At 69.5% G+C, this 55,763-nt stretch carries 50 protein-coding genes and 2 pseudogenes (1 of these 52 running past the window's edge); 30 read left to right on the top strand and 22 right to left on the bottom strand.

What is annotated here, in order from left to right; genetic code table 11:
* Window positions 1-19: 19 nt before the first annotated feature.
* Both ACOYR3_RS21845 and ACOYR3_RS21840 read left to right on the top strand, forming a co-directional pair.
* Complete coding sequence (locus tag ACOYR3_RS21845) at window positions 20-928, top strand: class III extradiol dioxygenase subunit beta (protein ID WP_422846638.1); 909 nt, start codon at window positions 20-22, stop codon at window positions 926-928.
* Between the two features lie 26 nt (window positions 929-954).
* Complete coding sequence (locus ACOYR3_RS21840) at window positions 955-1,905, top strand: Gfo/Idh/MocA family oxidoreductase (protein ID WP_422844396.1); 951 nt, start codon at window positions 955-957, stop codon at window positions 1,903-1,905.
* An 87-nt stretch (window positions 1,906-1,992) separates the two neighbouring features.
* Here the strand turns inward: ACOYR3_RS21840 and ACOYR3_RS21835 are convergent.
* Both ACOYR3_RS21835 and ACOYR3_RS21830 read right to left on the bottom strand, forming a co-directional pair.
* Window positions 1,993-2,375 (bottom strand): annotated as a pseudogene (locus ACOYR3_RS21835) (ClpP family protease).
* A 155-nt stretch (window positions 2,376-2,530) separates the two neighbouring features.
* Complete coding sequence (locus tag ACOYR3_RS21830) at window positions 2,531-2,884, bottom strand: FlxA-like family protein (protein WP_422844395.1); 354 nt, start codon at window positions 2,882-2,884, stop codon at window positions 2,531-2,533.
* Window positions 2,885-2,990: 106 nt separating this feature from the next.
* Here ACOYR3_RS21830 and ACOYR3_RS21825 point away from each other — a divergent pair, with 106 nt between their 5' ends.
* Entirely contained in the window at window positions 2,991-3,395 is a 405-nt protein-coding gene (locus ACOYR3_RS21825; RefSeq protein ID WP_422844394.1) for a sigma factor, read from the top strand.
* A gap of 64 nt (window positions 3,396-3,459) precedes the next feature.
* Entirely contained in the window at window positions 3,460-4,077 is a 618-nt protein-coding gene (locus tag ACOYR3_RS21820; RefSeq protein ID WP_422844393.1) for a YdeI/OmpD-associated family protein, read from the top strand.
* A gap of 10 nt (window positions 4,078-4,087) precedes the next feature.
* Here ACOYR3_RS21820 and ACOYR3_RS21815 read toward each other — a convergent pair whose 3' ends face one another.
* The 4 genes from ACOYR3_RS21815 to ACOYR3_RS21800 are packed head-to-tail and all read right to left on the bottom strand — an operon-like array spanning window position 4,088 to window position 7,517.
* Window positions 4,088-5,302 carry an MFS transporter gene (locus tag ACOYR3_RS21815; protein WP_422844392.1) on the bottom strand — a complete coding sequence of 405 codons (1,215 nt, stop codon included), beginning with the start codon at window positions 5,300-5,302 and terminating at the stop codon, window positions 4,088-4,090.
* Window positions 5,303-5,360: 58 nt separating this feature from the next.
* A complete protein-coding gene (locus ACOYR3_RS21810; protein ID WP_422844391.1) occupies window positions 5,361-5,831 on the bottom strand; it encodes a PaaI family thioesterase in 471 nt (156 codons plus the stop codon).
* 11 nt (window positions 5,832-5,842) lie between these two features.
* Window positions 5,843-6,826 carry an MDR family oxidoreductase gene (locus tag ACOYR3_RS21805; protein WP_422844390.1) on the bottom strand — a complete coding sequence of 328 codons (984 nt, stop codon included), beginning with the start codon at window positions 6,824-6,826 and terminating at the stop codon, window positions 5,843-5,845.
* 52 nt (window positions 6,827-6,878) lie between these two features.
* Window positions 6,879-7,517 carry a TetR/AcrR family transcriptional regulator gene (locus ACOYR3_RS21800; RefSeq protein WP_422844389.1) on the bottom strand — a complete coding sequence of 213 codons (639 nt, stop codon included), beginning with the start codon at window positions 7,515-7,517 and terminating at the stop codon, window positions 6,879-6,881.
* 103 nt (window positions 7,518-7,620) lie between these two features.
* Between ACOYR3_RS21800 and ACOYR3_RS21795 the strand changes: the two genes are divergently transcribed.
* The 8 genes from ACOYR3_RS21795 (at window position 7,621) to ACOYR3_RS21760 (ending at window position 15,073) form a co-directional block, all read left to right on the top strand.
* Entirely contained in the window at window positions 7,621-8,319 is a 699-nt protein-coding gene (locus ACOYR3_RS21795; RefSeq protein WP_422844388.1) for a TetR/AcrR family transcriptional regulator, read from the top strand.
* 90 nt (window positions 8,320-8,409) lie between these two features.
* Window positions 8,410-8,946 carry a TRAP transporter small permease gene (locus ACOYR3_RS21790; protein WP_422844387.1) on the top strand — a complete coding sequence of 179 codons (537 nt, stop codon included), beginning with the start codon at window positions 8,410-8,412 and terminating at the stop codon, window positions 8,944-8,946.
* 21 nt (window positions 8,947-8,967) lie between these two features.
* Window positions 8,968-10,245, top strand: a complete 1,278-nt coding sequence (locus ACOYR3_RS21785) for a TRAP transporter large permease subunit (protein ID WP_422844386.1) — start codon at window positions 8,968-8,970, stop codon at window positions 10,243-10,245.
* 49 nt (window positions 10,246-10,294) lie between these two features.
* Window positions 10,295-11,299 (top strand): TRAP transporter substrate-binding protein, encoded by a 1,005-nt coding sequence (locus ACOYR3_RS21780; protein WP_422844385.1) that lies wholly within the window; start codon window positions 10,295-10,297, stop codon window positions 11,297-11,299.
* A gap of 61 nt (window positions 11,300-11,360) precedes the next feature.
* Entirely contained in the window at window positions 11,361-12,194 is an 834-nt protein-coding gene (locus ACOYR3_RS21775; RefSeq protein WP_422844384.1) for a shikimate dehydrogenase family protein, read from the top strand.
* Between the two features lie 26 nt (window positions 12,195-12,220).
* Complete coding sequence (locus tag ACOYR3_RS21770) at window positions 12,221-13,102, top strand: VOC family protein (RefSeq protein WP_422844383.1); 882 nt, start codon at window positions 12,221-12,223, stop codon at window positions 13,100-13,102.
* A 13-nt stretch (window positions 13,103-13,115) separates the two neighbouring features.
* Window positions 13,116-14,051, top strand: coding sequence for a sugar phosphate isomerase/epimerase family protein (locus ACOYR3_RS21765; protein WP_422846637.1), 936 nt, complete (start codon window positions 13,116-13,118; stop codon window positions 14,049-14,051).
* A complete protein-coding gene (locus ACOYR3_RS21760; protein WP_422844382.1) occupies window positions 14,048-15,073 on the top strand; it encodes an aldo/keto reductase in 1,026 nt (341 codons plus the stop codon). The genes ACOYR3_RS21765 and ACOYR3_RS21760 overlap by 4 nt, the downstream gene beginning before the upstream one ends.
* Before the next feature lie 18 nt (window positions 15,074-15,091).
* Here ACOYR3_RS21760 and ACOYR3_RS21755 read toward each other — a convergent pair whose 3' ends face one another.
* On the bottom strand, window positions 15,092-16,012 hold the full coding sequence (locus tag ACOYR3_RS21755; RefSeq protein ID WP_422844381.1) for an OmpA family protein: 921 nt from the start codon (window positions 16,010-16,012) through the stop codon (window positions 15,092-15,094).
* An 83-nt stretch (window positions 16,013-16,095) separates the two neighbouring features.
* A complete protein-coding gene (locus tag ACOYR3_RS21750; RefSeq protein WP_422844380.1) occupies window positions 16,096-16,473 on the bottom strand; it encodes a DUF4398 domain-containing protein in 378 nt (125 codons plus the stop codon).
* Window positions 16,474-16,800: 327 nt separating this feature from the next.
* Between ACOYR3_RS21750 and ACOYR3_RS21745 the strand changes: the two genes are divergently transcribed.
* A complete protein-coding gene (locus ACOYR3_RS21745) occupies window positions 16,801-17,979 on the top strand; it encodes a mechanosensitive ion channel family protein (RefSeq protein ID WP_422844379.1) in 1,179 nt (392 codons plus the stop codon).
* 171 nt (window positions 17,980-18,150) lie between these two features.
* On the opposite strand, the gene gap is transcribed toward ACOYR3_RS21745, so the two are convergent.
* From gap to ACOYR3_RS21715, 6 genes are all read right to left on the bottom strand, one after another.
* The gene (gap, locus tag ACOYR3_RS21740) at window positions 18,151-19,149 is read right to left on the bottom strand and encodes a type I glyceraldehyde-3-phosphate dehydrogenase (protein WP_422844378.1); all 999 of its coding nucleotides are present in this window, start codon (window positions 19,147-19,149) and stop codon (window positions 18,151-18,153) included.
* A gap of 77 nt (window positions 19,150-19,226) precedes the next feature.
* Entirely contained in the window at window positions 19,227-21,269 is a 2,043-nt protein-coding gene (tkt, locus tag ACOYR3_RS21735) for a transketolase (RefSeq protein WP_422844377.1), read from the bottom strand.
* Window positions 21,270-21,676: 407 nt separating this feature from the next.
* Window positions 21,677-23,830, bottom strand: coding sequence for a glycosyl hydrolase family 18 protein (locus ACOYR3_RS21730; RefSeq protein WP_422844376.1), 2,154 nt, complete (start codon window positions 23,828-23,830; stop codon window positions 21,677-21,679).
* A 12-nt stretch (window positions 23,831-23,842) separates the two neighbouring features.
* Window positions 23,843-24,541: a hypothetical protein gene (locus ACOYR3_RS21725; protein WP_422844375.1), complete on the bottom strand. Its 699-nt coding sequence runs from the start codon at window positions 24,539-24,541 to the stop codon at window positions 23,843-23,845.
* Window positions 24,542-24,600: 59 nt separating this feature from the next.
* A complete protein-coding gene (locus ACOYR3_RS21720; protein WP_422844374.1) occupies window positions 24,601-27,441 on the bottom strand; it encodes an IPTL-CTERM sorting domain-containing protein in 2,841 nt (946 codons plus the stop codon).
* A gap of 89 nt (window positions 27,442-27,530) precedes the next feature.
* Complete coding sequence (locus ACOYR3_RS21715) at window positions 27,531-28,511, bottom strand: cupin domain-containing protein (RefSeq protein WP_422844373.1); 981 nt, start codon at window positions 28,509-28,511, stop codon at window positions 27,531-27,533.
* Between the two features lie 57 nt (window positions 28,512-28,568).
* Here ACOYR3_RS21715 and speD point away from each other — a divergent pair.
* The 5 genes and pseudogenes from speD to pyk all read left to right on the top strand — a co-directional run.
* Window positions 28,569-28,952, top strand: a pseudogene (gene speD, locus ACOYR3_RS21710) (adenosylmethionine decarboxylase); the annotation flags it as partial.
* A gap of 66 nt (window positions 28,953-29,018) precedes the next feature.
* Window positions 29,019-29,744 carry a nucleotidyltransferase family protein gene (locus ACOYR3_RS21705; RefSeq protein WP_422846636.1) on the top strand — a complete coding sequence of 242 codons (726 nt, stop codon included), beginning with the start codon at window positions 29,019-29,021 and terminating at the stop codon, window positions 29,742-29,744.
* A complete protein-coding gene (locus ACOYR3_RS21700) occupies window positions 29,741-31,138 on the top strand; it encodes an aminopeptidase P N-terminal domain-containing protein (RefSeq protein ID WP_422844372.1) in 1,398 nt (465 codons plus the stop codon). Before ACOYR3_RS21705 ends, ACOYR3_RS21700 begins: the two co-directional genes overlap by 4 nt.
* A gap of 43 nt (window positions 31,139-31,181) precedes the next feature.
* Window positions 31,182-31,958, top strand: a complete 777-nt coding sequence (locus ACOYR3_RS21695; protein WP_422844371.1) for a type II CAAX prenyl endopeptidase Rce1 family protein — start codon at window positions 31,182-31,184, stop codon at window positions 31,956-31,958.
* 94 nt (window positions 31,959-32,052) lie between these two features.
* A complete protein-coding gene (gene pyk, locus ACOYR3_RS21690; RefSeq protein ID WP_422844370.1) occupies window positions 32,053-33,489 on the top strand; it encodes a pyruvate kinase in 1,437 nt (478 codons plus the stop codon).
* On the opposite strand, the gene ACOYR3_RS21685 is transcribed toward pyk, so the two are convergent.
* Window positions 33,467-34,078, bottom strand: coding sequence for a phosphatase PAP2 family protein (locus ACOYR3_RS21685; protein WP_422844369.1), 612 nt, complete (start codon window positions 34,076-34,078; stop codon window positions 33,467-33,469). The genes pyk and ACOYR3_RS21685 overlap by 23 nt on opposite strands.
* Window positions 34,065-34,799: a phosphatase PAP2 family protein gene (locus ACOYR3_RS21680; protein ID WP_422844368.1), complete on the bottom strand. Its 735-nt coding sequence runs from the start codon at window positions 34,797-34,799 to the stop codon at window positions 34,065-34,067. Before ACOYR3_RS21680 ends, ACOYR3_RS21685 begins: the two co-directional genes overlap by 14 nt.
* 89 nt (window positions 34,800-34,888) lie before the next feature.
* On the opposite strand from ACOYR3_RS21680, the gene ACOYR3_RS21675 reads away from it, so the two are divergent.
* The 9 genes from ACOYR3_RS21675 to ACOYR3_RS21635 all read left to right on the top strand — a co-directional run bounded on the left by ACOYR3_RS21675 (window position 34,889) and on the right by ACOYR3_RS21635 (window position 45,036).
* On the top strand, window positions 34,889-35,593 hold the full coding sequence (locus ACOYR3_RS21675) for a response regulator (RefSeq protein ID WP_422844367.1): 705 nt from the start codon (window positions 34,889-34,891) through the stop codon (window positions 35,591-35,593).
* Window positions 35,594-35,595: 2 nt separating this feature from the next.
* Window positions 35,596-36,972, top strand: a complete 1,377-nt coding sequence (locus ACOYR3_RS21670) for a histidine kinase dimerization/phospho-acceptor domain-containing protein (protein WP_422846635.1) — start codon at window positions 35,596-35,598, stop codon at window positions 36,970-36,972.
* Window positions 36,973-37,052: 80 nt separating this feature from the next.
* Complete coding sequence (gene fba, locus ACOYR3_RS21665; RefSeq protein WP_422844366.1) at window positions 37,053-38,117, top strand: class II fructose-bisphosphate aldolase; 1,065 nt, start codon at window positions 37,053-37,055, stop codon at window positions 38,115-38,117.
* 201 nt (window positions 38,118-38,318) lie between these two features.
* Window positions 38,319-39,434: a Re/Si-specific NAD(P)(+) transhydrogenase subunit alpha gene (locus ACOYR3_RS21660; protein WP_422844365.1), complete on the top strand. Its 1,116-nt coding sequence runs from the start codon at window positions 38,319-38,321 to the stop codon at window positions 39,432-39,434.
* Window positions 39,431-40,198: a hypothetical protein gene (locus ACOYR3_RS21655; protein WP_422844364.1), complete on the top strand. Its 768-nt coding sequence runs from the start codon at window positions 39,431-39,433 to the stop codon at window positions 40,196-40,198. The genes ACOYR3_RS21660 and ACOYR3_RS21655 overlap by 4 nt, the downstream gene beginning before the upstream one ends.
* A gap of 55 nt (window positions 40,199-40,253) precedes the next feature.
* Window positions 40,254-40,583 (top strand): NAD(P) transhydrogenase subunit alpha, encoded by a 330-nt coding sequence (locus ACOYR3_RS21650; protein ID WP_422844363.1) that lies wholly within the window; start codon window positions 40,254-40,256, stop codon window positions 40,581-40,583.
* Entirely contained in the window at window positions 40,580-42,004 is a 1,425-nt protein-coding gene (locus ACOYR3_RS21645) for an NAD(P)(+) transhydrogenase (Re/Si-specific) subunit beta (protein ID WP_422844362.1), read from the top strand. Before ACOYR3_RS21650 ends, ACOYR3_RS21645 begins: the two co-directional genes overlap by 4 nt.
* A 186-nt stretch (window positions 42,005-42,190) precedes the next feature.
* Window positions 42,191-43,870, top strand: a complete 1,680-nt coding sequence (locus ACOYR3_RS21640) for a long-chain-fatty-acid--CoA ligase (protein ID WP_422844361.1) — start codon at window positions 42,191-42,193, stop codon at window positions 43,868-43,870.
* Window positions 43,871-44,262: 392 nt separating this feature from the next.
* Window positions 44,263-45,036 (top strand): 5'-methylthioadenosine/adenosylhomocysteine nucleosidase, encoded by a 774-nt coding sequence (locus ACOYR3_RS21635; protein ID WP_422844360.1) that lies wholly within the window; start codon window positions 44,263-44,265, stop codon window positions 45,034-45,036.
* Between the two features lie 168 nt (window positions 45,037-45,204).
* On the opposite strand, the gene corA is transcribed toward ACOYR3_RS21635, so the two are convergent.
* The 6 genes from corA to ACOYR3_RS21605 all read right to left on the bottom strand — a co-directional run bounded on the left by corA (window position 45,205) and on the right by ACOYR3_RS21605 (window position 51,372).
* Entirely contained in the window at window positions 45,205-46,191 is a 987-nt protein-coding gene (gene corA / locus ACOYR3_RS21630) for a magnesium/cobalt transporter CorA (protein ID WP_422844359.1), read from the bottom strand.
* A gap of 149 nt (window positions 46,192-46,340) precedes the next feature.
* Complete coding sequence (locus ACOYR3_RS21625; RefSeq protein WP_422844358.1) at window positions 46,341-47,120, bottom strand: uracil-DNA glycosylase family protein; 780 nt, start codon at window positions 47,118-47,120, stop codon at window positions 46,341-46,343.
* Window positions 47,121-47,172: 52 nt separating this feature from the next.
* Complete coding sequence (gene rimI / locus ACOYR3_RS21620) at window positions 47,173-47,670, bottom strand: ribosomal protein S18-alanine N-acetyltransferase (RefSeq protein ID WP_422844357.1); 498 nt, start codon at window positions 47,668-47,670, stop codon at window positions 47,173-47,175.
* 40 nt (window positions 47,671-47,710) lie between these two features.
* On the bottom strand, window positions 47,711-48,439 hold the full coding sequence (tsaB, locus tag ACOYR3_RS21615; protein ID WP_422844356.1) for a tRNA (adenosine(37)-N6)-threonylcarbamoyltransferase complex dimerization subunit type 1 TsaB: 729 nt from the start codon (window positions 48,437-48,439) through the stop codon (window positions 47,711-47,713).
* Between the two features lie 34 nt (window positions 48,440-48,473).
* Window positions 48,474-49,472, bottom strand: coding sequence for a DMT family transporter (locus ACOYR3_RS21610; RefSeq protein WP_422844355.1), 999 nt, complete (start codon window positions 49,470-49,472; stop codon window positions 48,474-48,476).
* A gap of 142 nt (window positions 49,473-49,614) precedes the next feature.
* Window positions 49,615-51,372 (bottom strand): methyl-accepting chemotaxis protein, encoded by a 1,758-nt coding sequence (locus tag ACOYR3_RS21605; protein WP_422844354.1) that lies wholly within the window; start codon window positions 51,370-51,372, stop codon window positions 49,615-49,617.
* 239 nt (window positions 51,373-51,611) lie between these two features.
* Between ACOYR3_RS21605 and dacB the strand changes: the two genes are divergently transcribed.
* The 3 genes from dacB to ACOYR3_RS21590 form a co-directional block, all read left to right on the top strand.
* Window positions 51,612-53,009 (top strand): D-alanyl-D-alanine carboxypeptidase/D-alanyl-D-alanine endopeptidase, encoded by a 1,398-nt coding sequence (gene dacB / locus ACOYR3_RS21600; RefSeq protein WP_422846634.1) that lies wholly within the window; start codon window positions 51,612-51,614, stop codon window positions 53,007-53,009.
* Between the two features lie 197 nt (window positions 53,010-53,206).
* Window positions 53,207-54,505: a lipase family protein gene (locus ACOYR3_RS21595; protein ID WP_422844353.1), complete on the top strand. Its 1,299-nt coding sequence runs from the start codon at window positions 53,207-53,209 to the stop codon at window positions 54,503-54,505.
* Between the two features lie 404 nt (window positions 54,506-54,909).
* On the top strand, window positions 54,910-55,763 hold the 5' portion of the coding sequence (locus ACOYR3_RS21590) for an SGNH/GDSL hydrolase family protein (protein WP_422844352.1). It continues 292 nt past the right edge of the window; 854 of the gene's 1,146 nt are visible here — the first part of the coding sequence; its start codon is at window positions 54,910-54,912; the stop codon falls past the right edge of the window.

Genomic DNA, 55,763 nt, shown 5'->3' with positions numbered 1-55,763 from the left:
AGCCCTGGCCGCGCAGATCCTGGGCGACCATGCCGCGCGGCAAAACGCCACGGGCGCCGGCGCTGCGGGCCATGCGCGTATCACCGCCTCCGTCTACACCTCGCACGTGCCCGCCATCGGCGCCGCCATCGACCTGGGCAAGACCGGCGAGCCCTACTGGCAGCCGTTGTTCGCGGGCTACGAGCCGTCCAAGAAGTGGATGGAGGCCAATCGCCCCGACGTGGTCTTTCTGGTCTACAACGACCACGCTACCAGCTTCGACCTGGGGATGATCCCCACCTTTGCCATCGGCACCGCCGCCGAGTTCGAGCCCGCCGACGAGGGCTACGGCCCGCGCCCTGTGCCCAAGGTGATGGGGCACCCCGAGCTGGCCTCGCACATTGCGCAGTCGGTCATCCAGCAGGACTTCGACCTCACCATCGTCAACGAACTGCAGGTGGACCACGGCCTCACCGTGCCCATGAACCTGCTCTTCGGCTCGCCCGAGGCCTGGCCCGTGAAGGTGATCCCGTTCGCCGTCAACGTGGTGCAGTACCCCGTGCCCTCGGGCCAGCGCTGCTTCCAGCTGGGCCAGGCCATCCGCCGCGCCATCGAGTCGTTCGATGCGCCGCTGAAGGTACAGATCTGGGGCACGGGCGGCATGAGCCACCAGCTGCAGGGCCCGCGCGCGGGCCTCATCAACAAGGAATGGGACAACAAGTTCCTCGACCGTCTCATCGCCGAGCCCGCCGAGCTCGCCAAGGTCCAGCACATCGAATACGTGCGCGAAGCCGGCAGCGAAGGCATCGAGCTGGTGATGTGGCTGATCGCCCGCGGCGCGATGAGCGACGTGGCCGGCACCGGCCCGGCGCCCAAGGTGGCGCACCGCTTTTTCCACGTGCCTGCCAGCAACACGGCGGTCGGGCACCTGATTCTTGAGAACCAATAAATAGACAGTTAAAGGACCAACCGACCATGACCATCAAAGTCGCACTCGCCGGCGCCGGCGCCTTCGGCATCAAGCACCTGGACGGCATCAAGAACATCCCCGATGTGGAAGTCGTCTCCCTCATCAGCCGCGACCTGGCCAAGACCCGGGAAGTGGCCGACAAGTACGGCATCAAGCACGTCACCACCGATCTGAAGGACAGCCTGGCCATCAAGGAAGTGGACGCCGTGATCCTGTGCACGCCCACGCAGATGCACGCCAGTCAGTCCATTGCCTGCATGGAAGCCGGCAAGCACGTGCAGGTCGAGATCCCGCTGTGCGACGTGCTGGCCGACGGCGAGAAGGTCGTGGCCCTGCAAAAGCAGACGGGCCTGGTGGCCATGTGCGGCCACACCCGCCGCTTCAACCCCAGCCACCAGTACGTGCACAAGAAGATCACGGCGGGCGAGTTCAACATCCAGCAAATGGATGTGCAGACCTACTTCTTCCGCCGCACCAACATGAACGCCCTGGGCCAGCCCCGCAGCTGGACGGACCACCTGCTGTGGCACCACGCCGCCCACACGGTGGACCTGTTCGCCTACCAGGCCGGCAGCCCCATCGTCAAAGCCAACGCCATCCAGGGCCCCATCCACAAGGACCTGGGCATCGCCATGGACATGAGCATCCAGCTGAAGGCCGCCAACGGCGCCATCTGCACGCTCTCCTTGAGCTTCAACAACGACGGCCCGCTGGGCACCTTCTTCCGCTACATCGGCGACACGGCCACGTACATCGCGCGCTACGACGACCTGGTGAATGGCAAGGAAGAGAAGATCGACGTGAGCAAGGTGGATGTGTCGATGAACGGCATCGAGCTGCAGGACCGCGAGTTCTTCGCCGCCATCCGCGAAGGCCGCGAGCCCAACGCCAGCGTGGCGCAGGTGCTGCCGTGCTACCAGGTGCTGCACCAGCTGGAGCAGCAGCTGAACTGCTGAAATTCAAGCAAAATTGGCTGCTAGCGCTTATCCAGCAAGCGCTGGCAGCTATCAATTTTGTAGTTGAAAATCGCGGGCGTCACATCCTCATCGCAGCTGCGCCTTGTGCTCGATGATGCGCGACACCAGCCCGTAGTCCACCGCCTCTTCGGCCGACAGCCAGCGGTCGCGCTCGATGTCGGCCAGTACCACCTCCAGCGGCTTGCCCGTCTGGCGGGCGATGTTGCGCGCAATGCGCTCGCGCGCCTTCACGATCTCGCGGGCCTGGATGGCGATGTCGCTGGCCGGGCCGCCGGCCCCGCCGCTGGCGCAATCAGCCGCCGCCCCACATCGGCGGCCGGGGTGTCGGTGATGGTGCCGAAGACCAACAGGGTGCGGGCCTTGAAGGTTTTTTCTTCCAGGTACGAGGTGCGGGGTTCGGTGCTGGGGCTGGGCCCGGAAGGGCGCGCGGGGTTGTCTGGCGTGTCCATAAGACGGCAAGGCCTTGCAGAAGAGAGTGACAGGACTGCCATGACGAACGAGCCGCGCCGCGCGTGACAGCGCTCTCCCGCCAGCCCACCGCCACGCGCTGCCCCGGCGCAATGGACGGCAGCGCCGTGCGGCCGTCCACCCCGGTGGGCGCAGGTCAGGCGTAGGTATCGACGTTGCTGCCCAGCCCAGCGGGTTGATGCTTCGCCGACGAGGCCTTCTGCTGCTGCGCAGCGCTGGCCGCCGCGCCTTCGGCCTTTGCCGCCTGGGCCCGTTGCTGCTCTTGCTGTTGCGCGCGCTGTATCGCCGTAATCTGGGCTTGCACCATCTGGATCTGGGCCTGCAGCACCTTGGCCTTCTGTTGCTTGGCCTTGGCATCCATGTCGGAGCTGGCCACGCCCTTGAGTTCCTCGGTCAGCTCGCGCAGCTGCTTTTGCAGCCTGGCGATGTCGCTGCTGCCGCTGGAGGAAGAAATCTGGCCGGTGGTGGATGTCGTGCTGGCAATTTGCATGCATGGTTATCGGCACGGCGCGGGGAAAGTTGACTGGCCCCGTTGCTCCCTGCGGGTCATCCCCTGTCGACGTGCGGCCGGCTCCCGCCTGTGGCACCATGCCCCGATGCAGAACGAGGAACACCGGATGGCGCTGGTGAATGCCCGCCGCGGCACCCTGCTGCGCGCCGCCACGCTCCTGCTGGGCCCGGCCGAGGACGCTGTGCAGGACGCGTACGTGCGTGCGCAGGGGGCCCGGACCCCGGCGCCCAATGCGGCGCAGGCCTGGCGGCTGACGGTGGTGCGCAACCGGGCCATCGACCGGCTGCTGCGCCAGCCGCCCGTCAGTGCGCGGGCGGCGCCCCGCTCCGTGCAACACGCGCCGCATGCCGCGCGCGCAACGGCCATGGTGGGTGGTGTGGTGCAGGTGGGCGGGCAACTGGGGCTGGTGCTCACGCTCGAAGGGGTGGCGCTTTGCGTGCTGCCGCTGGGGCCCCGCGCCGAGCAAGCGCACGACGCGGTGGTGGGCTGACCGGCGCACCCGCAGTTGCGGCCGGCCGGAAAACGCAAGACAACCGCAGGCTTGCAGCACCACCATGACCCAGCAGACCCCGCCCACCTTCTTTGCCACTCCGCAAGCCTTCCGCCGGTGGCTGGAGCGCCACGCGGCCAGCGCGCAGGAGCTGCTGGTGGGCTTTCACAAAGTCGGTTCGGGCTGCCCGAGCATGGGCTGGTCGGAATCGGTGGATGAAGCCCTGTGCTTCGGCTGGATCGACGGCGTGCGGCGGCGCATCGACGAGCACACGTACTCGATCCGCTTCACTCCGCGCAAGCCTTCCTCGATCTGGAGCGCGGTCAACATCGCCAAGGTGGAGCAGTTGCAGGCAGCGGGCCGCATGACGCCTGCGGGGCTGGCGGCCTTTGCGCACCGCCAGGCCCGCAAGTCGGTCATCTACTCGCATGAACAGCTGGCTGCGGTCGAGCTGCCGGCGCCCCTGCAGCGCGCTTTCCAGCGCAACAAGGCCGCGTGGCGCTTCTTTCAGGAATCCACGCCGCCCAGCTACCGCAAGAGCATGCTGCACTGGGTCCTGTCTGCCAAGCGGGACGCCACCCGGGAGGCGCGGTTTGCGGAGCTGCTCGCCGCCTGTGCGGCAGGCCAGCGCATCGATCTGTGGGCGAAACGCCCTCCGGCGAAGGGCTCTGCTGCCGCATGAGCGCGGTCCGTCAAGACTTCCTCGCCCACAGCCCCAGCAGCGCCAGCACGCTGAAGCCCGCCCCGGCATAGAACGTGAAGGACGCGCCCAGTCGGTCCCACAGCAGCCCCGCCACCACGCTGGCCACCAGCATGGCCACGCCGCTGACCAGGTTGAAAAAGCCGTAGGCCGTGCCGCGCAGGTCGGCGGGGGCCGTGTCCGCCACCATGGTGGCCAGCAGGCCCTGCGTCATCCCCATGTGCACGCCCCACAGCGCCACGCCGGCCAGCACCGTGGTCCAGTGGCCGTTCACCGCCAGCACCAGGTCGGCCGCGATGAGCACCACCAGGCCCCATGCCAGCAGTGCGGCGTGGGGCATGCGGTCGGACAGCTTGCCGAACGGGTAGGCCGAGGCGGCGTACACCAGGTTCATGGCCACCATGACCAGCGGCACCAGGGCCACGGCGATGCCGCTTTGCTGCGCCCGCAGCACCAGGAAGGCCTCGCTGAAGCGGGCCAGCGTGAACACGGCACCCAGCCCCACCACCCACCAGTACGCGCCGCCCAGGCGCCGCAGGTTGGCGCGGCGGATGGGGTTGGTGCGCGGCGCCCCGGCGGCGCGCTCGGGCTCGCGCACGCCCCACAGCAGCAGCGCCACCGCCAGCAGGCCCGGGATCACCGCCACCCAGAACACGGCGCGAAAGTCGTTGGCCCACCACAGCATCAGCCCCACGGCCAGCAGCGGGCCGAGGAAGGCACCCACCGTGTCCAGCGACTGTCGCAGGCCAAAGGCCGCGCCGCGCACTTCGGGCGGTGCGATGTCGGCCACCAGCGCGTCGCGCGGCGCGCCGCGCACGCCCTTGCCCACGCGGTCCAGCAGCCGCGCCGTGAGCACGATGCCGGTGCCCGGCGCCAGCGCAAACAGCGGCTTGGTCAGCGCGCCCAGCGCGTAGCCGAACACGGCAAGGCCCTTGCGCTTGCCCAGGTAGTCGCTCAGCGCGCCGGAGAACACCTTGACGATCAGCGCCGTGGATTCGGCCAGCCCTTCGATCACGCCCACCGTGAGCGCGCTGGCGCCCAGGGTGCCGACCATGAACAGCGGCAGCAGGCTGTGGATCATCTCGGAGGAGATATCCATCAGCATGCTCACCAGGCCCAGCACCCAGATGGCGGGCGGGATGTTCCGCAGCGGCGTGGGCGGTGGTGGCTGTGGTGTCGGGGCGGCAGGGGCGGAGGAAGGGGCCATGGTGCGGGCTGCACACGAGAAGAGGCCACCATTCTCGTTCAGCCGGGGCGGCGGCGGTTCACTCCTGCAGGCGCAGCGCCAGCATCTCCCCCTGCGCGCACACCTCGCCGCCGGCGCTGAGCGCCAGGTCGAGCCAGACCTTGCGCCCCTCCAGGGCGCGCAGCCGTCCGGTGATGACCAGCTCGGTGCCCATGGGGGTGGGGCGCTTGAAATCCACCTTGAGCGAGGCGGTCACGTACCGCCCGCGGGGCTGCGCGCCTGCAGCGTCGGCCGCTGCCGGGTTTTCGGCCCGGCGGGCAAAGGCCGCCGCGGAAGCGGTGCCGTGGCAGTCGAGCAGCGAGGCAATCAGGCCGCCGTACACATGGCCCGGCACGCCGCCGCTGTATTCGGGGCGGGGCGTGTAGCGCGCCACGGTCTCGTCGTCGCCGTTCCAGCGGCTCTTGAGCTGGTGCCCCTGCGGGTTCAGCCGGCCGCAGCCATAGCAGTGGCTGTACCGGTCGGCGTAGAGGTCCTGGAATGCGGATTCCATCGGCGCCGAGGTCATTGGTGCACGTCCACCACGGTGCGCCCGCGGACCTTGCCGCCGAGCAGCTGCGGCGCCAGGGCCAGGGCTTCTGCCAGCCCGACGGTGCGGCTGATGTCGCCCAGCCGGTCGAGGTCGAGATCGGTGGCCAGCCGCTGCCAGGCCTGCAGCCGGTCTGCGCGGGGGCACATCACGCTGTCGATGCCGGCCAGCGTCACGCCGCGCAGGATGAAGGGCGCCACCGTGGCCGGCAGGTCCATGCCGCCGGCCAGGCCGCAGGCCGTCACCACGCCGCGGTATTTCATCGTGGCGCACACGTTGGCGAGCACCTGGCTGCCCACCACGTCCACCGCGCCGGCCCAGCGCTCCTTGCCCAGCGGCTTCCCGGGGGCGGTGAACTGGGCGCGGTCCAGCACCTCGGCGGCGCCCAGCCGCTGCAGATAGGCCGCGTCCTGCGGCCGTCCGGTGGCGGCCACCACGGTGTACCCCAGCCGGGCTAGCAGGGCGACCGCCACGCTGCCCACGCCGCCCGCCGCACCGGTGACCAGGACTTCACCGTCGGCGGGCCGCACGCCATGCCGCTCCAGCGCCATCACGCACAGCATGGCGGTGTAGCCGGCGGTGCCGATGGCCATGGCCTGCTGCGGCGTGAACGCGGCGGGCAGGGGAATCAGCCAGTCGCCGTTGAGCCGCGCCTTCTGCGCCAGCCCGCCCCAGTGGCCTTCACCCACGCCCCAGCCGTTGAGCAGCACCGCGTCGCCGGGCTGGTAGCCGGGGTGCGTGCTGCTCTCCACCACGCCGGCCAGGTCGATGCCCGGCACCATGGGAAATTTGCGCACCACCGGCGCTTTGCCGGTGAGGGCCAGGGCGTCCTTGTAGTTGAGCGTGGAATGGCTGACGCGCACCGTCACGTCGCCCGGGGGCAGCTGCGCATCGTCGAGGCTGCGCACGGCCGCGCGGTAGCCGGCGTCGTCTTTTTCGATCAGAAGGGCTTGGAACATCTGCGGGTCTCTCCAGGGGGGGCGGAAAAGGCGGGAAATGTGCCGGGGGCGGCTACCGGGCGTTGAAGCCGGCGAAGAAGAAGCGGGCAAAAACGTCCAGCGGGTCCGGGCTCTGTTCGAGCTTGGAGCGCAGCACCGCGCCCTCCCAGCCGATCCAGAAAAATGCCGCGACCTGCTGCACGTCCACGCCCCGGGCCAGCTCGCCGGCCTGCTGCGCCTCGGCCAGGCAGGCGGCAAGGCGGCGCTGCCAGTCGGCGAACGTGGCCTGCAGCTGCGCGCGGAAGCTCTCGGGCAGCGCGCCCATTTCCTGGCCCAGGTTGCCGATCAGGCAGCCGCGCCGGTAGCCAAAGCGCGCCATGCCCGCCTTGGCGTCGTCCACAAAGGCATGCAGCCGCGCCAGCGGCGTCAGCGCCGGGTTGCCCAGGTGCCGGTCCAGCTTGCGGGCGAAGAAGTCGCCGTAGCGCGCGATGAGCGCCAGGCCGAAGGCTTCCTTGCTGTCGAAGTAATGGTAGAACGACCCTTTGGGAACGCCCGCACGGCCCAGGATGGCATCCAGGCCGGCGGCGGCAAAGCCTTTCTCGGTCAGGGTCTCCAGCCCAGCGCGCAAGAGCAGCTCGCGCGTGTCCGCGAGGTCGGTGCGTTGGCGGGGTGGCCTGCCGCGGCGCGGGGCATGGGCCGACGGTGTCTTCATGCCGCGATATTAGACTGGTCGTCTTGAAAATTCCAGCCCTGCCCTGGGCGCACCCCTGCGCCGCCCGGGCCGCGCGCGTGCCGGTGCCACCTATACTCCGAGAATGAACCAGACGGTACATGGGCCTGCAACGCGCGCCAGCGCGCGGAAGTCGACCGCCAAGCGTGCGGCCACCCGCACCAATGACCCCGAACGCACGATGGCCGGCATCCTGGAGGTGGCCACGGCCGAGTTCGCGGCCAAGGGGCTCGATGGAGCGCGCATTGACGCGATCGCGGACGCCACCCACACCAGCAAGCGGATGATCTACTACTACTTCGGTAGCAAGGAGGGTCTGTACCTTGCCGTGCTGGAGGAGGCCTACCGCCGCATGCGCGCCATCGAGTCGCAGCTCCACCTGGAAGACCTGGCGCCCGAGGCGGCCATGGCCGCGCTCGTGGGGTTCACCTTCGACCACCACCTCGACCACCAGGACTTCATCCGCCTGGTGATGACGGAGAACATGCAGCGCGGCCAGTACCTGGCGCGCAGCAAGATGATCCAGGAACTGAACGTTCCGGCCATCCAGGCCATCCAGGACCTCTACGACCGGGGCGTGGCGCAGGGCGTGTTCCGCGCCGGCCTGGACGCCATCGATATCCATGCCTCCATCTCGGCCCTGAGCTTCTTCAACGTGTCCAACCAGTACACGTTCGACCTGATCTTCAAGCGCAAGACCCTCACGCCCGCCCAGCGGGCCTTGCGCCGCCAGAGTGTGATCGACATGGTGCTGCGCTTCGTGCGCCATTCCAACCCGGCATAGCTGCTAGAACCTGGGCTGCCCGGCAGATAGGGAAAAACGCGAATGCGTAGAAACTAACCAGTTCGTACATTACGGGCCGGAGGCAAAAACATGACCCAAATGATTGCGCGCATGTGCTGGCTGATCGACCAGCTGATCGCGGCCATGCTGGCCGTGATGGTCGTTCTGGTGTTCGGCAACGTGGTGCTGCGCTATGCATTCAATTCCGGCATCAGCGTGTCGGAAGAGCTTTCGCGCTGGCTGTTCGTGTGGCTGACTTTCCTGGGGGCCGTCGTGGCGCTGCATGAGCGCGCGCACCTGGGCACCGACATGCTGGTGGGGCGCCTGGGCCCGCTGGGCCGCAAGGTGTGCCTGGGGCTGTCCTATGTCGCCATGCTGGGGGTCTGCTGGCTCGTGTTCCGCGGCGCGCTGGAGCAGACGCAGATCAACCGGGAGACGGCCAGTGCGGTCATGGAGGTGCCGGTGGCGCTGTTCTATGGCTGCGGCGTGGTGTTTGCCGTGCTGGCCGCCCTGATCCTGCTGCGCGACCTGGTGCGCCTGCTGCGCGGCGAACTGTCGGCGGACGAGCTGCAGATGTTCCAGGAAAGCGAAGAGCGCCCCCATGCCGACGGCGCGGACCCGCGCTGAGCCCGGACCGGAGATTCCCCCATGACACTGGCCATTTTTCTTGGATCGCTGCTGGGCGCCATGGCGCTGGGCATCCCCATCGCCTTTTCGCTGCTGATCTGCGGCGCCGCGCTGATGTGGCACCTGGATCTGTTCGACGCGCAGATCCTGGCGCAGAACCTCATCAACGGGGCGGACAGCTTTCCGCTGCTGGCGGTGCCGTTCTTCATGCTCGCCGGCGAGCTGATGAATGCCGGCGGCCTGTCGCGCCGCATCGTGCAGTTCGCCATGGCTCTGGTCGGGCACATCCCGGGCGGGCTGGGCTATGTCGCCATCGTCGCGGCCGTCATCATGGCGGCGCTCTCCGGCTCGGCGGTGGCAGATGCGGCCGCCCTGGGCGCCCTGCTGCTGCCGATGATGGTGGCCGCGGGGCACGACCGGGCCCGCTCCGCGGGGCTGATCGCCTCGGCCAGCATCATCGCGCCGGTGATCCCTCCCAGCATCGGCTTCGTGATCTTTGGCGTGGCCGCCAACGTCTCCATCTCCAAGCTGTTCCTGGCGGGCATCTTCCCCGGCGTGCTGCTGGCCGTGTCCCTGTGGGGCACCTGGTGGTGGATCGCGCGGCGCGAGCAGGTGGTGCCCGCCCCCCGGAAGACCCGCGCCGAGGTGCTGCAGGCCCTGCGGCAGGCGACGTGGGCCCTGGTGCTGCCGGTGATCGTGGTGTTCGGGCTGAAGTTCGGCATCTTCACGCCCACCGAGGCGGCCGTGGTGGCAGCGGTGTACGCGCTGCTCGTGTCCACCCTGGTGTACCGCGAGATCGGCCTGCGCGACCTGCGGGGCCTGTTCATCAGCGCGGGCAAGACCAGCGCGGTGGTGATGTTTCTGGTGGCTGCGGCCATGGTGTCGGCGTGGCTCATCACGGTGGCCCAGCTGCCCGCGCAGGTGGTCGTGCTGCTGCAGCCCCTGCTGGACAACCCCCGCGTGCTGATGCTGGCGATCATGGTGCTGGTGATGGTCGTGGGCACGGCCCTGGACATGACGCCCACCATCCTGCTGCTCACGCCGGTGCTGATGCCGGTGGTCAAGGCCGCCGGCATCGATCCGGTGTACTTCGGCGTGCTGTTCATCATCAACAACGCGATCGGGCTGATCACGCCGCCGGTGGGCACGGTGCTCAATACCGTGGCCGGGGTGGGCAAGGTCGGCATGGACGAAGTCACCCGCGGCGTGATGCCCTTCATGCTGGCGCAGTTCGTGGTGATGTTCCTGATGGTCGCCTTCCCGCAGCTGGTGATGGTGCCCGCGCGCTGGTTCTATTGACGCTGCGCCCCCCTTTTTTTCCTCGACTTGCAACCCCTGGAGACAACCCATGAAACGCCTTCTTCTCAAGACCCTGGTGGCGGCCCTGGCCGTGGGCGCCGTTGGCCTCGCCGCGGCGCAGGACATCCGCGAGCGGTCGTTCAAGCTCGCCCTGCAGAACCCCAAGGGCCATCCCCTGGCCAGCGGCGCGGAAAAGTTTGCCGAGATCGTGGCGGCACGCTCCGGTGGCAAGCTGAAGGTGAATGTGTTCCCGGGCGGCACGCTGGGCGGCGACGCCGCCAACGTGAGCGCCCTGCAAGGCGGCACCATCGAGATGGTGGTGCTGAACTCGGGCATCCTGGCGGCGCAGGTGAAGGAATTCGTGGTGTACGACTTCCCCTTCATGTTCGCCAACGCGAAGGAGGCCGACGCCGTGGTGGATGGCCCCTTCGGCCAGAAGCTGCACGCGAAGCTGCAGGACAAGGGCATCGTGGGCCTGGCCTACTGGGAGCTGGGCTTTCGCCAGCTGACCAATGGCCGCCGTCCCGTCACCAAGGTGGAGGACATCGCGGGGCTGAAGCTGCGCGTGATCCCCAACCCGATCAACATCGACTGGGTGAAGGCGCTGGACGCCAACCCGACGCCCCTGGCGTTCCCCGAGCTCTATGCGGCGCTGGAGCAGAAGGCCGTGGACGGCCAGGAAAACCCCATCAGCGTCATCCAGGCCAACAAGTTCGCCGAGGTGCAGAAGTACCTCACGCTGACCAACCACCAGTACAACCCGCAGTCCGTCATCTTCAGCAAGAAGGTGTGGGACGGGCTGAACGCCGCCGAGCGCAAGGTGCTGCAGGACGCCGCCGTGGAGGCCGGCACGTTCCAGCGCCAGCTGACCCGCGAGCAGGCCAGCGGCAGCGTGGAAGAGCTGCGCAAGGCCGGCATGCAGATCACCGAGTTCTCGCCCGCGGAAACCGCCAAGCTGCGCGACCGCATGAAGCCGGTGATCGAAAAGCACGGCGCACCCATCGCGGACACCGTCAAGGAGCTGCAGGCCGCGCTGGACAAGCTGCGCAAATGACACCGCTGCGGCGCGGGCACGGGCCCGCGCCGCCCTTTCACCGATCCCCTCTGGCTTTTCCATGATCCGCGGCACGACCTCCCTCATCGCCCACATCGGCTACCCCACGTTCACGTTCAAGTCGCCGATGATCTACAACCCCTATTTCGAGCACGCCGGCATTGATTCGGTGGTGGTTCCGATGGGGTGCCAGGCGCAGGACTACCCAGAGCTGCTGCGCTCGGTGTTCCGCCTCACCAACATCCAGGGGGCGCTCATCACCATGCCCCACAAGGTCAGCACCGTCGCGCTGCTGGACGAGGCGAGCCCGGCGGTGCGCATTGCGGGTGCGTGCAACGCCGTGCGGCGCGATGCGCAGGGCCGCCTGCAGGGCGACCTGTTCGATGGCGAGGGCTTCGTGCGCGGCGTGCGCCGCAAGGGTCTGCCGCTGCAGGGCGCGAGCGCGCTGGTCGTGGGCACCGGGGGCGTGGGGTCGGCCATCGCCGCCTCCCTGGCGGCGGCGGGCGTGGCGCGGCTGCAGTTGTTCGACGTGAACAGCGCCTCGGCCGACGGCCTGGCGCAGCGGCTGACAGCCTGCTACCCCGGGCTGGCCGTCGGCACCGGCACGCGGGACCCGGCCGGCATGGCGCTGGTGGTGAACGCCACGCCGCTGGGCATGCACGAAGGCGACCCCCTGCCGCTGGATGTGGAGCGCCTGGAGCCGGGCACTTTCGTCGGCGAGGTGGTGATGCGCGCCGAGATGACCGCCTTTTTGCAGGCCGCGCAGGCGCGGGGCTGCCGCGTGCAGGTGGGCTCGGACATGCTGTTCGAGCAGATCCCCGCCTACCTGGAGTACTTCGGCCTGCCCGTGGCCACCCCCGAGCAGCTGCGGGCACTAGCCCGCCTGGACGCCTGACGCAAAGCAAAGCCCCCTTGGAAGGAATGCCCGTGAATTCATCGCACCGCGAAGAAGTCCCCGACCTGCCCAACCGCCTGGGCATCGAGGGCATCGAGTTCATCGAATACGCCACCAGCCGCCCGCAGGCGCTAGGCCAGGTGCTGGAGCGCATGGGGTTTCGCCCCGTGGCGCGCCACCGCTCGCGCGAAGTCACGCTGTACCGCCAGGGCGGCATGAACCTGGTGGTGAACGCCAACCCCGACGATGCCCGCGTCAGCGCGACGGTGGACGGCCACCCCGTGCTGTCCGCAGTGGCGCTGCGCGTGCGGGACGCGCTGCAGGCCCACCGGCGCTGCCTGGAGCTGGGCGCCTGGGCCGTGGCCAGCCATGCGCAGGCCATGGAGCTGCACATCCCGGCCATCCACGGGCCGGGTGCCAGCCGCTTCTACTTCGTGGACCGGTGGCAGGAGTTTTCCATCTACGACATCGACTTCACGCCCATCCCCACGGTGGACCCGCACCCGCCGGCGCTGGCGGGCCTGGGGTACTTCGGGGTCGTCCAGTACATCGGCTGCGACCGGGCTGCGGACTGGATCGCTTACTACGAGCACATGTTCGACTTCCGGCTGCTGCCGGACGAGGAGCGCTTTGGCATCCTGCCCAAGGGCAAGCTCATGCGCAGCCCCTGCGGGCGCTTCCTGTGGCAGCTGATCGAGCCCGACGCGGGGCTGGAGCACGACGCCACGCCGGAGTGCCTGCAGCGCATCGGCTTCGGCACCCCCGACGTGGGCGCCGCCGTGGCGGCGCTCAAGGCCCGCGGGGTGGAATTCGTGGAGTCCAGCCGCTTGCACCCCGAGGACCGCGGCGCGCTCACGCGCACGGCGCTGGAGTCGGTGGCCTTCGAGCTGGTGCACCAGGATGCGTGAGGAGGCCGTGATGATGAGCGCAGGCGCCCTGGCCGGGTACGGCATGGACACCATCACCCTGGCCGGCCCGCTGGAGGCGAAGCTGGACGCCATGCGGCGCGCGGGCTTCAGCCAGGTGATGCTGAGCGCGCGCGACCTAGTGGGCCACCCCGGCGGCGTGCAGGCCGCGACCGAGGCCGTGCGCGCCAGCGGCATGCGCCCCACCGGGTTCCAGGTGTTGCGCGACTTTGAGGGCCTGTCCGGCCACCTGCACCACTACAAGGTGGACATCGCCAAGGCCATGCTGGAGATGTGTGCGGCCACCGGCAGCCGGGTGCTGCTGGCCTGCTCGTCCACCTCGCGCCATGCCACGGAAGACCGGGACGCGATTGCGCGGGATTTGCGCAAACTGGCGATGCTGGCCATTCCGCTCGGCATCCGCGTGGCCTACGAGGGATTGTCCTGGGGCCGCACGATCAACGAATTCACCAGCGGCTGGGATGTGGTGTGCCGCGCGGACTGCCCCAACCTGGGCGTGGGGCTGGACTCGTTCCACATCTTTGCCGCCCAGACGTCCCTGGAGGCCCTGGCCGAGATCGACCCCGCGCGCATCTTCCTGGTGCAGCTGTCGGACTTCATGTGGAACGAAACCCCGACGTTCGAAGAACGCATAACCACGGCCCGCACCTTCCGCGTGTTTCCCGGCGAGGGGGTGCACAGCGAGCAGCTGGCCGACCTGGTGCTGCGGCTGGACCGCATCGGCTACCGGGGCGACTACAGCTTCGAGGTCTTCAACGACGACTACCAGCAGCTGCCGCTGGACATGGTGGCCGCGCGCGCGCGCCGCAGTGCGCTGTGGCTGCACAACGACGTGCTGCACCGCGCCGCGCCCCTGCCGGAGTGGACGGCGGCGCCCGGGCGACCGCAGGGCCACGCTGGCCGCGCCATCGCGGCACAATCCTTGCCATGAACACCCGAACCTTAGGCCCCTTTTCCGTCAGCGCCATCGGCCTGGGCTGCATGAACCTCAGCCACGCCTACGGCGCCCCCGTCACCCCCGAACAGGGCGAGCGCGTGCTGCTGGCCGCGCTGGACGCTGGCGTGACCCTCTTCGACACCGCGGCGCTGTACGGTTTTGGCGCCAACGAAACCCTGGTGGGCCGTGTGATGAAGCCGCACCGCCACCGCTTCACGCTGGCCAGCAAGTGCGGCATGCAGGGCGTGGACGTGGCCGGCGACGGCAAGCTGGTGCGCGTGATCGACGGGCGGCCCGCCACGCTGCGCCAGAGCTGCGAGGACAGCCTGCGCCGCCTGCAGACGGAGGTCATCGACCTGTATTACCTGCACCGCTGGGACCGGCAGGTGCCCATCGAGGACAGCGTGGGCGCGCTGGCCGACCTGGTGCGCGCGGGCAAGATCCGCAGCATCGGCCTGTCGGAAGTGTCTGCCGCCACGCTGCGGCGTGCGCATGCGGTGCATCCGATTGCCGCGGTGCAGACCGAATATTCGCTGTGGACGCGCAACCCCGAGATCGCGGTGCTGGACGCCTGCCGCGCGCTGGGTGTGGCCTTCGTGGCCTTCAGCCCCGTGGCGCGGGGGTTCCTGTGCGGCGAGCTGCGCGACGTGGCCGCGCTGGATGCGAAGGACATTCGCCGCGCTATGCCGCGTTTCGCTCCGCAGGCCTATGCCGCCAACCTGCAGTTGCTGGACGGGTACCTGCAGGTGGCGCGCGACGTAGGCTGCACGCCCGCGCAGCTGGCGCTGGCGTGGCTGCTGCACCGGGGCGAGCACATCATTCCCATCCCGGGCACCACGCGCGTGGAGCACCTGCACGACGACCTGGGCGCGGTGAACGTGCGGCTGGACGCCGCCACCCTGGCGCGGCTGGACGCGCTGATCAACGAACGCACGGTGGTGGGCCCCCGCTACAACGCGCAGAACGCGAGCGAAGTGGACACCGAGAACTTCGAAGACCGCGCGCCGCAGGGCTGAGCGGCCCGCGGAGGGCGGCTACCGCCCCCGCAGCGTGCCCTGCTCGTCGGCAATCACGATTTCCACGCGGCGGTTCATCGCGCGGCCTTCGGGCGAGGCGTTGTCCGCCACCGGGTAGGCCTTGCCGTAGCCGCGCACCGTGATGCGGTTGCTGTTCACGCCGCGCTGGACCAGCGCGTCGCGCACCGACTGGGCGCGCCGGTCCGACAGGTCCTGGTTGTAGCTGTCCGAGCCCACGCTGTCGGTGTACCCCTCGATGAGGAGTCGGCGGTCGGGGAACTGCTGCAGGAAGCTGGCCAGCTTGTCCAGCCGGGGCGCGGCCTGGGCCGTGAGTTCGGCCTTGTTGAAGGCAAACAGCACATCGCCCAACGTCACCAGCAGCCCGCGTTCGGTCTGCCGGGCCTCCATGTCGCGCAGCTGCGCTTCCAGCGCCCGCACCCGGTCCTGTGCCGCGGCGGCCTGGGCCTGGGCGGCCTGGGCTGCGGCCTGCTGTTGGGCCGCGCGCTGTTCGGCGCTCAGGGCCTGCGCCTGCGCCTGCTGGGCGCGCAGGCGGGCCTGGTCGGCCTCCAGCGCGCGGGCCTGCAGGCGGATGCGGTCGGCCTCGCTGCCGGCCTGCTGGATGCTGGCGTCCAGCTGCCGCGCCCGGGCGGCATTGGCCGCAATCTCGGCGCGCTGGCGGGCCAGGTAGGACAGGTGGTCGGTCTCGGCCACGTCGCGGTCATCGGCCCACTGGCGTTCGGCGCGGGCCAGCGCGTCCGTGGCGTCCTTGAGTTCTACGGGAGCGTACTGGTTCACTACGGGATCTCCCGCGGTGGCGCTCACGGCCGCACGGGCCTGTTCCAGTGCGGCGGACGGCGGCGTGCTGGCGCAGGCGGCCAGCAGGCCCACGGCGATCAGGCTGGTGCACAGGGTGGTGGTTCGGTGGATCAGAGAATGCATGGCGGTGTTCCTTCGGAAAGCCCGCCGGCGGGCGGCGGGGACGTGCAGGGGCAAGGCGGCGGCGGGTGGCTCGATCAGCGCGTTCAGCGCGGTGAGCGGCGCTGGATCTCGTCCTGCAGGGCGCGGATGCTGTCCTGCACCTGGGCGAGGTTGGTGGCGTTGCGGGCGGCGTCGGTGCGGGTTTCCGCGACGCGGGCATCCACTTCGGCCTCGGCCGCCAGCCGCCGCGCCATGCGGTAGTCCTGCTGGGCCATGGCCTTCTCGGCCTGGATGAGCTTTTCCTGGGCACGTTGCAGATCGGCCGGGGCCGTGGCGGCGGTGGCCGGCGCGGCAGCCACGCGCGTCACGGTGGTGCGGGCGAGCGCCATCTGCTCGGTGGGGGCTGGCGCGGACGCGCAGGCGGCCAGCAGGCCCAGCGCCAGGGCTGCGGCCGCGGGGCGGAAGAGGGCGGACGGTTGCATGGTGGTAACACTCCTTGGCAATGGATCGGCGGGGCGTGATCCGTCGAAAGCGGCGCGGCCCCGATGGGGCAAGCCCGGTGCGGGCTTTCCAGCGGTGCCTGGATTGTGGGAACGCTGGCGCCGCGGCGCGCGTAGGCCCGGCCCGGCTTTGGAGGTGGGCGGCTTCTTACGAAAGCCTGCCCGGGTGCCGCGCCCGGCCGTGCGCGGCGGTGTCCTACGGCCGGCGCCGCGCGGCCGTGGCACGCTTGCAAAGCCCGGTCGTTCGGCCGGGTTGACCCCACCTTGACCCCATCCCTATCACTACGGACCGAAGGAGCATTGGCCCGCATGCAGGATTCCGCTTTCCTGGACTGGATTCGTTCGACGTTTGTTCTCGGGATTCCCTTGTGGAGCCTGCTGGTGGCCCTGGTGGCCACGGTGGCGACGTATGCCGCCATCCTGCTGGTGCTGGGCGTGCTGACCCACCGCGCCCGGCACTGGGCCGGGCAGTCGCACAGCGGCGTGGCGGCCACGGTCGTGGATGTGCTGGAGGGCACCAGCCGCTTGCTGATGCTGGTGGTGGCGCTGCTGGTGGGGGCCAGTTTTCTGGACCTGCCGGGCCGGTGGGAGAGCCGGCTGAGCCAGCTGTGGTTCGTGGCGGTGGCGCTGCAGATGGGCCTGTGGGGCATGCGGGCCATCGGCATTGGCGTGCGCCACTATCTTGCGCGCCACGGCTCCAGCGGCATGACGCAGGTGGGCGCCTCGGCCACGCTGATGTCCTGGGGCTTGCGCACCCTGCTGTGGAGCGTGATCCTCCTGGCCATCCTGTCCAACCTGGGGGTCAACATCACGGCCTTCATCGCCAGCCTGGGGGTGGGCGGCATTGCCGTCGCCCTGGCCGTGCAGAACATCCTGGGGGACCTGTTTGCCTCGCTGGCCATTGCGGTGGACAAGCCGTTCCAGGTGGGGGATTTCGTCGTGGTGGGCAACGTGGCGGGCACGGTGCAGATGATCGGGCTCAAGACCACGCGCATCCGCAGCCTGCAGGGCGAAGAGGTGGTGATGTCCAACACCGACCTGCTCAAGCAGACCATCAGCAACTACCGGCCCATGCGCGAGCGGCGCATCGTCTTTACCTTTGGCGTGGCCTTCGACACCCCTGCGGAGCAGGTCGCGGCCATTCCAGGCGTGGTGCAGCGCGTGGTGGAAGGCCTGCCGCAGCTGCGTTTTGACCGCGCCCACTTCAAGGCTTTTGGCGCCAGTTCGCTGGACTACGAGGTGGTGTACATCGTGGAGGACGCGAGCTTCAACGTCTACATGGACCGCCAGCAGGCCATCAACCTGGCCTTGCTGCGCGAGTTCCGGGACCGGGGCGTGCAGTTTGCCTTCCCGACCCAGACCGTGCATGTGGCGAGCGTGCCCGAGCTGCGCACGGCTGCCCCAGATGCTGCGGCCGGTGGAACCGGAGGGGCCGGTGGATTCGCCGCGGCCCCAGGCAGCGCGGCGCCTCCTGCGGCGCCCGTGTAAAGGGCGTACCGCCCGCCAAAAAAGAAGCCGGTGCCTGGGGACAGGCGACCGGCTTGAACAGGGTAATTGCTCGGGGCCGTGCTGGCAGGCCCTGGCGGGCTGGTTCAGTGCGGCCCGAGCGCTTCTTTCTTTATCTTCATGCAAGGGAGCCGGCGCGGGCCGGCCCCGGGATCACTTGGAAACCACGCGCACCATTTCCAGGCACTTGTTGGAGTAGCCCCACTCGTTGTCGTACCAGCTCACGACCTTGACGAACGTGCCGTCCAGCGCGATGCCGGCGTCGGCGTCGAAAATCGAGGTGCGGGTGTCGCCACGGAAGTCGGTGGCCACGACCTTGTCCTCGGTGTAGCCCAGCACGCCCTTCAGGGCGCCTTCGGACTGGGCCTTCATCTCGGCCTTGATCTCGTCGTACGTGGCGGCCTTGTCCAGTTCCACCGTCAGGTCCACCACCGACACGTCGGAGGTGGGCACGCGGAAGGACATGCCGGTCAGCTTCTTGTTCAGGGCCGGAATCACCACGCCCACGGCCTTGGCTGCGCCGGTGCTGCTGGGGATGATGTTTTCCAGGATGCCGCGGCCGCCGCGCCAGTCCTTGTTGGACGGGCCGTCCACGGTCTTCTGCGTGGCGGTGGCTGCGTGCACGGTGGTCATCAAGCCGCGCTTGATGCCCCACTTGTCGTTGAGCACCTTGGCCACGGGGGCCAGGCAGTTGGTGGTGCACGACGCGTTGGAGATGATGGCCTGGCCGGCGTAGGTGCTGTGGTTCACGCCGAACACGAACATGGGCGTGTCGTCCTTGGAGGGTGCCGACAGGATGACCTTCTTGGCGCCGGCGTCGATGTGCTTCTGCGCCGAGACCTTGTCCAGGAACAGGCCGGTGGACTCGATCACCACGTCGGCGCCCACTTCGTTCCACTTCAGGTTGGCGGGGTCGCGCTCTTGCGTCAGGCGGATCTTCTTGCCGTTGACGATCAGCGTGTTGCCTTCCACCGCCACGGTGCCCTTGAAGCGGCCGTGCACCGAGTCGTACTGCAGCATGTACGCCAGGTAGTCAGGCTCCAGCAGGTCGTTGATGCCCACGACCTCGATGTCGCTGAAGTTCTGCAGGGCCGAGCGCAGCACGTTGCGGCCGATGCGGCCGAAGCCGTTGATACCAATCTTGATCGTCATAGTCACTCCAACAAAGTTGATTTCCAAAAGTCCCAAAACTCAAAGGGGCCCCGCATCGCTGCGGGACCCCTGGCAGATCACTTGCGCTTGAGGGCGGCGAGCACCGTGGCGGCGACGTTCTCTTCGGTGAAGCCGAAGTGCTTGAACAGCACCGGCGCGGGTGCGGATTCACCGTAGGTGTCGATGCCGACCACGGCGGCGCAGCCGTACTTCCACCAGCCGTCCGTGGCACCCATTTCCACGGCCACGCGGGGCAGGCCTGCGGGCAGCACGGCCTTCTTGTACTTCACGTCCTCGCGATCAAACGTGGTGGTGCTGGGCATGGAGACCACGCGCACCGGCACCTTGCGGTCGGCCAGCAGGCGCTGGGCCTTGAGGGCCAGCTGCACTTCCGAGCCGGTGGCGATGATCACGGCCACGGCCTTCTTCTTGAGGCCCACGTCGGCCGGCTCGCTCAGCACGTAGGCGCCGCGGGAGATGTCGCCCAGGTCGCGCTTGGGCGCGTAGGGCAGGTTCTGGCGGCTCAGCAGCAGGGCGGTGGGCTTGTCCTTGTTGGACAGGGCCACGCTCCAGGCCACGGCGGTCTCGGCCGTGTCGGCGGGGCGCCAGACGTCCAGGTTGGGAATCAGGCGCAGGCTGGCCGCGTGCTCGATGGACTGGTGCGTGGGGCCGTCTTCGCCCAGGCCGATGGAGTCGTGCGTGAACACGTGGATCACGCGCTGCTTCATCAGCGCCGCCATACGGATGGCGTTGCGGCTGTAGTCGCTGAAGGTGAGGAACGTGCCGCCGTAGGGGATGAAGCCGCCGTGCAGCGCCACGCCGTTCATGACGGCGGCCATGCCGAATTCGCGCACGCCGTAGTTGATGTGGCGGCCGCCCACGCCGGCTTCGTTCTTGACGACGGCGCCTTGCAGGTCAAAGCGCAGGTTGGGCGTGCTCTTGGTGTTGGTGAGGTTGGAGCCCGTCAGGTCGGCAGAGCCCCCCAGCAGCTCGGGCAGCGCGGCGGTGAAGGCTTCCAGCGCCAGCTGGCTGGCCTTGCGGCTGGCCACGGTCTCGGCCTTGGTGTGGGCGGCCACCACGGTGTCCACCGCCACCTGCGCGAAGTTGGCGGGCAGCTGGCCCCGCATGCGGCGCGTGAACTCGGCGGCCAGCTCGGGGAAGGCGGCCTGGTAGGCGGCAAAGCGTTCGTTCCAGGCCGCTTCGGCCTGCTGGCCGCTGGCCTTGGCGTCCCAGGCGGCGTACACCTCCTGCGGGATGACGAACGGCTCGCTCGTCCAGCCCAGGGCTTCGCGGGTGAGCTTGATTTCCTCGGCGCCCAGGGGCTCCCCGTGGGCCTTGGAGGTGTTGGCGCGGTTGGGGCTGCCCTTGCCGATGTGCGTCTTGCACACGATGAGGGTGGGGCGCTCGGTCTGCTTCTTGGCCTCGGCAACCGCCTCGGCCACCTTGTCGGCGTCGTGGCCGTCGATGGGGCCGATCACGTTCCAGCCGCTGGCCACGAAGCGCAGGGGCGTGTTGTCGGCAAACCAGGGGGCCACCTGGCCGTCGATGGAGATGCCGTTGTCGTCGTACAGGGCGATCAGCTTGTTCAGCTTCCAGGCGCCGGCCAGCGAGATGGCTTCCTGGCTGATGCCTTCCATCAGGCAGCCATCGCCCAGGAAGGCGTAGGTGTGGTGGTCCACCACCGCATGGCCTTCGCGGTTGAACTCGGCGGCCAGCAGCTTCTCGGCCAGCGCAAAGCCCACGGCGTTGGTGATGCCCTGGCCCAGCGGGCCGGTGGTGGTTTCCACGCCGGGGGTCACGCCCACTTCGGGGTGGCCGGCGGTCTTGCTGTGCAGCTGGCGGAAGTTCTTCAGCTCGCCGATGGGCAGGTCGTAGCCCGTGAGGTGCAGCAGCGAGTAGATCAGCATCGAGCTGTGGCCGTTGGACAGCACGAAGCGGTCGCGGTCGAACCAGCCGGGGTTGGCGGGGTTGTGCTTGAGGTGGCGCGCCCACAGGCCCACCGCCATGTCGGCCATGCCCATGGGGGCACCGGGGTGGCCAGAATTGGCTTGTTGAACGGCGTCCATGGCCAATGCGCGGATTGCATTGGCCATCTGTTGGGATTGCTGGGTGTCGGCCATGGGGGAGGTGGGGTCAGGGTGGTGGTACGGGGGAAACCCGGCATTTTACCGGGGCGGCCCCGGCCCCGGGCCGGCATGTTGCGGCGCCGGCTCTCCCGTCCGCAGGGCACCGCGCTTCGGATTTTTCTCCCCCTTTGGGCCGGGTCGGCCGGTGGGCACCAGCGGTGGGCTGCGGTTCAAAACGGTGGCAGCGCTTGCGCCGCCGGGGCCGGCAGCTATCGAATCAGGAGCCGGGCCGGCGTGCGGGGCCTCGGCCTGCACCCGCGCCGGCGCCCCCTGTGGACACGGCGCGCCACCGGCACCGCGCGGCCGGCAGAGGGGAATGTTCGATGCGATTTGTAATGATTTTGGCCGCCAGCGCTTGTCCATAAAGCGCTGGAAGCTACTGTTTTAATAGCTATTTCGCCTTACGGGACCTGAACGACCACTGCGGCGGAGGGCGGGCCCTCCTGCCCCTGCGGATCCACCTCGCTCACCTGGTAGCCGTGGCTGCCGCTGGGCGCAGCGGGGTCGAGGTAGCGTGGGTCGCTGGTGGTGGCGATGGGGGCGCCGTCGCGGTAGATGCGGTAGCGCGCCGATCCGTCCAGGAACGACTGCTTGACGGCCTGCATCTGCGGGTTGGCGTTTTGCAGCGGCAGGTAGCCATAGTTCACCGTCCAGACCAGCGTGCCGCCCAGGCCTTGGGCGCGCACCCATTGGCCCTTGGCGGCAATGGAGCGTTCGTCCTCATAGCTGAGGTAGGTCACCGGCGTGCCCGGGCCCCGCTGCCACGGCTGGGTGTAGGTGATGTAGCTCTGCTGGGCCACGTCGTCCCAGTGGTAGACGGCGCCGGGTTGCCCGAACGCGTTGTCGTTCACCAGCCGCTGGAAGTTGTTTTCCCAGTCGCCGTTGTTCATCCAGCCTTGCATGCCGTCCAGGCTCTGGCGCGGGCCGGTCACGGGGCTGTTGTAGTAGGCCCCGTACAGCCCGATGCCGATGCCCAGCTTGGCGCGGGGCACCCCGGCGTTCAGGTACGCCTGCACGGTGGATTCGATGGACGTGGGGTGGTACGTGTCCGCGCCGAACAGTGGCGAGTGGTGCCACGACAGCCAGCCCCAGTCGCCGGCCATGCTGTAGGTCATGAGGTTGAAGCGGTCCACCGCGCCGGCCACCTCGGCGTGCCACGGCGTGACGTCCGGTTCGTTCTTGTTCACCCAGAAGCCGGGCCAGCTGAGTTCCAACGGCTGGGCCTGGTAGCGGGGCCGCTGCTCCGAGGCGGCCCGCAACTCACGCAGCAAGGCCAGGGCCTGGGCGCGGGCTGCGGGGGTGTCCAGGTTTTCTTCCCAGTCGATGTCCACGCCGTCGTAGTTCTTCTGCACGGCCTTGTCCAGGATGTTCTGGATGAACCGCGCACGCACCGTGGCGTTGGCCGTGGCGGCCAGGAAGCCCGGGCCGTCGCTGTCGCCGCCCACCATCATGATGGCTTTCACGCCGGCCGCATGGGCCTTGGCGATCAGTGTGCCCTCCACCTGCGCGTGCGCGCCGCCTGCGCCTTCCAGCAGGTCGCCGGCGCGCCCGCCGGGCAGCGAGCCCAGTGCGGGCGCATAACGGCCAAAGACGAAATGCGTCATGGTGCCCATGTCCACGGCCTCGGGCGGGTAGGTCTCCCAGAACCAGCCGGCGTAGTAGCCATTCACCCACTTGCGGCCCTGGGGTGACGCGGGCCAGGCCAGGCGCACGCCCGCCGCCGTCACGGTGGCGCTGAGGCCCCCGGTGTTTTCGGGCGGAGGGGGTGGTGGTGGCGGCGGCGGTGTGACGCGAACGGTCACCGATACCGAAGCGCTGGCCGCGGTGCCCGCCGCGTTGCGGCACGCCAGGCCGTAGGTGGCGGTGGCTGCGGGCTTCACGCTGGCGCTGCCGCTGGGCGACCGGGCGCCGCTCCAGCCGGCGTCCTGGGCGCTGCTGGCCGTGCAGGCCACCGCGTTGTCGGTGTTCCAGGTGAGGATGCTGGTGCCCCCCGCGTCAATGGTGGCCGGCTGCGCGGAGAAGCCGGTAATGCGCGGCGGCGCGGGGGGTGGCGGGGGTGGTGGCGGCTCGGTGGCTGCGGCGCCCTGGATGAACAGCTGCGCCAGGCCTTCGCCGCCGGCCTCGTAGTACTCCATGCGCACCGTGTGCGTGCCAGCGCTCAGCGGGAGTTGTGCCGTGTCCTCGGTGATGCCATGGCGCGCCCAGTTGTTGATGACCCGCTTGCCGTCCACGAACAGGCGCACGCCGTCATCGGTGTAGGTCGTGAACCGGGCGGTGCCGGCTTGGAACGGCAGGCTTGCCGTCCAGCGCGTGGAAAACGCGTCCACGGGCAGGCGTGGGTCGGGGCTGTCGGTCATCCAGTAGTAATCGATGGGGCCGGCTTCGCAGCGCGTGAGCACCGCTGTGCCCGATAGTTTGGTGTTGGGAAAGTACTCAGCCAGCCATTGGCCCGGAGGGCAGGTGAGCGCGAGCGCCTGCGTGCCCGCCAGCAAGAGGGGCGCAGCCAGCACAAATGATGCGAGGCGAAGGGGGGTGGTGCGGTATCGACTTTTCATGGGTTGTACGGATCAGGAAGAGGAAGCCTGGGTCAGTGCGGTGTTCAATGCAGCCCAGTCACCAGCGCTCAGGTGCGGCCGTACCGTGTCGAGCACGGCGTCGAAGGCAGGGGGCGGTGCGGCGTCGCGCAGGCCGGCCAGTAGTGCTGCGCGCTCGGGGGTGGGCAGTGCCGGAATCATCCAGCGCATGAACAGCAGGTGCTGCGCCGGGGGGAGGGATGCGGCGATGCGCTCTTCCAGCGCGCGCAGTTCGGCGTCGCTGTGGCGGGCCCACAGCACCGGGTTGTGCTCGGCCTCCTCGGCGTGCATGTGGATGAAGTTCTCGGCCACGAACAGCGCCAGCTTGCGGTACAGCGCCGTCACGGCCTGTTGCCGATCCGGCCCGATACCCGTGGGCAGCGCGCGGGCCATGGCGCACAGCTCTGCGATGGCGTGCAGGTGGTGTTTGTGGTCGGCGGCGATCGGTGCGGTGGAACCGGGCCGGTACGCCTCCATCGCGGGGTGGATGAATTCGTTTTCATGCTCCAGGTGGCTGGCGCAGGTGTCGCACAGCACCAAGACCCGTTCGCATACGTCCTGCATTTCGGCGCTGTCGCGGGCGTCGCAGCGGCCGACAGCGGACAGGGTGTCCATCATCATGGCGCGCAGGCCCTTGTGGATGCCGGCGTAGATGTCCAGGCGCGGGACAGAGGATGTCGGTGGATTTTTCATGATGATTTGGAGCCCCAGTGCTTTCCCATAAAGCGCTGGGTGCTCATTTTTTTGGTGATTCAAACAAGGCGGCGCGTGCGCAGGCCCGCCAGGAGCATCAGCGCAGCCAGCAGCAGCACGCCCCATTCGGAAAGCGTGGGCACGCTTTGAACGCCACCGCCGGAGCCGCCCACGGGCGCCACGCCGCCCGTGGGCGGGGCCGATGAGCTTCCCCCTGCGTTGGTGGCTGTCACGATGAAGGTATAGACCGTGCCGTTGGTCAGGCCTGTCACGGTGCAACTCGTTGCGGGCGCCAGCACGGTGCACGTGGCGCCGCCGGGTTGGGCCGTCACGGTGTAGCTCACGGGCGGGGTGCCGGTGGTGGGCGCCTGCCACGATACGGTGACTTGGGCATTGCCCGGCGTGGCCGTAACGTTGGTGGGTGCGCCGGGGGCGCCGCCCGCCAGCAGGGTGACTGGCAGGCCCGCCGATGCCATGCCGCCGGTGAACAGCGTGGCCAGGTAGGGGCCGGCGGGCAGGCCTGGGGCGCGCGGGCGTGCCATGAACTGTGTGGCGCTGGACTGCTGCGCTGGCAGCCAGAACTCTGCGCCGTCGTCCACGCGGCGCAGCCGCACCAGGGGCGCGTGCGTGGCCGACTGGCTGGTGGCGCCGCCGCTGCCTTCGCCGTCGCTCAGGAACCGCTGGCCGTCCAGTTGCAGCGTTCCGCCCGAGGCAAGCAGGACGGGGCTGGCGCTGGTGGCGTCGGGGCGGCGGCCGCCCGGCACGTCGTTGCTGCGGCCATAGAGCACCGTGGCGGCGGAGCCGTTGCTGGTGCCGCCGCCAGCGATGAGCACCTGGCCGCTCGCCAGCACGGTGGCGGTGTGCGCCCAGCGGGCCATGGGCATGGCACCGGCGGGCTCCCACACGCCGCGCGCAGGATCATAGGTTTCGGCGGAGGCCAGCATCACCGCGTTGAGGTAGCCGCCCGTGACCAGCACGCGCCCGTCGGGCAGCAGCGTGGCGGAATGGAAGGCGCGGCCTTCCTGCAGGTCGCCGGTGGCCTGCCAGGTGTTGGTGGCGGGGTCGTAGATTTCAGTGCTGGCGAGCGCACCGACGTGGTTGCCGCCGCCCGCTACCAGCACGCGGCCGTCGGGCAGCAGCGTGGCCGTATGCTGGATGCGCGCGGCGGCCAGGCTCGGGCCGGCGCTCCACTGGCCGGTGGCGGGGTGGTAAATCTCCACGCTGCCGGTGGGCTGGTTGCTCACTTGCCCTCCCGCCACCAGTACGCGCCCGTCGGGCAGCAGCGTGGCGGTGTGGCCGGTGCGCGGGCTTTGCAGCGCACCCACCGGCTGCCAGGTGCTGGTGGCGGGGCTGAAAACCTCGGCCACCCCGGCCGAGCCGACGGTGCCGTCGCTGCCGCCCGCGATCAGCACGTTGCCGTTGGCCAGCAGCGTGGCGGTGTGCCCGTGGCGGGGATATTGCAGCGAGGCCACGGCCGTCCAGGTGTTGGCGGTGCTGTCGTAAATCTCGACGTTGGCGATGCCGGGCGCCGTCGGGTTCTGGCCGCCCACGGCCAACACGCGCCCGTCACCCAGCAGCGTGGCCGTGTGCTTGAAACGGCGCTGCTGCATGGCAGCCGCGGTTGTCCACTGGCCCGTGGCCGGGTGGTAGCGAAAGGCGCTGTCGCGCGCGCCGCCCTGGCTATTGTCCGCGCTGCCGCCGGTTACCAGCACGTCGCCGCCGGGCAGCAGCGTCGCGGCGGGCCGCACGCGCGTGTCGGGCAGCGCGCCGTTGAAGCTGGCGGAGACGTCCCAGCGCAGGCGCTCGGCGCTTTGCAGCGACGCCACCGCGCCCACGCCGCCTGTCACCAGCACCTCGCCGGTATGCAGCAGCAGCGCGCCCAGCGCGCTGCGCGCCTCGGCCAGGGGCGCGAAGACGGACGACAGGCCTGCGACCGGGTTGTAGATCTCGACCACGGCGGTGGGCGTGCCCGCCGCCTCGCCGCCCGCCAGCAGCACGCGGCCATCGGGCAACAGGATGGCGGCATGGCGCTCGCGTGCGGCGTGGAGCGCGGGACCGGGGGTCCAGGTGTCGGCGGCAGGGTCGTAGAGCAGCGTGGAGGTCAGCGCGCCGGTGCCGTCCGAGCCGCCCGCGACGAACACGCGGCCGTCCGGCAGCAGTGTGGCGGTGTGGTCCCGGCGCGGCGTGGGCAGGGGCGCGGCGCCCGCCCAGGTACCGTCTGTGGGGCTGTACAGCAGAGCGGCGGTGGCCGTGGATTCGCCGTTGTCGATGCCGCCCACGGCCAGCACGCGCCCGTCCCGCAGCAGCGTGGCCGTGTGCTGGCGCTTGCCCGCGCCGCCCATCTGGCCTGTAACACTCCAGGTGCGTGCGGCGGGGTCGTACAGCTCGGCCGATCTCAGGCCCTCCTGGCCGCTCGTGCCGCGCCCGCCAGCGATCAGAACGCGCCCGTCCGCCAGCAGTGTGGCGGTGTGCTGACGGCGGCGCACGGCCATGGTGCCCGCATCGGTGAAGGCGTTGGTTTGCGGGTCGAACGTGGCGGTGGCCGTGACCGATGCGCTGCCGTTGATGCCGCCCGCGAACAGCACGGTGCCGTCGCGCAGCGGTGTGGCCGTGTGGTCGGCGCGCGGGCCGGGCATGTCGGGGCCGTTGCTCCAGCGGCCGGTGGCGGGGTCATAGAACTGCGTGGTGGGGCGCGGCATGGAGCCAACCTGCCCGCCGGCAACGAGAACGCGCCCGTCACTGAGTTGCGTGGTGGTGTGGCGGGCGCGGGCGCCGGCGAAAGTTCCGGCCGCCTGCCAATCGGTGGCGGCGGTGGCTGCTGTGGCCGCGGCCAGTCCCAGGCACAGCGCGGCTGCGCCCAGCACACGCCGTTTGCGGGCGGCCCAACGGGTATCTGTCATGCGAAATCCCCTTCGAGGAAAAACAAAACGGGCCCGCTGTGGGCCCGTGGTGGATTCTTCGGAAAGGCAGCCGCCGTGGCGACAGCTGTTCAGCGCGTTTTTGCAGCCGATTGTTCGGCGCCGGCCTCCAGTGTGGGCGCAACGCCCCGTTCACGCTTGTACGCCCGCGCGAGGATGGCGCCGGTGGAATAGCCCACGGCGTCGGCCGCCTGCTGCAGCGTCAGGCGCTTTTCCTTGAGCATGCGCTCGGCCAGGTGCACGCGCCAGCGCGCCAGATACCGCATGGGCGGCCACTGCATCTGGGCCTGGAAGCGCTGGGTGAACGTGGTGCGGCCGAGGTGGCACAGCGCGGCCAGGCGGGTCGCCGTCCAGGGTTCGGCGGGGCGGGCGTGGATCGCCTCCAGCGCCGGCGCGATCCGCGGGTCCCGCACCGCCGCCGGGGCCAGCGACGCAGCGGGCGTGGCGCGCTCCGGAGCCTGCAGCCATTCGAGCACCAGGTGCTGCAGGAGGGCCGTCATGGCCTGGGTCATGCCCACGCCCTTTCCGCCGGCGCGGATGTCGCTGATCCATTGCACCACCTGGGCCATCAGGGGCAGCCAGGTCGGGTTGCTCGACCGGTTCATGCGCATCACGGGCGGCAGGCCGGCGACGAGCGGGTGGCTTGCCAGATCGGCGGTCCAGTAGAAGCTGCCCGTCCAGGCCAGCGGTGCCGCATCGCCGCCCACCGTCAGGTTGTAGGTGGAGCCGTGGCGCACGGGCTTGTGCGACAGCAGGGTTTCCCACGGTTGAAGGGGGGCTTGCGGGTCGGTGAAGACCTGATGGCGCCCCGCATGCGGCAGGAACACCACGTCGCCGGCTTCCAGCGCTATCGGTGCTTGGTCTTCCCACTGAATCCACCAGCCCTCCGTCCCCACCACGTACAGCGGCGCGCGCTTGCGGCTGGAAATCTCCAGGCGCAGCGGCGGCAGCAGGTGGAACTGCAGGTGCAGGAAGGGCGTGAAAACCAGTCCCTCGACAACTTTTTCGTAGGTGGCGGCGGCTTTGTCGTTGCGGGGGGCAAGGGCGGGCATGGCGCGATTGTGGCAGCGCACCCGGCGCGGCTGCCGCGTGTAATACAGTCCCTCCCCATGCAAGGACTGCACCTCACCGCCGATCTTCAAGGCTGCCGCTGCGCGGCCCCGTGGCTGCTGGACGCCGCAGTGCTGGGCCAGGCCTGCGTGGAGGCCGTGCGCGCCGCCGGCCTGCAGCCCGTGGGCCAGCTGTTCCACCAGTTCCCCGCATCGGCCCACGGCCCGGGCGGCGTCACGGCCACCGTGCTGCTGGCGGAATCGCACCTGTGCGTGCACACCTGGCCTGAGCAGCGCGCGGTCACGCTCGATGTGTACGTGTGCAACTTCAGCGCGGACCACTCCAGCAAGGCCCAGGCGCTGCTGGGCGCCCTGCTGGCGCTGTTTGAGCCCACCTCCGTGCACCGCCACAGCCTGCAGCGGGGCGCGCTGCCGGCGCAGGCCGGAAACCCCGCCGCAGCCCCGGGCCCGATCCCCGCGCTGCTGCTGGCCGCCGGCCGGGGCGAGCGCATGCGCCCGCTCACCGACACCACGCCCAAGCCCCTGCTGCCCGTGCAGGGCCAGCCGCTGCTGCAGTGGCATCTGCAGGCCTTGCAGGCGGCGGGGGTGGAGCGGGTGGTGATCAACACCGCCTGGCTGGGTGAGCAGATCAGCGACTATTTTTCAGGTGTTTTTGGCCTCCAGCCCTTGATGGACAAGCACAAGAAGCTATCAATTTCATACTCCCACGAAGGCCGGGACTTTGGCGGCGCGCTGGAGACTGCCGGGGGGATTGCACGGGCGCTTCCGCAGCTGGGGCCGGTGTTCTGGCTGGCGGCGGGCGACGTGTTCGCCCCGGATTTCGTGTTCGACCATGCCGCGGCGCAGGCCTTTGCCGCCAGCGGCCACTTAGCCCACCTGTGGCTGGTGCCCAACCCTGCCCACAATCCGCGCGGCAACTTTGGCCTGTCGGCCGACGGGCTGGCGCTGAACCTGCCCGCCGGCAGCCCGCTGCCACGCTTTACCTACAGCACCATCGCGCTGCTGCGCGCGGAGCTGTTCTCCGCCCCCTGGTGCGACATTCCGCCCGGCAACCCGGGCGGCGTGAAAGCCCCGCTCGCCCCGCTGCTTCGGCGCGCGATGGACAATGGCCGTGTCAGCGCGCAGCTCTACACCGGCCGATGGACCGACGTCGGCACGCCCGAGCGGCTGGCCGAGCTCAATACCCCCACCCCGTCTTGCGGTACCTCTTCATGAACACCCCAGTGCCCGCCTCCCTCTACGCCCAGCGCCGTGCCCGGCTTGCCGCCCAACTGGGCCCGGGGGGCATCGCCGTCGTTCCCACCGCCGCGGAGCAGCCGCGCAACCGGGACACCGACTTCCTGTTCCGCCACGACAGCTACTTCTACTACCTCACCGGGTTCACGGAGCCCGGCGCCTGCCTGGTGCTGGCGCATGACGGCCGCAGCACGCTGTTTTGCCAGCCCAAGGACCTCGAGCGCGAGATCTGGGACGGCTACCGGCTGGGCCCCGCCGCGGCCCCGGGCGCGCTGGGCGTGGATGCGGCGCACTCCATCGCCGACCTGGACGCCCGGCTGCCCCGCCTGCTGGAGAACACCCGCTGCGTGTGGTACCCGTTTGCCACCCACCCCGGCCTGGCGGCGCGGGTGGAAGGCTGGCTGAACGCCGTGCGGGCGCGCGTGCGCTTTGGCGCCATGTGCCCGGCCGAGCAGAACGACCTGTGCACGCTGCTGGATGAAATGCGGCTGTTCAAGGACGCGCACGAGCAGGACGTCATGCGCCGTGCCGCCGCCATCAGCGCCGAGGCCCATATCCGCGCCATGCAGCGCTGCGCCCGCATGCTGCGCCGTGGCGAGGACGTGCGGGAATACCACCTGGACGCGGAGCTGCTGCACGCCTTCCGTGAGGCAGGGGCGCAGTACCCGGCCTACAGCTCCATCGTTGCCGCGGGCGCCAATGCCTGCGTGCTGCACTACCGCGCCGATGCGGCCCCGGTGCGCCGTGGCGACCTGGTGCTGATTGATGCGGGCTGCGAGCTGGACGGCTATGCCAGCGACATCACCCGCACCTTCCCCGCCAACGGCACCTTCACCGGACCGCAGCGGGCGCTGTACGACCTGGTGCTGGCCAGCCAGGACGCCGCCGTGGCGGCCACCCGGGCGGGGGCGCGCTTCAACGACCCGCACGACGCCACCGTGGCCGTGCTGGCGCAAGGCATGCTGGACCTGGGCCTGCTGGACCGCAACAAGGTGGGCACCGCGCAGGACGTGATCGAGCAGCGCGCCTACTTCCAGTTCTACATGCACCGCACCAGCCACTGGCTGGGCATGGACGTGCACGACTGCGGCAGCTATGTGGAGCCGGGCGAGGTGGGGCAGGTGAGCGAGCGCAAGGACCCGCTGTCCGGCGAGACCATCACCAACCGCCCCAGCCGCGTGCTGCGCCCCGGCATGGTGCTCACCATCGAACCCGGCCTGTACGTGCGCCCGGCCGACGGCGTGCCCGAGCCGTTCCACCACATCGGCATCCGCATCGAGGACGATGCCATCGTGACCGAAACCGGTTGCGAGCTGATCACGCGCGGCGTGCCGGTGAAGGCGGACGAGATCGAAGCGCTCATGCGCGCCTGAAGCGGTTGCGAAGCGCCTGAACGCAGCGCCCGGTCCCTCTTTCATGGTGTGGAACGCTCCCGGTCCCGCTGGCCCGGCTCCAGTGCCCTCCGGGTGGCGCCTGGGGGCCGTGCTGTGGCTGCTGGGCATGCCGGGGGGGGTGGCCGTGGTGTGGGCGCTGCTGCCGCCCCTGCGCGCCCATGCGGAGCTGCTGCCCCTGCCATGGTGGGCGCTGGCGCTGCTCAGCGGTGCGCAGACGGCCGTGTTGCTGGCCCTGTGCGTGGCCGTGGGCACGGTGCTCGCGCCGCGCGTGGGGCTGGGGGCTCCGGCGGTGTCGGCCTGGCTCTGCGGGGCGCCCGTGGGGCCCGCCGTGCGGCGCCTTTGGGGGCCGGGCGTTGCGGGCGGCATCGCGGGGGCTGCCTGGCTCTGGGCGCTGTCCTGGGTGGCGCCGGCCGCCCTGCGCCCGACCGATCCCGCCGCCGCCATGCCCCTGGCTGTCAAGCTGCTGTACGGCGGCATTACCGAGGAGCTGCTGATGCGCTGGGGCGTGATGAGCCTGCTGCTGTGGCTGGGCTGGCGTGTGGCGCAGCGCGGCCGCGGGCGCCCGGGCACGGGGCTGGTGGCCGTGGCCGTGGTGCTCAGCGCCCTGCTGTTTGCGCTGGGCCACCTGCCGGCGGCCCAGGCAATCGCGGGCGTGCTCACGGCGCCGGTCGTTGCCTTCGTGCTGGTGGGCAACACGGCGTTCGGCCTGGTTGCCGGCGCGCTCTACGCCCGCCACGGGCTGGAGGCCGCGATCCTGGCGCACCTGCTCGCCCACCTGCTGTCCCATGCCTTGCTGTGATGCCCTGCGGCGCGCCGGGTAACCGGCATGTAACCGCTTCGTGTGAGAATTGAAATTCGATTACATCCCCCGAACGAGAGAAAGAGACAAGCCCATGCCCACGCGCCGCGCCACGAAGATTGTTGCCACCCTGGGCCCCGCATCGAGCGATCCGGCGCTGCTGGAAGCCATGATCCGCGCGGGGGTCAACGTAGTCCGGCTGAACTTCAGCCACGGCAAGGCGCAGGACCACATCGACCGCGCCGCCACCGTGCGCGAGGCCGCCCAGCGCGCGGGCCGCGAGGTGGCCATCATGGCCGACCTGCAGGGCCCCAAGATCCGCGTGGGCAAGTTCGAGCAGGGCAAGGTGCAGCTGGAGCCCGGCGCGAAATTCGTGCTGGACGCCTCGCGCACCGAGCTGGGCGACCTCCAGGGCGTGGGGCTGGACTACAAGGAGCTGCCGCGCGACGTGAAGGCGGGTGACATCCTGCTGCTCAACGACGGCCTGATCGTGCTCACGGTCGACGCCGTGCGCGGGGAGGCCGTGCACACCACCGTCAAGGTGGGCGGCGAGCTGTCCAACAACAAGGGCATCAACAAGAAGGGCGGCGGGCTTACCGCCCCCGCGCTCACGGCCAAGGACATGGAAGACATCCGCACGGCCATGAGCTTCCAGGCCGACTACGTGGCGGTGAGCTTCCCCAAGAACGCGACCGACATGGAAATGGCGCGCCAGCTGTGCAACGTGGCCGCGTCCGAGCACCGGCACAAGCCCGGCCTGATCGCCAAGATCGAGCGGGCCGAGGCCATTCCGCACCTGGAATCCATCCTGCGCGTCTCCGACGGCATCATGGTGGCGCGCGGCGACCTGGCCGTGGAAGTGGGCAACGCCGCCGTGCCCGCGCTGCAAAAGAAGATGATCCGCATGGCGCGCGACCAGGACAAGGTGGTCATCACCGCCACGCAGATGATGGAAAGCATGATCACCAACCCCGTGCCCACGCGGGCCGAGGTGAGCGACGTGGCCAACGCCGTGCTGGACGGTACCGACGCCGTGATGCTGAGCGCCGAGACCGCCGCCGGCCGCTACCCGCTGGAGACCGTGGAAGAGATGGCCACGATCTGCGCCGCCGCCGAGGCGGCCGAAGACCACCAGCTCGACGCCGATTTCACCGGCCAGACCTTTGGGCGCATCGACCAGTCCATCGCGATGGGCGCGCTGTTCACCGCCCACCACCTGGGAGCCAAGGCCATCGTGGCGATGACCGACAGCGGCGCCACGGCGCTGTGGATGAGCCGCCACCGCATCCACATCCCCATCTATGCCCTGACGCCCAAGGTGGCGACGCAGCGCAAGATGGCGATGTACCGCAACGTGCGCCCCCTGCTGATGGACACCAGCGCCGACCGCGATACGGCCCTCGAGCAGGCCGAGCGCCACCTCAAGAGCCGCAACATCGTGCAGAAGGGCGATGTCTATGCCATCACCTGCGGCGAGCCCATGGGCGCGCCCGGCGGGACGAACATGCTCAAAATTTGCGTGGCCAGCTGACCGACGGGGTTGCCGCCTGTCGCGGCTCAGGGTGCGCGTCGGCTGCATGCGGCGTCCGCAGGGGCGCTGCCCCGGCCCACCGCAAGCCCAGTGCATGGACCACGCCCGCGCTGAGGGCGCCGGTCAGCATGCCGACCAGGACGTCTGACGGAAAGTGGAGGCCCAGGCACAACCGGCTCCACGCCACCGCGAAGGCCACCGCCCATCCCGCCAGCGCGATGAAGCGTGCGGGCCGCGAAGCCTGCAGGCTGGCTGCAAGCGCAAAGGCCCCCGCCGCATGCATGCTGGGAAAACCGGCGCGTGCTCCATGCTCCACCCACTGCACGCCCAGCCCGAGCTGGGCCGGGCGCGGCGCGGGCACCGCGTACCGCAGCAGCTGCACGCCCAGCCAGGCCAGCGCCATGGACGCCAGGATGCGGGCGACTGCGTGGCGCTGGGCGGTATTGCCCACCACCAGGCTGCCGACCAGGACGCCGCCCATCGCGATGGGCAGTTGCTGAGAGGCCCACCGCGCTGCCGTCACCACCCCGGGCCATGTCGCGGCGTCGGCGTTGAGGGCGTGGAACACCGCGACGTCAAGTGGAAGCATGGGGCGCCTCGGCGGAGGGTGCGTTCAGGTTGGCAAAGCGCGGACGCAAGGCCCGGGCTGCCACGTCGCAGAGCCAGCCAGTGGTCCAGCACAGCCAGCCGGTCCACAGCGTGTGGCTCATGAAGTGGGCGCCGCGCACCTGCTGCACGCCACCCAGCACCAGGCCGGCCACCAGAGCGCCCGCCAGCCACCAGCGTGCGGCGCCGGGCGCCTTGCGGCGCAGCGCGAAATAGCCGCCCAGAAAGGCAAAGCCGGCCGATGCGTGGCCGGCAGGAAAACAGCGCCCGCTGCCGCCGTCCAGCACCCCCAGCGCCCAGTGCGAGACATGCCGCGCCACGCCGCCGAACTGCGCCAGATCCCACGGGCAGCTGGTGGCGCTCAGGTTCTTGCCGATGCTGACCACCGCCAGGGACAGCAGGGCGCTCACGGCCATCTGGGCGCGCTCGCCCGCGTCCAGGCGCCGCAAGAAACCTAGGGGCCACCACACGCTGAGCGTGAGGAGCAGCACAAGCAGCCAGCCGAGGCGGCGCGCGCCTTCGTGCATGACCTGCACGAAGAACCATTGGTCCCGCATGGGAAAGCCCTGGGCCGAGCCAAAGGGCTGCGCCCAGGCCAGGTCCTGCCCGCCCGCGTCCCAGGCCAGCACGCAGGCCAGGGCACCCAGCGTCCAGAAAAGAAAGGCATGGCGGCGAAACAGGGATGGCGCGGGCGTGGCTGACATGCCCGGCACCATAGGCCGGGCTACTTAACGCGGTCTTAATGGCGCCGCCGCCCATTCGCCCGGGCGGCTGGCGCTGCGACAATGGCGCCATGCGAATCCTCGTGGTCGAAGACGATGCAGGCATTGCCAGCGGCCTGCGCACCAACCTCCAGCAACGCGGCTATGCCGTGGATGTCTGCGACGGCGTGGCCGGCGCCTGGAGTGCGCTGCGGGCGGAGCGCTTTGACGCGGTGCTGCTTGACCTGGGGCTGGCCGACGGTGACGGCGGCGAGCTGCTGCGGCGGTTGCGCCTGAGCCCTGCGGCCGCAGCGGGCGCTCCCGCGGCCCTGCCGGACCCGGCCACCCCCGTGCTCATCGTGACCGCCCGGGACCAGGTGCACCAGCGCGTGGCGGGGCTGGATCTCGGCGCCGACGACTACCTGACCAAGCCGTTCGACGTGGACGAGCTGGACGCGCGCCTGCGCGCGCTGCTGCGGCGGGCCGCGGGGCGCGCGTCGCCCACCATTCGCCACGGCGACATCGAGCTGGACCCGGCCACCCGGACGGTGCGGCTGAAGGGCAAGCCGGTCGAGATGTCTCCGCGGGAGTTTTCCGTGCTCCTGGTGCTGCTGGAGGCCCGCGGGCGGGTGCTGTCGCGCCAGCAGATCGAAGAGCGGCTGTACAGCTGGGATGCCGCGATCGAGAGCAACGCGGTGGAAGTGCACATCCACCACCTGCGCCGCAAGCTGGGCAGCGGCTGCATCCAGACCATGCGCGGCGTGGGCTATTTTGTGCCGCAGGAGGTGGCTCCGTGAGCCTGGCCCAGGGCGGTCCACCGGCTGCGCGCGGCCCGTCGCTGACCCGGCAGCTGCTGCTGTGGACGCTGGGGGCGCTGGTGCTGGTGTGGGCGAGCTTCGTGGCCATCGGTTACCAGACCGGGGTGCACGAGGCGGATGAGCTGACCGACGGGCACCTGGCCAGCGTCGCGGCGCTGCTGCTGAACCTGCGGGCCACCGAGTCCATGCAGGGGCCGCAGGCCACGCCCCAGGCGCCCACGCCCTGGCTCAAGTCCCATGACTACCAGCAGTCGCTGAGCGTGGTGCAGTGGGACGCCCAGGGAACCGTGCTTTCCCTGCGGGGGGTGGCTGAGCCCCCGCCGTTCACCGAGGCCGAGGGCTTTGCCGACCTGGTGCTGGGGCCCGGGCAGGTCGCGTGGCGCAGTTTTTCCCAGTGGGACGCCGCCCGCCAGCGCAAGATCATGGTGCTGCTGGCATTGCGCGAACGCGATGACCTGGCCGAAGACATTGCCGAGCAGATGATCGAGCCGGGCCTGTGGCTGTTGCCGGTGGTGGCGCTGGCGCTGGGCCTGGCCCTGTGGCGGGGCCTGCGCCCGCTTTACGCCTTGTCGGCCGACGTGGCGGCCCTGGACCCGACCAGCACGCAGCGGCTCGCGTCGCGGCACGCCTGGAACGAGTTCCAGTCCGTCGTTGCGTCCATCAACACGCTGCTGGACCGCCAGCAGGCCGCGCTCGTGCGCGAGCGCCGCCTGGCCAACGAGGTGGCCCATGAGCTGCGCACGCCGCTGTCGTCCATCGCGCTGCAGGCCAGCGCCCTGGCCGGGACGCTGGACGCCGGCGCGCGGGCACAGGCCATCGACCGCATTGGCCAGGACGCGCTGCGGGCTGGGCACGTGCTCCACCAGCTGCTGACCCTGGCGCGCGCGAGCCGGGCCGAGCTCCACGAAGCCAAGGCCCCGGTGGACCTGTGCGCCGTGGCCCGCCAGGTGTGCGCCGACTATGCCCAGACGGCGTGGCAGCGCGGCGACGACATCGCCGTGACGGCACCGCCGGAACTGTGGGTGCCCGGGCACGCGCTGCTGCTGGACATCGCCACGCGCAATCTGGTGGAAAACGCGCTCAAGCACACCCCCGAGGGCACGCACATTGCCGTGCAGGTGGCGCCGTCGGGCGACGGCGGTGCCTGGCTGCAGGTGTCCGACGACGGTGGCGCACGCCAGGGCGCTGGCGGCGCCGGCGCCCGGCCGGCGGCGGACAGCCTGCACCTGGGCCACGAAATCCTGCGCCGGGTGGCCGAGGTCCATGGCGGCGGCTTCGGCCCGGCCCCGGCGCCCGCGCCGTTTACCACCTGCTACCGCTTGGTTTTGCCGGGCGCCCCGGCCGAAGCCCCCGGTTAAAATTGCCGGTTACCAAGCGGTTACCACCGCCGAGCCTGCCTGGCAGCGCCTTCTTCCACACTTCAACGGACCCTACGACCATGCCTCTCGTTTCGATGCGCGAACTGCTCGACCATGCCGCTGCCAACAGCTACGGCATCCCCGCTTTCAACGTCAACAACCTGGAGCAGGTCCAGGCCGTGATGGCTGCCGCCGACGAGGTGGGCGCTCCCGTGATCCTGCAGGCCAGCGCCGGTGCCCGCAAATATGCCGGCGAGCCCTTCATCAAGCACCTGATCCAGGCCGCGGCGGAAGCCTACCCCCACATCCCGCTGGTGATGCACCAGGACCATGGCACCTCGCCCAAGGTATGCCAGGGCGCGATCGAGCTGGGCTTCGGCTCGGTGATGATGGACGGCTCGCTGATGGAAGACGGCAAGACGCCGTCGAGCTTCGACTACAACGTGGACGTGACCCGCAAGGTGGTGGACATGGCCCACAAGGTAGGCGTGACGGTGGAGGGTGAGCTGGGCTGCCTGGGCAACCTGGAGACCGGCGACGCCGGCGAGGAAGACGGCATTGGCGCCGTGGGCAAGCTCGACCACAGCCAGATGCTGACCGACCCCGAGGAGGCCGCCACCTTCGTCAAGGCCACGCAGCTGGACGCCCTGGCGATCGCCATCGGCACCAGCCACGGCGCCTACAAGTTCAGCCGCAAGCCCACGGGCGACATCCTGGCCATCAGCCGCGTGAAGGAAATCCACGCCCGCATCCCCAACACCCACCTGGTGATGCACGGCTCGTCCTCCGTGCCCGCGGAGCTGCTGGCCATCATCAACCAGTACGGCGGCAAGATGAAGGAAACCTACGGCGTGCCCGTCGAGGAAATCCAGGAAGCCATCAAGTACGGCGTGCGCAAGATCAACATCGACACCGACATCCGCCTGGCCATGACCGGCGCGGTGCGCAAGTTCCTGGCCGAGAACCCCGACAAGTTCGACGCCCGCGAATGGCTCAAGCCCGCCCGCGAGGCGGCCAAGGCCGTGTGCAAGCAGCGCTACCTGGAGTTCGGCTGCGAAGGCCAGGGCGCAAGGATCAAGGGCTACAGCCTGCAGGAAGTCGCGCAGCGCTACGCATCGGGCACGCTCGCCCAGGTGGTGAACTGACCCGGCGGCCCGAAAGTCCTGTGCGGGAAGCCCTCCAAGCCCGGCGCGCAAGCGGCCGGGCTTTTTTCATGGGCCGCTGTGCGGCCGGGGCGCTGGGGAGTTCCCTCTACATCAGACAAAGGCGACAGCCATGAGAAATTCTTCATGTAAGCTCGCGGTCAGTAAGTAAGTGATACCACTGACCCCCTTCGAGGAGACGACATGCTGATTGGTGTGCCTGCGGAGTCCATGGCGGGAGAAACCCGGGTCGCGGCGACGCCGGAAACGGTCAAGAAGCTGAAGGCCCAGGGCCATACCTTGCGCATCGAATCAGGGGCGGGCGTGGCCGCCAGCGTGACGGATGCCGCGTACGAGGCGGCCGGCGCGGAAATCACCGATGCCGCCGGGGCCTGGGGGGCGGACCTGGTGCTCAAGGTGCGCGCACCGCAGGACGCCGAGGCTTCGCGCCTGCGCGCCGGCGCCACGCTGGTGGGCATGCTCAACCCCTTTGACGCGGCCGGGCTGCAGCGGCTGGCGGCCGCCGGGGTCACGGCCTACGCGCTCGAAGCCGCGCCCCGCACCACGCGGGCGCAAAGCATGGACGTGCTGTCGTCGCAGGCCAACATCGCCGGCTACAAGGCCGTGATGCTCGCGGCAGACCGGTACCAGCGCTTCTTCCCCATGCTCATGACGGCCGCCGGCACCGTGAAGGCGGCGCGCGTGGTGATCCTGGGCGTGGGCGTCGCGGGGCTGCAGGCCATCGCCACGGCCAAGCGGCTGGGGGCCGTGATCGAAGCCTCCGACGTGCGGCCCAGCGTGAAGGAGCAGGTGGAGTCGCTGGGCGCCAAGTTCATCGACGTGCCCTACGAAACGCAGGAAGAAAAAGAAGCGGCCGAGGGGGTGGGCGGCTATGCGCGGCCCATGCCCCCGAGCTGGCTGGAGCGCCAGAAGGCCGAAGTGGCCAAGCGCGTGGCGCAGGCCGACGTGGTCATCACCACCGCGCTCATTCCCGGGCGGCCCGCGCCGGTGCTGGTCACCGAAGACATGGTACGGTCCATGAAGCCCGGATCGGTGATCGTGGACATTGCGGCGCCGCAGGGCGGCAATTGCCCGCTCACCGAAGCCGGCAAAACCGTGGTCCGGCATGGGGTGACATTGGTCGGCGAAACCAATCTGCCGGCCCTGGTGGCGGCGGACGCCTCCTCGCTCTATGCCCGCAACGTGCTGGACTTTCTCAAACTCATCATCAACAAGGACGGTGCCTTGCACATGGACCTGCAGGACGACATTGTTGCGGCTTGCCTCGTGGCCCATGAAGGCACGGTAAAGCGCGCATGATTTCCATTGGCAAGAACGTGAAGAAGAACAAACCCCAACACCCGGGCGCCGGCCCGCGCCACCCGGCGGCCTGGCTGCTGGCAGCGGCGGTGGCGGCAGCGGGCCTGAGTGCCTGCGCCCCCATTCCCGCGGGGCCGGAGGAGTACGGCGCCGGGCGTGCGCGGCTGGTGCTGCCTTCCACGGACTGGGAAGACCTGGGGAGTTCCAACGAGGCGCTGCCGCTGCAGCCCCTGCCGGGCAGTTTCCCCTTGCAGACGCGGGCCGTGGGGTTGCGGGGTGCCAACAAGGAACTGCTGGCCGTGGTGCTGCTGCAGACCAACCGCACCAACAAATGGCAAGGCCCCACGCTCTGGACGGGGGCGTGCCAGCAGCAGCCCGACCTGCGGGTCGTGGACGCCGCGGAATCCAGCCCCGTGCGCATCGATTGCCTGCAGGTCAAGCGCTGGGCCAACAACAAGGGCTGGATGGAGAAGAACCACCCCGCCGTGGTGCGCTGGCTGGACGAGCACCATGCCACCGTCAACACGGCGTACACCCACCTGAACTACCGCTACGCCACCGAAGGCGGGGCCTACATCAATGTGAACGCCATCGTGGACCAGCGCCTGCTGTGGCCCAAGCCCCGCAACAACGAGGAGTTCCTCCGCGCGGGCCTGCCGGTGCAGGAGTGGAGCCAGAAGGTGGTGCAGGCTGCGCGGACCAGCGTGGGCATGGTGGACGGCTTCTTTGCCCTGCCGCCGTTTCCGTTGCCGCTACCCAAGTGATGGCCCGGGCGTGAGCCGCTGGTCTTCCTGAAACTACCGCTGAACGAAGGACCCCATGGACGCCGTCTCTCCCACCCTCATCAACCTGATCATCTTCGTGCTGGCCATCTATGTGGGTTACCACGTGGTGTGGAATGTCACGCCGGCCCTGCACACGCCGCTCATGGCGGTGACCAATGCCGTGTCGGCCATCGTGATCGTGGGGGCCATGCTGGCGGCGGCCCTGACCGAAACCCCGCTGGGCAAAGGCATGGGGGTGCTGGCCGTGGCGCTGGCGGCGGTGAACGTGTTTGGCGGCTTCCTGGTGACCCGCCGCATGCTCGAGATGTTCAAGAAGAAGGACAAGAAGGCGGCGGCGCCCAAGGCCGGGGGAGAGCAGGCATGAGCATGAACCTCGTCACGCTGCTGTACCTGGTGGCCAGCGTCTGCTTCATCCAGGCGCTCAAGGGCCTGTCGCACCCCACCACGTCCATCCGCGGCAACATGTTCGGCATGGCGGGCATGGCGATTGCCATCCTGACCACGTCGGCGCTCATCGTGGAGCTGTCGGGCGGCAAGGCCCAGGGCATGGTGTACGTGCTGGGCGCGCTGGTGGTGGGCGGGGCGGCCGGCGCCTTCATGGCCAACCGGGTGGAGATGACCAAGATGCCCGAGCTGGTGGCCTTCATGCACAGCATGATCGGTCTGGCCGCCGTGTTCATCGCCATCGCCGCCGTGGCCGAGCCCTGGGCGTTCCAGATCGTGGCCAAGGGCCAGCCCATTCCCGCAGGCAACCGCCTGGAGCTGTTCCTGGGCGCGGCCATCGGCGCCATCACCTTCAGCGGCTCGGTCATTGCCTTCGGCAAGCTCTCGGGCAAGTACAAGTTCCGCCTGTTCCAGGGCGCACCGGTGCAGTTCGCGGGGCAGCATCTGCTCAACCTGGTGCTGGGCCTGGCCACCGTGGGCCTGGGGCTGGTGTTCATGGCCACCGAGAACTGGACGGCGTTCTTCGCCATGCTGGCACTGTCCTTCGTGATGGGCGTGCTCATCATCATTCCCATCGGCGGCGCGGACATGCCGGTGGTGGTGTCGATGCTCAACAGCTACTCGGGCTGGGCCGCCGCGGGCATCGGGTTCTCGCTCAACAACAGCATGCTGATCATCGCCGGCTCGCTGGTGGGCAGCTCGGGCGCGATCCTGAGCTACATCATGTGCAAGGCCATGAACCGCTCGTTCTTCAACGTGATCCTGGGCGGCTTTGGCGGCGAGGCCGCGGCCGCCGGCGGCGGCAGCCAGGTGCAGCGCAGCGTCAAGAGCGGCAGCGCCGACGACGCGGCCTTCGTGCTGGGCAATGCCGAGACCGTGGTCATCGTGCCGGGCTACGGCCTGGCCGTGGCCCGCGCCCAGCACGCGGTGAAGGAGCTGGCGCAAAAGCTGGTGGAAAAGGGCATCACCGTCAAATACGCCATCCACCCCGTGGCGGGCCGCATGCCCGGCCACATGAATGTGCTGCTGGCCGAGGCCGAGGTGCCCTACGACCAGGTCTTCGAGATGGAGGACATCAACGGCGAGTTCGGCCAGGCCGACGTGGCCATCATCCTGGGTGCCAATGACGTGGTGAACCCCGCCGCGCACACCAAGGGCAGCCCCATCTACGGCATGCCCATCCTGGAGGCCTACAAGGCCAAGACCGTGATCGTGAACAAGCGCTCCATGGCGGCCGGCTATGCAGGCCTGGACAACGAGCTGTTCTACATGGACAAGACCATGATGGTCTTTGGCGACGCCAAGAAGGTGGTCGAGGACATTGGCAAGGCCATTGAATGACCGCGTTCCGGGAACGCTCAGGAAAACCACAAAAAAAGATGGCGCTGCGGCCGTGCCGCTGCGGCGCCTAGGGGAAACTACAACCACGGGGCTGCCGGACGGCGGGGACAATGCGGTCCCCACCGCGCCGCAGTCCGTTTCGATTCCGTTCCGTTCCGTCTAGAAGAATTTGGAGAGACACGCACCATGACCGACCGCCCTTGGCTGGCCGCCTATCCGCAAGGCGTTCCCGCGGACATTGATCCGTCGCAGTACCCCTCGCTGGTGGCCTTGATGGACGAGGCCTTCACCCAGTACGCAGACCGTGTGGCCTACAGCTTCATGGGCAAGGACGTGACCTACGCCCAGACCGATGCCCTCAGCCGCGCCTTTGCGGCCTACCTGCAGGGCCTGGGCCTGGTCAAGGGGGACCGCGTGGCCATCATGATGCCCAACGTGCCGCAGTACCCGGTGGCCGTGGCCGCCATCCTGCGGGCGGGCTTCGTGGTGGTCAACGTCAACCCGCTGTACACGCCCCGCGAACTGGAGCACCAGCTCAAGGACTCCGGCGCCAAGGCGATCGTCCTCATCGAGAATTTCGCCACCACGCTGCAAAGCTGCCTGGCCCACACGCCCGTCAAGCACGTGGTGCTCTGTGCCATGGGCGACCAGCTGGGGCTGCTCAAGGGCGCGCTGGTCAACTACGTGGTGCGCAACGTCAAGAAGATGGTGCCGGCCTACGACCTGCCGGGCGCCGTGCGTTTCAACGACGCCGTGGCGCAGGGATCGCGTGGCACGTTCAAGAAGCCGGACATCCGCCCCGACGACATCGCACTGTTGCAATATACGGGCGGCACCACCGGCGTGAGCAAGGGCGCGGTGCTGCTGCACCGGAACATCATCGCCAACGTGCTGCAGTCCGAGGCCTGGAACGACCCGGTGATGAAGAAGGTGCCCGCGGGCGAGCAGCCCACCAGCATCTGCGCGCTGCCGCTGTACCACATCTTCGCCTTCACCGTGAACATGATGCTCAGCATGCGCACGGGCGGCAAGACCATCCTGATCCCCAATCCGCGCGACCTGCCCGCCGTGCTCAAAGAGCTGTCCAAGCACACCTTCCACAGCTTCCCGGCGGTGAATACGTTGTTCAACGGCTTGGCCAACCACCCCGACTTCAACACCGTCAACTGGAAGAACCTGAAGGTCTCGGTGGGGGGCGGCATGGCCGTGCAAGGGGCCGTGGCCAAGCTCTGGCTGGAAAAGACCGGCTGCCCCATCTGCGAAGGCTACGGCCTGTCGGAGACCAGCCCGTCGGCCAGCTGCAACCCGACCACCAGCACCGAGTACACCGGCACCATCGGCGTGCCGCTGCCCAGCACCTACATGAAGCTGCTGGACGACGAGGGCCGTGAAGTGACCACGCTGGGCCAGGCGGGCGAGATCGCCATCAAGGGCCCGCAGGTCATGGCGGGCTACTGGCAGCGCCCGGACGAGACCGCCAAGGTCATGACCGAGGACGGGTTCTTCAAGTCGGGCGACATCGGCGTGATGGACGCGCGCGGCTTCTTCAAGATCGTGGACCGCAAGAAGGACATGGTGCTGGTCAGCGGCTTCAACGTCTACCCCAACGAGGTCGAGGAGGTCGTGGCCAACTGCCCTGGCGTGCTCGAGTGCGCGGTGGTGGGCGTGCCGGACGAGAAGACCGGCGAGGCGGTCAAGCTCGTCATCGTCAAGAAAGACCCGGCGCTGACCGAAGCGCAGGTCAAGGAGTTCTGCCGCCACGAGCTCACCGGCTACAAGCAGCCCAAGGTGATCGAGTTCCGCACGGAATTGCCCAAGACACCTGTGGGCAAAATTCTGCGGCGCGAACTGCGCGACAAGAAGTAACGTGGCCTCAGGCGCGCCACAATTCCCCGGCGGCTTCGGCCGCCTTTTTTGTGACTGGACCGCCCGACGAAAGTAAACGGTCGCTTGTGGCCCGATGACATGATGACTAAGAACGTGTTTACGATCTCCCAGGGGTCGCGCAGCGGTCTTTGCGGGATGGGATGCAAGGCGCGGCGCTTGTGGATAGCCCAGCTATCCACAAGCGCCGCAACGCCGCAGACCGCCCGCAAAGGCCGCTGCCCGAAGGGTTGGAGCGAAATCGGGCGATTGGACGCCCCGGCTGCTTGCATGGGCACGAGCCCATGCGGCGCACCCGAAGCATCCACTCGTCCCGATTGCGCTCCAACGCGATCCCCTGCGAGATCGTAAACACGTTCTAAGAGGACCTTCGCATGAGCACAGCCATCCTGAGTGCGTTGCCCGAAGAACAGAGCTCGCTGGTGCAACACCTCGCACACCCCCAGCGGCTGATGCACGCGGGCCGTGCTTTTTGGCGGGGTGAGCTGCACGGCCACCCGGTGGTGCTGGCGCTGTCGGGCATCGGCAAGGTGGCTGCCGCCACCACGGCCACGGCGCTTGTCGAGCACTTCGGGGTGGCGCGCATCGTCTTCACCGGCGTGGCGGGCGGTGTGGGCGAGGGCGTGAACGTGGGCGACGTGGTGGTGGCGCAGGACTACATCCAGCACGACATGGACGCCTCGCCGCTGTTCCCGCGCTGGGAAGTGCCCGGCTATGCGCGCAGCCGGTTTGCGTGCGATGCGGCGCTGTCTGCTCTGCTTTCAGGAGCTGCTCGCGCTTATCTGGCAAGCGCTGGAGGCCAATTGGGCTTGAAAACGACGGGTGATCAAGTGGTCGCTCTGCCAGCCCCCCGCGTGCACGAGGGGCTGGTGGCCAGCGGCGACCGCTTCGTGTGCGCCGCCAGCGAGGCCCTGCACCTGCACGGCACGCTGCAGGCCGCGGGCCACGCCGTGCTGGCGGTGGAAATGGAAGGCGCCGCCGTGGCCCAGGTGTGCCATGACTACGGCCGGCCCTTTGCCGCCGTGCGGACCATCTCCGACCGCGCCGACGACACCGCGCACGTGGACTTCCCCGCCTTCGTGCGCACCGTGGCCACGCGCTACGCTGAGCACATCCTGCTGGGGTTCATGCAAAAGCTATCAAATTAATAGCTGCCTGCGCTTGCTGGATAAGCGCTAGGGGCCAAAAAGGCTTCAAATCCCTCCGCGCCGCGAAACCGGCACGCCCCAAACACCAGCGCCACCGCGGAGCCGGCTTTGCCGGTCCGCCGGAGGCGTCCCCCTGGGGGGAAGGCGCGCAGCGCCTCAGGGGGGAGCCTATTTCAACCAGCCGCGCTTGCGGAAGTACCACATCGGTCCCAGCGCGCTGGCCACCATCAGAGCGAGCGCATACGGATACCCCAGCGACCAGTCCAGCTCGGGCATGAACTTGAAGTTCATCCCGTACACGCTGGCAATCAGCGTGGGGGGCAGCAGCGCCACGCTGGCCACCGAGAAGATCTTGATGATCTTGTTCTGGTTGATGTTGATGAAACCGACCGTGGCGTCCATCAGGAAGTTGATCTTGTCGAACAGGAAGGCCGTGTGGTTGTCCAGCGACTCGATGTCGCGCAGGATCTGGCGGGCTTCCTCGAACTGCTCGGAGTTGAGCATCTTGCTGCGCATCATGAAGCTCACGGCGCGGCGCGTGTCCATCACGTTGCGGCGGATGCGGCCGTTCAAGTCTTCCTGGCGGGCGATGGCCGCCAGCACCTCGCCGGCGCGGGCGTCGGTCACGTCGGCGGCCAGCACCTGCTTGCTCACCGCCTCCAGTTCGTCGTAGATGCCTTCCAGCGTGTCGGCCGAATACTCGGCGTCGGCGTCGAACAGCTTGAGCAGCACCTCCTTGGCGTCCTCGATCAGCCCCGGCGCGCGGCGTGCGCGCATGCGCAGCAGGCGGAAGACGGGCACGTCCTCGTCGTGGATGGAGAACAGCACGCCCCGGCTCTTGAGGTTGGTGTTGTGCTGGTTCAGGATGAAGGCCACGCGCACGGAGCGGGGGTCTTCGTCGTCATCGATCAAAAAGTCGCTGCGGATGTGCAGCTCGCCGTTGTCTTCCTCGTAGAAGCGGGCGGATTCCTCGATGTCCTCGTCCATCGCATCCTCGGGGATGGACAGGCCGTAGTGCTGCTTGATCCAGCGCTTTTCCTCGAGGGTGGGGGACTCCAGGTCCACCCAGATGGGCTGGAATTTCGTCAGCTCTTCCAGCGACTCGATTTCTTCCTGGAACAGCCGGCCATTGGCGAGCGTGAAGATGTTGAGCATGGGCTCACTCCCTTGTTGTGTGGCATCTGCGGTGGGGGTATGGGGGTGCTTTCAACCCCGCACGGCAGGCAGGCCGGGGAGCTGAAAGCTACCAACTCGGGTAGGTTTCCAAGGAACTGTCTCCGTTAAAAAAATCAACAGGCGGCGGATTATGGCACCGCCGCGCCGGCCCGCACGGTGGCCAGGGCCTGGCACAGGTCTGCCCAGGCGGCCGCCTTGGTGTCTTGCGAGCGCATGAGAAACGCCGGGTCATAGGTCACCACCGCCGGGCAGCCCGCCAGCTGGTGCGGGCTGGCCCGAAGGCGCCCCAGGGGCTCGCTGCGGCCCAGCACGGCCCGGGCCGCCACGTGGCCCAGCACCAGCACCATCGCGGGGCGCAGCGACGCCACGGCATCGGCCAGCGCGGCCGCGGGCGGCTCGGCGGCGCCGGCATCGGTGCCGACGGCCGCGCGCTCCAGGGCCGCGAAGAAGACGCGGGGGTGGCGGTGCAGCTGCATCGCGCGCAGCATGTTGTCCAGCAGGCGCCCCACGTCGCCTCCCAGCGGCTCGGCGGGGGCGGGGGATTCGGCCACGATCAGCCAGCCGCTGCCCAGCTCGGGCGGCACCGCCTGCGGATCTGCCGCGGGGTAGAGCGCCTGGGGGGCGTGCAGCCGCAGCGCGGGGGCCGCACCCGGGGCTGCGGCGGGATGGGCGGAAGCCGCAGCGCGCGGTACATCCTCCGGCGTGGTGGCGGACGGGGTTGCGTGGGGTGGGGCGGGGCGCGCCGCAGGCGCTGCAATGGGTGCAGGCGCTGCTACCGCAGCTACCGCCGCAGCCGCGTTCTGCGGCAAGCGGGCCTCTGGCGCCGGCTCCACGGCCGCGGAGGCCCACACGGTGATCCCCATTTCTTGCAGCATTGCGCGCTGGCGCGGATCGAGGTGCAGGCTCATACGGACTCGGACAAAAGGGACATCGCCATGGGCGCCATCATGATCGCACGGCTCACAGGGCGCGGCTCATGACCACCGCATCCTCGCGCTGGCCGTGCGCGGCGGGATAGTAGCGCTTGCGTTCACCCACGCGCCGGAAGCCGTGGGCCTCGTACACCTGCTGCGCGCGCAGGTTGCTCATGCGCACCTCCAGCCACAGCCACTGGGCCCCGCGCCCGCGCGACCACAGCGCCAAGGCGTCCAGCAGCACCCGCGCCCAGCCCTGGCGCTGGAATTCGGGGGTGACGGTGATGTTGAGCAGGTGCACCTCGTCCACGCCCATCATGGCCACGAAGTAGCCCAGCAGGTGCTCCCCGGCCACCAGCACCTGGGCCTGGTAGCCCGAGGCCAGCGCATCCGTGAAGTTGCCGCGCGTCCAGGGGTGGGAGTAGGCGCGCTGCTCCACGGCCAGCACGGCATCGAGCTGCGCGAGCGTCAGGGCTTCGAAACGCGCCTCGGGCGCATCGGCCGGCGGGGTCGCGGCCGCGGGTGGGGAGGGCAGGGCGCTCATGGGTAGGGGTCGCCAGAAGGAAGGTGAAGGGGCAGCGCCCTCAGGGCGCACTGGCCGCCGTGCCGGTGGCGCTTTGCGCGGCGCGCAGGGCCGCCCGCTCCGCGGTGGTCTGCGCAACTTTATCGCGGATGTAGCGGGGCAGCGCCTCGCTGGCGGCCACGGCTGCGCCGTCCGCGAGCAGCGTGGGGGCCAGGCGCAGCAGTGCGCGGGCCGTGGGCAGCGCAGCCACATGGGGGGCCGCGGGTGCCAGCCGCTCGCCGTACGCGGGCCGCGCATTGCCCGCGACCGTCCAGCCGGCGGGCGGCTGCAGGGCCTCGGGCGCGGCCAGGCCGAAGTCCGCGTCGGTGCGCCAGCGGCCCGGCGCGGCGTCCCATTCGCAGCGTGCGTGGTACACCTCGTCCATGCGCGCGTCCAGCACCGCCACCACGCGGGTGCAGCCGTGGGCGTGGCGGACTTCCTCGGCGACGGCCAGCAGGGTGTCCACCGGCAGCACGGGCACGCCCTGCCCGCCGCGCGCTCCGTAGGCCAGCCCCTGGGCCACCGCGCAGGCCGTGCGCAGGCCGGTGAAGGAGCCTGGCCCCCGCCCGAACACGATGGCATCCAGCGTGTCGAACGACAGGCCGGCCTGCGCCATCAGGCTGCGCACGGCCGGGATCAGCGCGGCCGATGCCTGCGCTCCCCCGGGGCCCGTATGGTCCCAGACGTCCGGGCCGCGCTGCACGGCGATGGACAGGGTGTCGGTGCTGGTGTCGAAGGCAAGCAGGTTCATGGAAGAGCCCAAGGGCAGGGTGGGCGGCAAAAGTTCAGGGGCGGGCGGCAGTAAGGGGCGTGGACGGCAGCGGGGCCGGCGCCTGGCTTTTTCGCAGCACACCCAGCAGGATACCGGCAGTCACCAGCAGCAGGCCGGCCGCCAGGTTCCACTGCAGGGGCTCGTTCAGCAAGGCCACGGCGCCCATGGCGGACAGCCCGGGCACCAGCGCGGTGATCATGGTGGAGCGCACCGGGCCGTAGTACTGGATCATGCGGGTGAAGGCAATGCCCGACACCACCACCGAGCCCACGCCCTGAAAACCCATCTGGAAGGCGATCTCGCTCCACGGCGCCTGGGCGAGGTGGCTGGTCACGGCGCCCAGCGCCACCAGCAGCGCATACGTGGGCAGGTACGCCAGGCAGGCAAAGGCCGTGATGGCGATGGTCGCGTGCACGGCGTCTACCGCGTGGCGCCGTGCCAGCACGCTGTAGGTGGCCCAGCAGGCCGCGGCCGACATGAACAGCAGGTCGCCCTTCCACACGTCGGTGCCGGAAAACGCCGCCAGCAGGCTGCGTCCGCCCACCAGCAGGTCGCCGGTCACGATCAGGGCCAGGCCGGCAGCCCGCAGCGGGGTGATGCGGTCCCGCAGCAGCACGGCGGCCAGCAGCGCCGTCCACAGCGGCAGGCTGCCCGGCATCAGCACGGCCGCATGCGTGGCCGGAGCGTGGAAGAAGCCGGCATAGGCCAGCAGCGCATACAGCAGCCCGCCAAAGCTGCCCAGCAGGGCGGTGGTGCGCAGCGGCAGCGGGGAGATGCCCCCGAGGCTGGCGCCCGTGCGGCCCGCCGCGCCAGCCTCGGCCGTGCGGCCGCGCACCAGCCAGGCGCCCCACGGCAGCAGCACCAGGCTGGCGCCCGCAATGCGCAGCGCCGCGATGTCAAAAGGCGTGAGCGTGCGCTGGGCCGAGGCCCGGGCAATGACGATGAAGCCCGTCCAGATGGTGACCGTGACAACGGCCGCGAGCAGGCCGAGGGCACGTGGTGAAAAACGCATCGCGCGATTATCCGCGGCGCCTTTTCAGGCGGCTGCCGCCGCGCCAATGACCGTACGGCGGCCTCCGTGCCGCCGCGGGGCGGCCAAGGCCGCGAATGCCATCAAGGCCGTCAAGGCCATCCAAGGGCCTGCCGGGTCGCACTCAGAACGATTCCCAGTCCTCGTCGTTGCCCGGTGCGGGCGTGCGGGCTGCCGGCTTGGCCGCCGCCGCAGGCAGCGCCGGTGCCTTGGCCGCCGGGGTCTTGGGGGCAGCGGCTTTGGCGGGCAGCTTGGCGGACGCTGCCGCGGGCCGGGGCGCTGCAGAGGCCGGCGCCGGCACGGGCTGCAGGCTGCGGTGGCTTGGCTGCGCATCGGCGGCCAGCTTGAACACGGCCACGACCTGCACCAGCTCCTGGGCCTGGTTGCGCAGGCTGCTGGCGGCGGCGGCCATTTCCTCCACCAGGGCGGCATTCTGCTGCGTCGCCTGGTCCATCGACGTGACGGCCTCGCCCACCTGGGCCACCCCCGCGCTTTGCTCGTTGCTGGCCGCGCTGATCTCGCCCATGATGTCGGTGACGCGGCGGATGCTGCTCACCACCTCGTTCATGGTCGCGCCGGCCTTGTCCACCAGCGTCGTGCCTTGCTCCACGCGCTCCACGCTCGCGCTGATGAGGCCCTTGATCTCCTTGGCGGCCTCGGCGCTGCGGCTGGCCAGGCTGCGCACCTCGGACGCCACGACGGCAAAGCCGCGGCCCTGTTCGCCAGCGCGGGCCGCTTCCACGGCCGCGTTCAGCGCCAGGATGTTGGTCTGGAAGGCGATGCTGTCGATGACGCTGATGATGTCGCTGATCTTGCGGCTGGCCTCGTTGATGCCCTTCATCGTCTCCACCACTTCGCCCACCACGGCACCGCCCTGGGTGGCTACGTTGGAGGCCGTCAGCGCCAGCTGGTTGGCTTGGCGGGCGTTGTCGGCGTTATGGCGCACGGCGGAGTTGAGCTGTTCCATGCTGGCCGCCGTCTGTTCCAGCGCGCTGGCCTGGTGCTCGGTGCGCGCGCTCAGGTCGTGGTTGCCCTGCGCGATCTCCGCGCTGGCGTTGGAGACCGACTCCGACCCGCGGCGCACGTTGCTGACCACGTTGGCCAGGTTGTTCTGCATGCGCTGCAGGGAGGACATCAGCTCGCCCACCTCGTCCTTGCCGTGCGCAGGCACCGGGGCCGTGAGGTCGCCTTCGGCCACCCGCTGGGCCAGGTGCGAGGCCTGGGCCAGCGGCACGGTGACGGAGCGCGCCAGGATCCACGAGAACAGGGCGCCCAGCGCCAGGCTCAGCAGGCCCAGCAAGACCAGCAGCTGGCGGCTGGACTGCCGGTTGGCCTGGATGGCCTTGCCCAGGGCGTCCACCTGGTCGCGCTGGTTGCTCAGCAGCTCGTCCATCTTCACGGCGTACTTGTTGGCGTCGGGCATGAACTGCTTTTCCAGCAGCGTGTTGGCCTCGTCCACCTTGCCTTCCTTCTTGAGGGCAAAGATGGTGTCGCGGTTCTTCAGGTACAGCGCGCGCAGCTCACCGATTTCCCGGAACAGCTTTTTCTCGGAGTCCAGGAACATCAGCGCCTCGACGGCCTTTTGCAGTTCGCCCGAGCTCTTGGACGACGCCTTGCTGTCTTCCGCAAAGAAATCCGCCAGGGCCGGGTCGCTGCTGCGGGCCACCGCGGCCGTGCGGGTGATGCCCACGCGCAGATTGCGCGACCAGTCGCTCACCAGCCGCTCGGTCTTGATGGGGTTCTGCACCATTTCCTCGGTGGCGTCGGCCAGCGCGTTGAGCCGTGAAATGCTCAACCCGATGACCCCCATCGAAAGCAGCAGGACCAGGGCAAAGCCCAGCGCAAGGCGCTTGGCCACGGAGAGGTGGGTGAGGAAGTTCATGGGGTCGCCTGTCGTGTCGAGAGAGCCGGTGTTCCCTTCCGGCGGAAGGGAAAATGTGGCTTAGTGTAAAAGCCTCAAGCGTTTGTGCGGAATCGTGTGGCGTTCATACATCGGCGGTGGCTGCTGGCAGCCCTGCTGTGCCGCCTCCCGCTGCGGCCGGAGGCTCCTAGACTCGGGGGATGAACCCGAATTGGTACGCGGTGCGGCGCATCGCAAGAACAACGCTGGGGGCGCTTGCCATGGGTTGCGGCGTGCTGGGGTGTCCGGCCCTGTACGCGCAGCCGGCGGCCCCCTTGCCCCCCGAGGTGGAGGCCGCGCTGGCCCGCGCCAAGCTGCCCCGCGACGCCCTGAGCGCCGTGGTGGTGGAGGTGCAGGGCGGCAGCAAGGCGGTGCCGCGGCTGGCCCACCGTGCCCAGGTGCCGATGAACCCCGCCTCGGTGATGAAGCTGGTCACCACCTATGCCGCGCTGGAACAGCTGGGGCCGGCCTATGTGTGGAGCACCCCCGTCTACCTGCAGGGCACGGTGCAGGAGGGCAGCCTGCGCGGCACGGTCTACCTCCAGGGGCTGGGGGATCCCAAGCTCGTCATGGAGCGCCTGTGGCTGCTGATGCGCCGGCTGCAGGGGCAGGGCATCCAGGTGATCGTGGGGGACATCGTGCTCGACCGCACGGCCTTCGACGTGCCCGACCAGGACCCCGCCCGCTTCGACGGCGAGCCGCTGCGGCCCTACAACGCGGCGCCGGACGCGCTGCTGCTCAACTTCAAGTCCTCGGTCATGACCTTCGTGCCCGATGCCCCGACCGGCCTGGCGCGCATCCAGTACGACCCGCCGCTGGCCGGCGTGCAGCGGCAGGCCACCGTGGCCCTGGCGGCGCCCGGGACGGACTGCGGCGACTGGCGTGCCGCCTTGCGCGCGGAGCTGGCCGACCCCGCGAAGGTGAGCTTCCAGGGGGTGTACCCGGCCGCCTGCGGTGAGCGGACCTGGCCCGTGGCGGCGGCGGACCCGCGGGGCTTTGCGGCGCGCGCGGTGGAGGGCATGTGGCGGGAACTGGGCGGCAAGCTCACCGGCAGCGTGCGCGAGGGCAAGGTGCCCGCCGGCCTCAAACCGGCCTTCACGGCCGTCTCCCCACCCCTGGCCGAGGTGGTGCGCGACGTGAACAAGTACAGCAACAACGTGATGGCGCAGCAGCTGTTCCTGACGCTGGCGCTGCAGAAAAACGGTGTCGGCACCTTCGACGGTGCGCGCGAGGCCCTGCGGCAATGGTGGACGGCGCGCGTGGGCGATGCCGACCCGCCGCAGGCCGACAACGGAGCCGGCCTGAGCCGCGAGGCCCGGCTGACCGCCCAGGGCCTGGCTCGGATGCTGCAGGTGGCGTGGGCCTCGCCCGTGATGCCGGAGCTGGTGGCATCGCTGCCCATCAGCGGCGTGGACGGCACGCTGCGCCGCAGCCAGAGCCGCGCCGGCATCGCCCACCTCAAGACGGGCAGCCTGCGCGACGTGATGGCCGTTGCGGGCTATGTGCATGCGCCCAGCGGGCGGCGCTACGTGCTGGTGGCGCTGGTCAACCATCCCAACGCAGGGGCCGCACGGCCGGTGCTGGACGCCCTCACCGACTGGGCCGCACGCGACCCGTGAATAATGCGCGTCGCTCCGGCCCCGGTGCGACCGGTAGCGCTGGCCGGCCCGCTGGCGGCCACCGCTCCCCGCGGCTGCGGGGCGGGGCTGTCACCTGGGTGTCTTGGCGCGGTGGCGGTGCGCGTTATCCCCTATGGATGGTGCAGCGCAGGTGCGCGCACGATGCGTCACCGTTTTCTGGACACAAGGATGCTCCCATGACGTATTTGCGCCTTTCCTGCGTGGCCGCCGCGGCGGTGTTGCTCGTCGCCTGCGGCGGTTCGGACGACCCGGCCCGGGGCGCGCTGATCGATCCCCCGGCCGTGGTGGCAACGCTGACGGCCGCACAGATTGATGCCGGCACGGCCAGCAGCGGCCTGCAGCCGCTGAGCGGCAAGGCCAAGTGCGACGTGAAAGTGGTGGCGCTGAACTACGCCACGGTGGGTGCCCGTGAAGGCGAAAGCACCAATGCCTCGGGCGTGATGCTGGTGCCCGCGGGCGCCTGCTCAGCGGCCGCGCCGCTGGTGGCCTATGCCAAGGGCACCGACGTGCAGAAGCCCCGCACCCTGGCCAACCCGCAGGACAACGAGACCTTCCTGCTGGCCGCCATGTACGCGGCGCAAGGGTATGCGGTGGTCGCCACCGATTACCTGGGCTTCGCCAAGTCCGGCTACAGCTTCCATCCCTACCTGCATGCCGATTCGGAGGCCACCTCGGTGATCGATTCGGTGCGGGCCGCGCGCAATGCAGCCGGCACGGTGGGCGCCAGCCTGTCGGGCAAGGTCATGTTCACCGGCTATTCGCAGGGCGGCCATTCCTCGATGGCGGCGCAGCGCGCCGCGGAGCGCGACTACGGATCGGAGTTCAACGTGGTGGCCGGTGCGCACCTGGCGGGCCCGTACAACCTGTCGGGCTCGCTGCGCATTCCCGATGCCATTGCCGGCGTGCAGTTCTTTGTGCCCTACCTGGTGACCGCATGGCAAAAGGTCTATGGCACCGTCTACTCGGATGTGAAGCAGGTCTTCAAGGCTCCGTATTCGGGCTACATCGAGAACCTGCTGCCCCACCCGACCATGACCTACACCACCCTGGTCACGTCGGGCACGCTGCCGGGCGGCACGCCCAACCAGGCGCGGGACGCGCTGTTCCAGAGCGACTTCATCACGGGCTCGCAGACCAGCACCACCCACCCGCTGTACCTGGCGGCCAAAAAGAACGACCTGCTGGGCTGGAACCCCAAGGCGCGGGTGCTGCTGTGCGGCGGCGCGGGCGATCCCACCGTGCCGCCCGCCGTGCACCAGAAGGTCATGAAGGCCGACTTCGACAGCCGCGGCCTGGCCAATGTCACCTCGGTGGACGTGGACCCCGCCATCCAGGCCACCTTTGGACCCGGCGGCAAGGCGCCCACGGACCCCCAGTCCGCGGAGTTCGCGGCCTACTACGCCGCCTACCACGGCACGTATGAACCCCCGTTCTGCCACGCCCAGGCGCGCGCAGTGTTCGACACGGTCAAGTAGCGGGCTGCGGGCGCCGGCCCAGCACGCCAAGCCGACCTGCGGGTCGGCTTTTTCATGGGCGCTTGTAAGAACCTGTTCCAAATCTTTTCGGGGATCGCATTGGAGTGCCCTCGTGATGAAGTGGATGCTCCGGGTGCGCCGCATGGGCTCATGCCCATGCAAGCAGCCGGGGCGTGCACCCGCCCGATTTCACTCCAACCCTTCGGGCAGGTTCGGGCAAGCGCCGCGCCTTGCATCCCATCCCGGCAAGGTGCTTGTGCGACCCCGAAAAGATCTTGAACAGGTTCTAACTAGCGGGCCTGGCTCGGTAGTTTCCCGGGCGGGCAATCGGGGGGCTCCGGCGTAGCATGGAAATGCGAAAAAAGCACGATCGTTCGTTTTTCTGCTTCCACCTGGAGAACCCCTTGAACACACAACAATGCAAAGCCTCCCTGTCGGCCCTGGTCGCGGCCTGCCTGCTGGCCGCCTGCGGCGGCGGCGGTTCGGACACCACCCCCGCAGCGGCGGTCACCTCGGTCAAAGTGGCGGGCGACAGCCTGGCCGATAGCGGGACCTTCGGCTACAAGTTCACCGTCCAGGGCACCGCCGCCACGGGTGAGGGCTCCACGCCCATCTGGCCCGAGCGCGTGGCCACGAGCTACGGCCAGCCACTGTGCGCCTACTACCGGTTCAATGGCTCGGCATTCGGCGCCAACGCGGCATGCACCAACTACGCCGTGGGCGGCGGGCGCATCAACAACGCCACCGCGCCCACGTCGCCGGTGTCCATCACCCAGCAGCTCAAGGACATGGGCGCGCGCGGCTACAGCGCCACCGACCTGGTGCTGGTGGATGGCGGCGGCAACGACGCGGCCGACCTTATCGGCGCCTACTTGCGGGCCTCCAGCGACAACGGCCAGACTTATGCAGCGCTGCTGGGCAGCCTGCTGCCGCCCGCCACCGTGAGCGCGGCCCTGGCCGGCGGGGCCAGCGGCATGGCGCAGGTGGGCGGGGCGTACATGCAGGCCCTGGCAAAGAACTTTGCCGACACCATCAAGGCCAACACCGTCGCGAAGAGCGCGCCGCGCGTGGCGGTGCTCAACGCCCCCGGCGTCACCCTCACGCCGCGCTTCCGCCTGGTGCTGGCGTCCGTGAGCGCCGCGCGCGGTGCGGCCGCTGCGGCGCAGCTCGAGGCCCTGTTCGACGGCTGGATCCAGGCCTACAACGCCGAGTTGGCAACCAGCCTGGCGGGTGACAACCGCATCGCCGTCGTGGACTT

Origin of the sequence: Acidovorax sp. M2(2025) (assembly GCF_049330835.1) — a bacterium.
Lineage (GTDB): Bacteria > Pseudomonadota > Gammaproteobacteria > Burkholderiales > Burkholderiaceae_C > Acidovorax.
Note: the sequence above shows the minus strand (reverse complement) of the source record. Positions and strands in the feature narration are given on the sequence as shown.

Coding starts and splice junctions, on each gene's coding strand:
- ACOYR3_RS21840 (WP_422844396.1), top strand. CDS start 955: ATGACCATCAAAGTCGCACTCGCCGGCGCCGGCGCCTTCGGCATCAAG.
- ACOYR3_RS21830 (WP_422844395.1), bottom strand. CDS start 2,884: ATGCAAATTGCCAGCACGACATCCACCACCGGCCAGATTTCTTCCTCC.
- ACOYR3_RS21825 (WP_422844394.1), top strand. CDS start 2,991: ATGCAGAACGAGGAACACCGGATGGCGCTGGTGAATGCCCGCCGCGGC.
- ACOYR3_RS21820 (WP_422844393.1), top strand. CDS start 3,460: ATGACCCAGCAGACCCCGCCCACCTTCTTTGCCACTCCGCAAGCCTTC.
- ACOYR3_RS21815 (WP_422844392.1), bottom strand. CDS start 5,302: ATGGCCCCTTCCTCCGCCCCTGCCGCCCCGACACCACAGCCACCACCG.
- ACOYR3_RS21810 (WP_422844391.1), bottom strand. CDS start 5,831: ATGGAATCCGCATTCCAGGACCTCTACGCCGACCGGTACAGCCACTGC.
- ACOYR3_RS21805 (WP_422844390.1), bottom strand. CDS start 6,826: ATGTTCCAAGCCCTTCTGATCGAAAAAGACGACGCCGGCTACCGCGCG.
- ACOYR3_RS21800 (WP_422844389.1), bottom strand. CDS start 7,517: ATGAAGACACCGTCGGCCCATGCCCCGCGCCGCGGCAGGCCACCCCGC.
- ACOYR3_RS21795 (WP_422844388.1), top strand. CDS start 7,621: ATGAACCAGACGGTACATGGGCCTGCAACGCGCGCCAGCGCGCGGAAG.
- ACOYR3_RS21790 (WP_422844387.1), top strand. CDS start 8,410: ATGACCCAAATGATTGCGCGCATGTGCTGGCTGATCGACCAGCTGATC.
- ACOYR3_RS21785 (WP_422844386.1), top strand. CDS start 8,968: ATGACACTGGCCATTTTTCTTGGATCGCTGCTGGGCGCCATGGCGCTG.
- ACOYR3_RS21780 (WP_422844385.1), top strand. CDS start 10,295: ATGAAACGCCTTCTTCTCAAGACCCTGGTGGCGGCCCTGGCCGTGGGC.
- ACOYR3_RS21775 (WP_422844384.1), top strand. CDS start 11,361: ATGATCCGCGGCACGACCTCCCTCATCGCCCACATCGGCTACCCCACG.
- ACOYR3_RS21770 (WP_422844383.1), top strand. CDS start 12,221: ATGCCCGTGAATTCATCGCACCGCGAAGAAGTCCCCGACCTGCCCAAC.
- ACOYR3_RS21765 (WP_422846637.1), top strand. CDS start 13,116: ATGAGCGCAGGCGCCCTGGCCGGGTACGGCATGGACACCATCACCCTG.
- ACOYR3_RS21760 (WP_422844382.1), top strand. CDS start 14,048: ATGAACACCCGAACCTTAGGCCCCTTTTCCGTCAGCGCCATCGGCCTG.
- ACOYR3_RS21755 (WP_422844381.1), bottom strand. CDS start 16,012: ATGCATTCTCTGATCCACCGAACCACCACCCTGTGCACCAGCCTGATC.
- ACOYR3_RS21750 (WP_422844380.1), bottom strand. CDS start 16,473: ATGCAACCGTCCGCCCTCTTCCGCCCCGCGGCCGCAGCCCTGGCGCTG.
- ACOYR3_RS21745 (WP_422844379.1), top strand. CDS start 16,801: ATGCAGGATTCCGCTTTCCTGGACTGGATTCGTTCGACGTTTGTTCTC.
- gap (WP_422844378.1), bottom strand. CDS start 19,149: ATGACGATCAAGATTGGTATCAACGGCTTCGGCCGCATCGGCCGCAAC.
- tkt (WP_422844377.1), bottom strand. CDS start 21,269: ATGGCCGACACCCAGCAATCCCAACAGATGGCCAATGCAATCCGCGCA.
- ACOYR3_RS21730 (WP_422844376.1), bottom strand. CDS start 23,830: ATGAAAAGTCGATACCGCACCACCCCCCTTCGCCTCGCATCATTTGTG.
- ACOYR3_RS21725 (WP_422844375.1), bottom strand. CDS start 24,541: ATGAAAAATCCACCGACATCCTCTGTCCCGCGCCTGGACATCTACGCC.
- ACOYR3_RS21720 (WP_422844374.1), bottom strand. CDS start 27,441: ATGACAGATACCCGTTGGGCCGCCCGCAAACGGCGTGTGCTGGGCGCA.
- ACOYR3_RS21715 (WP_422844373.1), bottom strand. CDS start 28,511: ATGCCCGCCCTTGCCCCCCGCAACGACAAAGCCGCCGCCACCTACGAA.
- ACOYR3_RS21705 (WP_422846636.1), top strand. CDS start 29,019: ATGCGCCCGCTCACCGACACCACGCCCAAGCCCCTGCTGCCCGTGCAG.
- ACOYR3_RS21700 (WP_422844372.1), top strand. CDS start 29,741: ATGAACACCCCAGTGCCCGCCTCCCTCTACGCCCAGCGCCGTGCCCGG.
- ACOYR3_RS21695 (WP_422844371.1), top strand. CDS start 31,182: ATGGTGTGGAACGCTCCCGGTCCCGCTGGCCCGGCTCCAGTGCCCTCC.
- pyk (WP_422844370.1), top strand. CDS start 32,053: ATGCCCACGCGCCGCGCCACGAAGATTGTTGCCACCCTGGGCCCCGCA.
- ACOYR3_RS21685 (WP_422844369.1), bottom strand. CDS start 34,078: ATGCTTCCACTTGACGTCGCGGTGTTCCACGCCCTCAACGCCGACGCC.
- ACOYR3_RS21680 (WP_422844368.1), bottom strand. CDS start 34,799: ATGTCAGCCACGCCCGCGCCATCCCTGTTTCGCCGCCATGCCTTTCTT.
- ACOYR3_RS21675 (WP_422844367.1), top strand. CDS start 34,889: ATGCGAATCCTCGTGGTCGAAGACGATGCAGGCATTGCCAGCGGCCTG.
- fba (WP_422844366.1), top strand. CDS start 37,053: ATGCCTCTCGTTTCGATGCGCGAACTGCTCGACCATGCCGCTGCCAAC.
- ACOYR3_RS21660 (WP_422844365.1), top strand. CDS start 38,319: ATGCTGATTGGTGTGCCTGCGGAGTCCATGGCGGGAGAAACCCGGGTC.
- ACOYR3_RS21655 (WP_422844364.1), top strand. CDS start 39,431: ATGATTTCCATTGGCAAGAACGTGAAGAAGAACAAACCCCAACACCCG.
- ACOYR3_RS21650 (WP_422844363.1), top strand. CDS start 40,254: ATGGACGCCGTCTCTCCCACCCTCATCAACCTGATCATCTTCGTGCTG.
- ACOYR3_RS21645 (WP_422844362.1), top strand. CDS start 40,580: ATGAGCATGAACCTCGTCACGCTGCTGTACCTGGTGGCCAGCGTCTGC.
- ACOYR3_RS21640 (WP_422844361.1), top strand. CDS start 42,191: ATGACCGACCGCCCTTGGCTGGCCGCCTATCCGCAAGGCGTTCCCGCG.
- ACOYR3_RS21635 (WP_422844360.1), top strand. CDS start 44,263: ATGAGCACAGCCATCCTGAGTGCGTTGCCCGAAGAACAGAGCTCGCTG.
- corA (WP_422844359.1), bottom strand. CDS start 46,191: ATGCTCAACATCTTCACGCTCGCCAATGGCCGGCTGTTCCAGGAAGAA.
- ACOYR3_RS21625 (WP_422844358.1), bottom strand. CDS start 47,120: ATGAGCCTGCACCTCGATCCGCGCCAGCGCGCAATGCTGCAAGAAATG.
- rimI (WP_422844357.1), bottom strand. CDS start 47,670: ATGAGCGCCCTGCCCTCCCCACCCGCGGCCGCGACCCCGCCGGCCGAT.
- tsaB (WP_422844356.1), bottom strand. CDS start 48,439: ATGAACCTGCTTGCCTTCGACACCAGCACCGACACCCTGTCCATCGCC.
- ACOYR3_RS21610 (WP_422844355.1), bottom strand. CDS start 49,472: ATGCGTTTTTCACCACGTGCCCTCGGCCTGCTCGCGGCCGTTGTCACG.
- ACOYR3_RS21605 (WP_422844354.1), bottom strand. CDS start 51,372: ATGAACTTCCTCACCCACCTCTCCGTGGCCAAGCGCCTTGCGCTGGGC.
- dacB (WP_422846634.1), top strand. CDS start 51,612: ATGGGTTGCGGCGTGCTGGGGTGTCCGGCCCTGTACGCGCAGCCGGCG.
- ACOYR3_RS21595 (WP_422844353.1), top strand. CDS start 53,207: ATGACGTATTTGCGCCTTTCCTGCGTGGCCGCCGCGGCGGTGTTGCTC.